Source organism: Limnobacter sp. CACIAM 66H1 (genome assembly GCF_001601825.1).
GTDB lineage: Bacteria > Pseudomonadota > Gammaproteobacteria > Burkholderiales > Burkholderiaceae_B > Limnobacter.
The window spans coordinates 1-56,317 of record NZ_LUJK01000008.1; the positions used below are offsets into that span (position 1 = coordinate 1).

Below are 56,317 nucleotides of genomic sequence, written 5' to 3' on the forward strand. Positions count from 1 at the left end.
TGGCATTCCCTCTGCAATGTTGGCCGTTCCACCCAGCGCTACGATCTGACCTTTCAACTCGAGCAGCAAACGTTCCGCGGTCTTTTTGCCAATACCGGGAATTTTCACCAAACGGGCTGTTTCCTGACTTTGCACTGCCAACAGAAAGTCGTTGGTGGAAATGGAAGACAGAATTGCAAGCGCAGTTCGAGGCCCAATGCCAGATACCTTGATCAAGGTTTTGAACAGGTTTTTCTCAGCGATATTTTGAAAGCCGTACAGGGTGTGAGCGTCTTCGCGCACCACAAGGTGGGTGAGCAGTGTGCAGCTGCCGTTGATTTCCGGCAGGTTGAACAGTGTGCTCATGGGCACCTGCAGCTCATAGCCTACGCCTTGGACATCGACCAGAATCCAGGGTGCATTTTTTTCCAGCAAAATGCCTTTCATGCGACCAATCATTGCAGTTTCTCCACACTGTTCATAATCACAGTAAACTGAATTTGATTATACGCCAAGCGAAGTCATTTCCAGCTCGTGCGGCCCTTTCGGGTGCGGGTTTTGAAAATACTGGTAGGCAAATCTTTATTGGCCAGTGCGCCCAACAGCCTGCTGCTTTGTGCATGGGTTAATGCTGCTGCCAAGGCGTCGGCCGCATCCGCAGATGGGTGGGCAGGCAGTTTCAGCAAACGCTTCACCATTTCCTGTACTTGTTCCTTGTTGGCTTTGCCATGCCCAACAATTGCCTGTTTGATTTGCAACGCCGTGTATTCGGTGACTGCCAAGCCGCTGTGGGTCAGTGCGGTCAGCACAGCACCTCGTGCTTGCCCCAACAGCAGAGTTGATTGGGGGTTCACGTTCACAAATACTTTTTCAACCACTGCGACGGTTGGCTTGTATAACTCAGACAACTCGCACAAACCGGAAAACAAGGTGTGCAAACGGTCAGGGAGGGAGGCCTCGGAATTGGAACGGATCACACCACTGGCCACGTAAATTTGCTGGCTTTCAATGATGTCGACCACACCGTAACCTGTGATGCGCAGGCCTGGGTCTATGCCAAGTATGCGCATCACAGCTGGGTGTGTGAGGTGTTGAAATTAATGGCGGAAATGGCGCACACCAGTGAGCACCATCACGATGTCGCGCTCATTGGCCGCGGCGATCACTTCATCATCCCGCATCGAGCCACCGGGCTGAATCACGCAGCTTGCGCCAGCGTCAACTACGACATCCAAACCATCGCGGAAGGGGAAGAATGCATCGGATGCAACAGCGCTGTCGGCCAGAGTCAGGCCCGCGTTTTGTGCTTTGATGGATGCGATGCGTGCTGAATCAACGCGGCTCATCTGGCCAGCGCCAACACCCATGGTCATGCCGTCTTTGCAGAATACGATTGCATTGCTCTTTACAAACTTGGCGCAGCGCCATGCAAACATCAAATCTGACCATTGTTGCTCGGTAGGCTGGCGTTTGCTGACCACTTTAATTTCACTTTGCTGCACGTTGCGTTCATCGGGGCTTTGCACCAGCAAGCCGCCACCCACACGTTTGTAATCAAACTTGTGCATGCCGGTCTCGACTGGAATCTCAAGCAATCGAACGTTTTGCTTGGCAAAAAATACTGCGCGGGCAGCTTCATCGAATGAAGGCGCAATCACCACTTCGACAAACTGTTTGGCCACAGCTTGCGCGGTGGCTTCATCGACTGGACGGTTAAAGGCAATGATGCCGCCAAAGGCAGAAGTGGGATCTGTTTTGAAAGCCTTGTGATAGGCATTCAATGTGCTTTCAGCCACAGCGACGCCGCAGGGATTCGCGTGCTTGATGATGACGCAGGCCGGTGCCTCAAAAGTTTTGACACATTCCCAGGCGGCATCGGAATCGGCAATGTTGTTGAAGCTCAATTCTTTGCCTTGCAACTGGCGGTAGTTCGCCAGCAAACCCACGGGCGCCTTGGCTTCGCGGTAAAAAGCAGCGCTTTGGTGCGGGTTTTCGCCGTAGCGCATGTCTTGCACCTTGTGAAATTGCATCGAGAGTACTTCAGGATACTCAATTCGAGCGGGAGTATCTTCGAGTGCCCCTTCCGTGCCTTCCAGACTGGTCAGGAAGGCAGCAATCGCACCGTCGTAACGGGCGGTGTGCGCATAGGCTTTCGCTGCCAAACCACTGCGGGTTTTCAGTGTGGTCGATCCGTCATTGCTTTTGATTTCATCGATGACTTTGTCGTAATCGGCTGGGTCAACAATGATGGTCACGCCAGTGTAGTTTTTGGCAGAAGCACGCACCATCGCCGGGCCGCCGATGTCGATGTTCTCGATCGCATCTTCCAGTTTCACATTGTCACCAGCGGTGGCTTTGTCGAATGGGTACAGGTTCACTGCTACCAAATCGATTGCGCCGATGCCGTGCTCTTCCATGGCATCCAGATGGCTTTGCAAATCGCGTCGCGCCAATATGCCACCGTGAATTTTCGGGTGCAGCGTTTTTACACGACCATCCATAATTTCCGGGAACCCGGTGTGACTGCTCACTTCCTTCACGACCAAGCCTTTTTCAGCCAGCAGTTTGGCAGTTCCGCCAGTGGATAGAATTTCCACGCCGCGTTCGGCCAATGCTTTGGCCAGTTCAAGAATGCCGGTTTTGTCGGATACGCTGAGCAGCGCACGTTTGATGGTTGGATTTGATGTCATGGTTTCATGTGCCGGTTTTTATGCGGCTGGAAAAATAAAAAATCAGATGAGGCCGTGTTGCTGCAGTTTCTTGCGCAGTGTGTTGCGATTGATGCCCAACATTTGGCTTGCAATGGTTTGGTTCATATTGGCTTTTTCCATGACCACTTCAAGCATGGGGCGTTCCACCGCAGACAACACCATGTCGTAAACCGACTTGGCACATTCACCCTCAAGGTCGTCGAAGAACTTGTCCAGGTTGCTGCGGATGCACTCGGATATGGTGATGGGGCTTAGATCACTGTCATTGGGTTTCATGCTGCCAATCTTCTTGTTTGTGTTGGTTGGAGTGAATCGTTTGCAGCGGCGAAGTACTGCTGGCCGCTTGATAACCAGTTCAGAAAAAATTCATCAACAATGCGCAACTGTTCGCTTGTGGTTTGCGCCAACATCAGTTGGTCGACCACGCTGTTGTTTTTTCCGGCTGGGCCGCAAAGATACCATTGCAAATGCTTTCGGGCGGTGAGCATGCCCGTTTTCTCTCCATAAAATTCGTGATGATCACGCAGGTGATGCATCATGACTTCATGGGCTTCTTGCAGTGTGGGTGGATTCAGGTGTTCACCCGTTTTCAGGTAATGCAGTACTTCTCTAAAAATCCAGGGATTGCCTTGGGCTGCCCGGCCTATCATCAGGCCGTCTGCGCCCGTGTACTCCAGCACGTGTTTTGCCTTCTCAGGGCTGGTGATGTCGCCATTGGCTATGACCGGAATATTGACTGCCTGTTTCACGGCCTTGATGGTGTCGTACTCGGCGTCACCTGTGTACCCACAGGCGCGGGTGCGGCCATGAAGCGTGAGAAGGGAAATGCCAATAGACTCCGCCATTTGCGCAATGTGAATGGCATTCTTGTGTTCCGGTGACCAACCTGTGCGGTACTTCAGGGTAAGTGGTACGCCGCGTTGTTCGCATTCAGCGTGTACTGCTTTCAAGATTTGCTCGACCAAACTTTCGTTTTGCAACAGGGCTGAACCTGCCGCGACTGCACACACTTTTTTTGGCGGGACAGCCCATATTGATGTCGATGATTTGTGCGCCGCGTTCAATGTTGTAGGCAGCGGCATGCGCCATCATTTCCGGGTCGGCCCCTGCAATTTGTACTGCGATGGGTTTGGTTTCGCCATAGTGGTTCAACCTGCGCGTGCTTTTGTCAGTTTTCCACAAAGCGGGGTTGCTTGCGGCCATTTCCGACACAGCATGTCCCGCGCCCAGTTTTTTGCATAACTGGCGGAAGGGGCGATCTGTCACGCCGGCCATTGGGGCCAAGAACAGATTATTTGGAAGTGTTAAATGAGCAATGCGCACGTTGCACAAAATTTAAGCAAATTTCGAGCAGCCCATTGTAACGGGCGGTGAAATTTTATTCGACCCTAAAACAGGAAAAAAACGGAAATTTTTTACTTGACTTCTGTTTGTCAAAGTGGGCGGTAAGGCCTTGCTTGCCATGAGGGCAAACAAGGTTTTTGAACACCTTCAATTATGCAGGCTTTGATACCTGAATCAACTCGATTTTGTAACCGTCCGGGTCGGTCACAAATGCAATCACCGTGTTTCCACCTTTCACCGGGCCTGCTGCACGCGTTACGTTCCCGCCAGCTTCTGTGATGCGTTCGCACTGCGCATAAGCATCCTCCACTGCAATTGCAATATGCCCGTATGCAGTGCCCAGCTCATAGCTGCTAACGCCGTGGTTGTAGGTCAGTTCAAGCACTGCACCGTCCAGTTCGCTGCCATAGCCCACAAAGGCCAGTGAGTAGCCTTGATCAGCCCGTTCAGTGGTGCGAATCACCTGCATACCCATCACCCTGGTGTAGAAGTCAATAGAGCGCTGAAGATCGCCAACGCGCAGCATGGTGTGAAGAATTCTCATAACACGGGTACCTCAGCGGGATTCATTTTTGACAGTAATTTGTGCGGTTCCTGATAGCCGGGCATCAGGCTTTCAACCACAGCCCAAAAGCGTGCGCTGTGATTCATTTCAACCAGATGAGCCAGTTCGTGAGCAATGACATACTCGATCATTTGCGGTGGATAGTGTACCAGGCGCCAGTTCAGGCGAACTTCCCGGCGGCTGTTGCAACTGCCCCAACGCGAACTCGGGCTGCTCAAATGAATTGAAAAGTTGGGCAAACGTTGCGCTGTGGTTTGACGGTCAACCAACTTGGAGGCCATGTGTGTAAACACCTCTTTGGCATGCGCCTTAAGTACTTTTTCGATGATTTTGTCGCGTTGCGCCGCACTGTCGCAGGTTGGCACAGCGATGCTTTTTGTCCAAGGGTTTAGCAGGGCTTTGCTTCGCGCCGGCAGGGTTTCCAAATGGTAGGCTTCGCCTCGAATTGGAATGGGCTTGCCTTCCTCGAGCAAGGTAGACAGAGAAACGGTTTGTTTGCTGCGGGTTTCCCATTGCCTTAACCGTTGCTCAATCCACGTCGATTTGCTGGCAATGATATTGTGCAGTTCTGTGATGGACAGGCGCAGTGGTGCCGAGATTTGCAAACCATCGTCGCCGATCAGGAAACCAACCGATTTGCGCTTGCTGCGTTTCAAGATGTAGCTGCAAACTCCCCACGGCAGTTCAATGCTCCGAACTTCAGTGGGGTTGGGTGCTGCTGAGAAACGCATGTTTTACTTGTCGCCTTTGGGTACCAGTGGTGTGTCGTCGCTGGTGTAGCGGTGAGGACTGATTTTGTGCATTTCACCTTCGATCCAGTTTTCAACCACCTGCATCAAGCTATCGGCATCATGGCCCTCTGGCGAGATGGGTGTGCCAAATCGCAAGGTGACAGTACCCGCTTTTTTGAAGAAACCTTTGCGTTTCCAGTACTCTCCAGCATCATGCGCAACTGGCACGACGGGAGTACCGGTTGCGACGGCCAGCCGTGTTCCCCCGGTTTTATAGCGGCGTTTGTAACCCACAGGCACGCGCGTGCCTTCGGGAAAAAACATCATCCACGCACCTTCTTTCATGCGTTTGCCCGCCATGGTCTTTACCTGCTCGAATGCTTCAACACCATTCTTGCGATCGATAGGCACCATGCGCAATACCCACAAAGCCCAACCAAAAAATGGCACGTACTGAAGTTCCTTCTTGTATACCAGACACAGTTGACGCGGCAACAAATTGGCAGGAATTGCAAAAGTTTCCCAAGCGGACTGGTGCTTGGCCAGAATGATCGCACCCGTGTTGGGCAAATGTTCCATGCCCTCGATGTTGTACTGGATGTTACACAGCAGGCGCAGCATGCGAATGTTGATGGCATTCCACCAGCAGGCGAAAACATACCTGTTTCGAATCGAAATGAAAGGTGAGACCAAAAGCAAGAGCGTCGCGTGGATGGGCGTGTACACCACGACGTAGATAAAAAACAGGACAGAACCAATGAAGGATCTCACCACAAGCCTCCGAGCCAGTTTTAGTTGTTATCGATTATTTGCGAATGGATCGTCGGGCACCAAATGCTCGGCGACTTCAACCAGATTGTCGAACACCAAGGTGCCTTTGGGCAATTCGTCCTTGCTTTTTTCCAGTGTTTTTTTACCTTTGCCAGTTTTCACCAGAAAGGTGGTGCAACCCATGCTGGCACCAGCCTGTAGATCGCGCAGTGAATCGCCCACACAGGGTACGCCTTCCAGATTGAAACCGGTTCTTGCCTGAATTTCTTGAAACAAGCCAGGCTTGGGCTTGCGGCAGTTGCATTTGTCATCGGGACCATGTGGGCAAAAGAAAATACCCTCAATGTGCCCGCCAGCAACGCCCGCCAATTCATGCATTTTCTTGTGCATGGCCGAAAGGGTTTCAAGATCGAACATGCCGCGTGAAATGCCACTTTGATTGGTGGCCACTACCACCCGAAAACCACCGCGATTCAATCGCGCTATGGCCTCCATGCTGCCAGGAATTGGAATCCACTCATCCACCGACTTGATGTACTCGTCCGAGTCTTCATTAATGACGCCATCCCGATCCAGCACGATGAGTTTCATGAACTGTCCTTGCGTTGTGTTCTGGCTTTAAGCGGCCAGTTGCGAAATGTCGGCCACACGGTTCATCAAACCATGCATGTGTTTCAACAAAGCAAGTCGGTTGTTTTTCAGCGCTTCGTTGTTGTCCATGACCATGACGTTTTCAAAGAAGGCGTCCACATTGGCTTTCAATGGAGCCAGAACCAGCAAGGCTTGCTGGTAATCACCCTGTTCGAATGCCCGCGTGGCGTGTGGCTCCACTTCTTTTACCTGTGTGGCCAGTGCTTTTTCAGCGTCCACCTGCAACAGGTTTGTATCCACTTCAGCGGAACCCACCTCGGTTTTTTTCAGAATATTGGTAATGCGTTTGTTGGCTGCTGCCAAAGCTTGCGACTCAGGCAACTGCGAGAAGGCACGCACTGCCTCCAGGCGCTTGGGCAGGTCGGCGAACTTGCTTGGGTTTTGGCTAAGCACCGATTCAACTTCAGCAGTGGAATAACCTTGGTCTTTCAGATAACCACGCAGGCGGTCTTGAATGAAACCAGCTATACCTTCCACGCTGTGCTTGAAATCTGGATAGGTCGCGAACAATTTGCTGGCTTTGTTCAGGGCATCCATCAAATCCAGTTTCAGGTTCTTCTCGATGATCATGCGAATGACCCCTAACGCATGCCGGCGCAAGGCGAAGGGATCCTTGTCGCCCGTAGGAACCAAGCCGATACTGTAGATACCCACCAAAGTTTCCAGTTTGTCGGCCAAGGCAGCGGCCACACCCACCGCGTTTCGGGGCAATTGGTCACCTGCGAAACGCGGGCTGTAATGGTCGGCAATGGCTTGCGCCACATCGGCGTGTTCGCCATCGTGGCGGGCGTAGTGCTCACCCATATTGCCTTGCAGTTCGGGAAATTCTCCCACCATGTCAGTCAGCAAATCGGCCTTGCACAGCAGGGCTGCACGTTTGGCTTGTTCAACGTCAGCGCCACACACGGGTGCCAAGGCAGCAGCCAGTTCAATCAGACGACCATTGCGGTCTTTTTGGGTACCCAGTTTGTTGTGGTACACCACATTGGCCAGGCCAGGCAGGCGGCTTTCCAGTGTTTTTTTTCGGTCTTGGTCGAAGAAGAACTTCGCATCGGCCAAGCGCGCTCGAAGCACGCGCTCATTGCCTGAGGTGATTAATTCGGGTGTCGGAGTCAACAGGTTTGAAACCAGCAGGAAACGGTTTTTCATTTTGCCGGTTTGGTCGGTAATCGCGAAATACTTCTGGTTGGCCTGCATGGTCAAAATCAGGCACTCTTGTGGCACTTCCAGAAACTCTTTTTCGAAACCGGCTTCATATACAACAGGCCATTCAACCAGCGCACACACTTCATCAACCAAATCGTCGGGTTGCACCACTTTGTCGCCAGCGGCTTTTTCAGCCAAGGCTTTGACAATCGCGGCTTTGCGCTTCTCGAAACTGGCAATCACTTTACCTTCGGTTTCAAGTTGGGCTTCGTAGCTGTCTGCACTGGCAATGTTCAGCACGCCCTGGCTCAAGAAGCGGTGCCCCAAGGTAATTCGATCACTTTCGAGTCCCAATACTTGCGCAGGCACCACTTTGTCGCCATGCAGGCAAACAAGGCGGTGTGCCGGGCGTACGAAATGCACGGTGCTGCCATCGGGGCGTTGGTAGCTCATTACTTTCGGAATGGGCAGTTTGGTGGTGGCCACTTCAAGCGCCTTGTTCAGCGACTCTTCAAGCGCTTTGCCAGCCTGGGTGCGCGAAATGTGCAACACATCCTGTTTGCCATCGCTGATGGTTTCCAGTTGATCCACAGAGATTGCACCCAAGCCCAATGAATCCAGTTTTTTCTGGAGGGGAGGGGTGGGTTGACCATTGGCATCCAAGCCAATTTTAACGGGCAGCAGGCGTTCCTGAATTTTCTTTTCAGGGCTTACAGCAGCCACGTTGGTGATGCGGCATGCCAAACGGCGGGGGCTTGCAAAGCCTTCCACCTCGCTGTTGTCGGTCAAATGACCTTCATCGCGCAGCGTTTTGCTTAGAAGTTCTGCAAATGCAGTACCCAGTGTTTGCAATGCTTTGGGTGGGAGCTCTTCAGTAAATAGCTCAACCAGTAATGTTGGATTCATGGATATCAGGCCGCTTGTGTATTGGGAGTGTTGCACATGGGGAAGCCCAGCTTCTCGCGGGAGTCGAAATAGGCTTGCGCCACTGCGCGTGACAAATTGCGGATTCGGCCAATATAGGCCGCGCGCTCGGTCACGGAAATGGCACCGCGCGCATCCAGCAGGTTGAACGTGTGTGCAGCTTTCAAAATCATTTCATAGGCGGGCAAGGCCAATCCCACTTCGATCAGGTGTTTGGCTTCTGCCTCATATTCACCAAAGTGGCGAAACAACATGTCGGCGTTGCTGTGCTCAAAGTTGTAAGTTGATTGTTCCACTTCGTTTTGATGGAACACGTCGCCGTAGGTCAGTGTTTTCGTCACGCCTTTTTCTTCGCGCTCGGTCCACACCAGGTCGTACACGTTTTCCTTGCCCTGCAAATACATGGTCAGGCGTTCAATTCCATAGGTGATCTCGCCCAGAATTGGCGAACAATCCAGACCCCCCACTTGTTGGAAATAAGTGAACTGGGTCACTTCCATACCATTAAGCCACACTTCCCAACCCAAGCCCCAGGCACCCAATGTTGGGTTTTCCCAGTTGTCCTCCACAAAACGAATGTCGTTTTGCTTGGTATCAATACCCAAGGCTTCCAGGCTGCCCAAGTAAAGGTCGATGATGTTTTCTGGCGATGGCTTTAGTACAACCTGAAATTGATAGTAATGCTGCATGCGGTTGGGATTTTCACCATAGCGGCCGTCTTTGGGGCGACGCGAAGGCTGTACGTACGCGGCGTTCCACGGCTCAGGCCCCAAGGCGCGCAAAAAGGTGGCTGTGTGGCTGGTGCCAGCACCCACTTCCATGTCAAACGGTTGTAACAGGGCGCAACCTTGTTGGTCCCAATAGTTCTGCAGGGTCAAAATGGCCTGTTGAAACGTCAGCGGTTTCTTTTGCATGTGCACCGGTGTCCTTCGTGATTCAATTTTTTGTACATCAATTGCCCCGTATTGTAATGGTTGCCAGGGCTTTCTTACTTACAGTGTGCCAATGCACAGGTACTTCATTTCCAGGAACTCTTCAATGCCCCACACCGAGCCCTCTCGTCCCAAACCTGATTGCTTCACGCCACCAAAAGGCCCCACTTCATTGGAGAAAACTCCCACATTGATGCCCACCATGCCATATTCAAGGGCGCGGCTGACTCGGAAGGTGCGTGCCGAGTTCTCGGTGTAGAAATAGGCGGCCAGGCCAAAAGGCGTGTTGTTGGCATAGTTGATGGCCTGTTCTTCAGTGTCGAACGGGAAAATGGCCGCCAGTGGGCCAAAGGTTTCCTCTGTTGCTACCAGCATTCGGTGGTCGGCATTGTCGATCAGGGTGGGCTGGAAAAAACGGCCACCTAGAGTGTGTGGTTTGCCGCCATGCAGCAGTTTCGCACCCTTTTCGAGTGCGTCGTCCACATGTTTTTGCACTTTGGCAACAGCGTTGTCATCAATCATAGGGCCTATGCTGGCTTTGGTTTTCAGGCCGTCACCCACTTCCAGTTTGGCAATTCGGGCTTGCAGCTTGTCGGCAAAAGCCTGTTGCACACTGCGCTGCACGTAAATGCGGTTGGTGCACACGCAGGTTTGGCCCGCATTTCGGAATTTTGAGGCAATCAAGCCGTCGGCTGCTTTGTCGAGGTCGGCATCTTCAAACACGATGAACGGCGCATGGCCGCCCAATTCCAGGCTCAGTTTCTTGATGGTTGGGGCGCATTGTTGCATCAGTATGCGGCCTACTTCCGTGCTGCCCGTGAAGGTCAGCTTGCGGACCACTTCGCTTTCGCAGAGCACTTTGCCAATATCGACGGATCGTTCAGCGTCGCCAGTGATGACGTTCAGCACACCGGCCGGAATACCTGCCTGTCGCGACAGTTCAGCTAGCGCCAATGCGCTAAGCGGGGTTTGTTCGGCGGGTTTGATCACCACTGTACAGCCAGCAGCCAAGGCGGGTGCCACCTTGCGGGTAATCATGGCGATCGGGAAATTCCATGGCGTAATGGCTGCACAAACGCCGATGCCCTGTTTCAATACCAGCAGTTCGCGACCCAATTGCGGCGACTCCAGCACGCTGCCTTCGATGCGTTTGGCCTGCTCGGCAAACCATTCCACAAAGCTTGCGCCATAAATGACTTCGCCTTTGGCCTCGGCCAGTGGTTTGCCTTGTTCCAGGGTCATCAGAAATGCGAGGTCATCGGCGTTGTCAATGATGAGGTCAAACCACTTGCGCAGCATTTGCGCCCGGCTCTTGGCAGTGGTGTTGCGCCAGCTGTTCAACGCTTTTTCGGCACAAAGAATGGCGTCATGGGCCAATGCAACTGATGTGTTGCCAACGTGTGCAATGGTCTCGCCGGTGGAGGGGTTGTCTACTGGAAAATCAACTTCACATTCATGAAAGCTGCCGTAAACAAACGGATTGGTTTTCAACAGGCTCGGATTCTTGAATTCAAATGTGTTGCTCATGGTTTCGTTTTGGGTACTGCTCATGTCCGTCTCTCTCGTTGTTCAGTGTGCTTCAAGGTTTAGCAGGGCTGTCAACTGCGCCGTACAGGCCACTGCGAATGTTTCGGTTCGCAATACACGTTGCGAAAAATTCAGTGGCAAGGCTCCCTTTTGAGTTGCCACATCGGTTTCTTCAGCGGACCAACCGCCCTCGGGGCCCACGCAAATGACCAAAGGTCCCCGGGATGCCGAATGTTGGGTCCAGTTTTTCAAACTCTGTTCGGCCTGGGGTGTGAACCAAAGCACATGCGCGTCGGGCCATGTGCATGTCACGTGTTCAAGCGCTGCGCCCAGGTGCCGGACCGGTTCAACCACAGGCAGTTGCGCGCGCTCGCTTTGCAAGCTTGCTGCCAACACAACCCTTTCCCAGTGAGTTTGCCGCTTGTTTGCCCGCTCGCCCTCCAGTTTAACCACGCTGCGATGAGCCTGAACCGGATGAAAGCCAGCCACGCCCAATTCTGTACATTTTTCAAGCACCCAATCCATTTTGTCGCCCTCGGGCAGGGCCTGCAGCACATGCACGGGCCGGTTAAGCTCGGTGTTTTGCAATGCAACTTGGTTTTCAACCCGAATTTGTGCGAGTTTTTTCGAGGCATAGTGAATTGTGGCGTGGTATTCACATCCTTTGCCGTTCCAAATCCGTAACGCTTCACCTTCACGCAGGCGTAAAACCCTTGAGGCGTAGTGCATCAAGTCGTCCGACAGATCAAGCACTTGGCCCACGCTGTTGCAGTGTTCTAGCAGGAAGCGCGGTAAGCGCCTGCCTTTGTCGTGTTTCATGATTCCCTGTCTTTATTCAGTCGTTTGTCCGCAAGGGGGCGCTTTATTGGAATAGCTTTGATAAAATTCATGTTTTTCCAACTTTGCCACAGGCATAACCCTCAATCCCCATACCTATGTCCTCTTCGTCAAAGAACATGGCCAACGCGATTCGCGCGCTCGCCATGGATGCAGTTCAAGCCGCCAAATCCGGGCACCCCGGCATGCCAATGGGCATGGCCGAAATAGCCGTGGCCTTGTGGGCCCGTCACCTCAAACACAATCCGCAAAATCCCCAATGGGCTGATCGCGACCGCTTTGTGTTGTCCAACGGCCACGGCTCCATGTTGATTTATGCGCTGCTGCACCTGACCGGCTACGACTTGCCGATTGAGGAACTGAAGAATTTCCGCCAGCTGCATTCTAAAACACCGGGCCACCCGGAAGTGGACATTACGCCCGGAGTGGAGACCACAACTGGTCCATTGGGGCAGGGCATTGCGAATGCGGTGGGTTTGGCTTTGGCCGAAAAGCTGTTGGCCGCCGAGTTCAATGAAGCGGGTTTCCCGATTGTTGATCACAACACCTATGTGTTTTTGGGTGACGGTTGCCTGATGGAAGGTATTTCCCATGAGGCTTGTTCCCTGGCGGGCACTCTTGGTTTGTCCAAGCTGATCGTGATGTACGACGACAACGGCATTTCAATTGACGGTGAAGTAGAGCACTGGTTTGCCGATGACACGCCCAAGCGTTTTGAGGCCTACGGCTGGAATGTGATTCCGAGTGTCAACGGTCATGATGTGGACGCAGTAGATGCCGCAATCGCGCAGGCCAAGCAAAATGCCGCGCTTGATAAGGGCCCAACCCTGATTTGCTGCAAAACCAATATTGGCGAGGGTTCACCGAACCTGGCTGGTACGGACAAAGTACACGGCGCACCGTTGGGCGATGCTGAAATTGCCGCAACCCGTGCTGCGATTGGTTGGGAACATGCCCCTTTCGAGATTCCTGCCGAGGTGTACAACGCGTGGGACGCACAGGTGGAAGGCGCTGCGCGCCAGTCAGCCTGGGACAAGCTGTTCGAGGCATATTCTGCCAAGTTTCCTGCCAAGGCTGCTGAGTTCAAGCGCCGCATGGCAGGCGAACTGCCCGCCCGGTTTGAACAAACTGCGGCCCGCTTGCTGGCTGAAGTGGCCGCCAAGGGTGAAACCATTGCCACCCGCAAGGCCAGCCAAAATGCGATCACGTTGCTGGCTGCTGAACTGCCAGAATTGTTGGGTGGATCTGCGGACCTCACAGGTTCAAACCTCACCAACTGGCCCAAGTGTGTGGCGGTTCGTCGCAACAAAGATGGCTTTACGGCCGGTAACCACATCAACTGGGGTGTGCGCGAGTTCGGCATGAGTGCTGCGCTCAACGGTGTGGCCCTGCATGGTGGCTACATTCCCTTTGGCGCTACTTTCCTGACTTTTTCTGATTACAGCCGCAATGCCCTGCGCATGGCTGCGCTCATGAAGAAGCGCAATATTTTTGTGTTCACGCACGATTCAATCGGCCTGGGTGAAGACGGCCCCACTCACCAGCCTGTTGAGCATGCCGCCACCCTGCGCTTGCTACCCAATATGGACGTGTGGCGCCCTGCTGATTCAGTGGAATCGATGGCTGCCTGGAACAGCGCGGTGATGCGTAAAGACGGTCCGAGCAGCTTGTTGTTCAGCCGTCAAAACCTGCCTTTCCTGGCACGCGCTGAACCCGTTTTGAACTCAATTGCCAAAGGTGGCTACGTGTTGTCCGATGTCGCCAATGCCAAGGTCACCTTGATTGCCACGGGCTCCGAGATTGAAATTGCCATGAACACGCAGAAGGCTTTGGCCGAAAAAGGTGTGGCAGCGCGTGTGGTGTCCATGCCCTCAACCAGCGTGTTCGATCGCCAAACCGCAGCGTACAGGGCTGAGGTATTGGGCACGGCGCCGATTGCCGTGATTGAAGCTGGCATGACCGATGGCTGGTACAAGTACATTGCACAGGCTGGTGTGAAAGGCACCGTGCTGGGCATGAGCACCTTTGGTGAATCTGCACCTGCTGGCGCTCTGTTCAAGCACTTTGGGCTAACCACCGAGAAGTTTACGGAGGCCGCTTTGGCTTTGGCTCAATAACAGGCATTGGCTTAAGAAACCGAATATTTGATTTACTTTCAAGGAGATTTGTCATGACCATTCGCGTAGCGATCAACGGCTATGGCCGCATCGGCCGAAACGTATTGCGTGCCCACTATGAAGGTGGCAAAAAACACGACATTCAAATCGTGGCGATCAATGATTTGGGCGATCCCAAAACCAACGCTCACCTGACCCAGTACGACACTGCGCACGGCCGTTTCCCCGGCACAGTGACTGTCGATGGCGATTACATGGTTGTCAATGGCGACAAAATCAAGGTTCTGGCCAACCGCAACCCGGCTGAACTGCCATGGGGCGAGTTGGGTGTGGATGTGGTGATGGAATGTACAGGCTTTTTCACCTCCAAGGAAAAGGCATCTGCCCACCTGAAAGGCGGTGCCAAGAAAGTGATTATCTCCGCCCCCGGCGGTAAAGACGTGGATGCCACAGTTGTATTTGGTGTGAACCACAGCGTACTGAAAAGCACTGACACAGTGATCTCTAACGCGTCTTGTACCACCAACTGCCTGGCCCCGCTGGTCAAGCCCTTGAATGATGCGATTGGTCTGGAAACCGGCCTGATGACTACCATTCATGCTTACACCAACGATCAGGTGTTGACCGACGTGTACCACGAAGACCTGCGTCGCGCACGTTCAGCCACCATGAGCATGATCCCCACCAAAACCGGTGCGGCTGCTGCCGTTGGTTTGGTATTGCCCGAACTGAATGGCAAGCTGGACGGTTATGCGGTTCGCGTACCCACCATCAATGTGTCCATGGTTGACTTGTCCTTTATCGCCAAGCGCGACACCACAGTTGAAGAAGTGAACAGCATTCTGAAAGCGGCAGCCGAAGGTCCCTTGAAGGGTGTGCTGGAGTACAACGAAGCACCTTTGGTGTCGATCGACTTCAATCACAACCCCGCTTCCAGCGCATTCGACGCCACCTTGACCAAAGTCAGTGGCAAGTTGGTGAAGGTATCAAGCTGGTACGACAACGAGTGGGGTTTCTCCAATCGCATGCTGGACACCACAGTTGCACTGATGAACGCCAAGTAATGCAAATGCGCGTTTTGAATGAAAAAGCCGGGCCTTGAGCCCGGTTTTTTTTCGTCTCCGGATTTGCCCAAAAACCACCCCCTTTTGCGGTAACCCCTACCCCATTTGACCATGTTCCAAGCCTTATTTCACGCCGTTATCAAGACATTCGTCGGGTCTTGACGAGGTGACTGAGAAGTAGACTCCGTTCTGCTTTCTTTTCAATAAATTGATTGGACACCTCGCTGGGTAACCTGAACCCATTGTGATAAGCGAGTAATGCCATGTTGACCTTCCGTCCCAAAAAGCAAAAACTGACGCCCCTGCGTGTGCTGGTCACCGGCGTTTTGCTAATGCTCTGGATTCTCTTGGTGACACCTGCCCATGCGCAAAGTGGTGGTGCTCAATTCATCATCAAATTAAGGAATTCGGTTGAGTTAAGTAGCGCGCCGTCTTTGCGTCGTCTGGAGAAAGAGGGTGAGTTCCTGGCCGATGTCATGACCCGCAACAATGTGGATGCAAGCTGGTTGCGTGCTGGATCGGTGGGTACTCATGTGATGCGCTGGGGCAGTGGCGTGCGTGCGAGTGATCAGCAGTCCATGCTGAATCGATTGTCTAGCGATCCTGAGGTGGAGTTTGCAATCGAAGACCGCCCAATGCGCGCTTTTGCCACACCGAATGATCCCAGTTTCCTGAATCAATGGGCTTTGCGCTCGACATTGAACACGGCTGGTGCGAAGTTTGATCGGGCTTGGGATGTAGTGCGTGGCAGTGCTGATGTGATCATCGCTGTGCTCGACACAGGTGTGGTTTTCGAAACCCCTGATTTGATGGGCCGATTGCTCAGCGGTTACGATTTTGTATCTGATGTGCCCACAGCCAATGATGGCAATGGTCGCGATGCCAATGCAGCAGATCCTGGCAACTGGATCAGTAACTCAGATGCACAAACTTCAACTTTTTCTGGATGCAGCGTCAAGAATTCAAGCTGGCACGGCACTTTTGTGGCGGGGCAAATTGCGGCCAATACACACAGTGATTCCGATGTTGCTGGTGCGGACTGGAATGTGAAAGTTCTGCCTGTTCGCGTACTTGGCAAATGTGGAGGTTTGTTGTCAGATGTGCTGGACGCCATGTTGTGGTCAGCGGGTCTGGACGTGCCGGGTGTTCCACGCAATCCCAACCCCGCCGATGTGATCAACCTGAGTTTGGGCAGCCCGACTAGCTGTAGCTCCTTTGAGCAAACTGTGGTGGATAGAGTCAATGCAGCAGGCACTCTGGTTGTTGCTGCAGCTGGAAACAGCGGAGGTTCGGTCGACTCGCCAGCCAATTGCAACAATGTTCTTTCAGTGGGGGCTTTGGACCGCGATGGCAGCCGTGCCAGTTACAGCGCAATCGGCAGTGCAGTCAGCCTGATGGCACCGGGCGGTTTCAGCAACGGCCTGGTGGGCTTGGGTAATTCAGGCGCCACCACACCGGCGTCGGCCAGTTTGGTGAGCAAAACCGGTACGTCCTTCGCTGCGCCTTTGGTGGCAGCCACGGCTGGGTTGATGCGCGCCATTAATCCATCACTGACGCCAGCCCAACTGCGAAGCCAAATTCTTGCAAGTACCTCAAATTTTTTAACGCCCAGAAGCAGCACTTGTACAGCCAACCAGGGTTCAGGCAGTTGCAATTGCACCACGGCAGTGTGTGGCGCGGGCATGCTCGATGCTTTTGCGGCCGTGTCTGCGGCGAAAGGCACGCGTCCTGTGGCCAATGCTTCTGTATCCGCCAATGGCTTGGGCACGAGCGGATATCAGGAGAGTGCCACCGGCTTGCATCCTGTTCGTTTGCGTGGCTCGTCCAGTGGCGTTGCAGCAGGGCGCAGCATTGCCTCTTACGCTTGGACGCAGGTGTCGGGTGAACAGTTGATGACAGGCACACAAACCACTGCCGATGTTGACCTGCCGGCGCCGACTTCAAGCTCCGACTTGGTGTTTCAACTCACCGTGACCGACTCGGTTGGCGAAGCGCACAGCAGCTTCACAGCCTTGCGTGTGGTGGCCAACGGGGACGATGGCAGTTCACCCTCATCGGTGGCCAGTGCCAGTTCAGGTGGCACCACCACACCCACCACCGACAATGGTTCGGGCTCCGGTTCGACTGTTTCTGCTGGTGGCGGCAGTGGTGGAGGCGGTGGCGGTGGCACCACCACATTGCCCGGTTTGCTGTTGCTTACTCTGCTGATTGGGTTTTTCAGGAAGGTGGGTTCTGACCAAGCCACCATGACCGCAAAATCATAGATAGTCCAAATACAAGGCCACCCAAGGCACCACCCCTGTGTGCCTCAAATGCAATCGGGCCACCCACCAAAGCATCGGTGGTGTGGCCTGAATTCCATTCAAGTATCAGCTTTGCAATCAGCCCCGCAGCGAGGACCCACAAAGGCCAGCACAGAGCAGGTTTGCTTGGGGTTCTGTGCAGCGCAAGTAGCAGGCAGGCCACGAACTGAAAATGCAGGGCGCCGCTTAATCCGCAATACCACTGAACAGGCTCAATCCAGCTTAAATACAACGCAATCCAAGACAATGACAGCAGTTGTATCCAAAGCCATTCGCTTTGGCTTCGCTGGTTCGAGAATCCCCAAGCCACAATTGCCAAGCCTGTCAGGTTCAGGCCCAGGTGAACCCACCCCAGGTGGGTAAACTGCGCTACAAGAATGTAAATGAAGAATGAGTCAATTAAATCAAGCCCTTGTCTTGAAAAGTCAGGTGCAAAAACTTGGCCGACAATTGCCAATATTCCAATCACAAAGGAGTAGACCACCCCGAGGAAAAGTGGGCTGGGGGCGTTATAATTCCGGATTGTTTCCAATAACCTTCCTTGAGAGTTGAAAAGCAATGTTGCGTTTCCTGCGCCTGACTGACCAAAACGTATCCAACAAACGTGTGTTGATCCGCGTCGATTTTAACGTGCCAGTGGATGCAAATGGCAACATCACGGAAGACACCCGCATTCGTGCCTCTTTGCCGGGTATCGAATATTGTTTGAACAACAATGCAGCCTTGTTGTTGACCAGCCACTTTGGCCGCCCCACTGAAGGGGAGTACGACGAAAAATTGAGCTTGGCACCCGTGGCAGCGCGTTTGGGCGAATTGTTGGGTCGCCCTGTGCGCTTGGTGAAAGACTGGGTGAATGGTGTGGATGTGAAAGCCGGTGAAGTGTTGCTGCTGGAAAATTGCCGATTCAACAAAGGGGAGAAAAAGAACAACCCGGAATTGGCACAAAAGATCGCCGCACTTTGCGACATCTATGTGAATGACGCTTTCGGCACCGCCCACCGCGCAGAGGCCACCACTCATGGCGCGGCACAATATGCGCCAGTGGCGTGTGCTGGCCCTTTGCTGGCTGCTGAACTTGATGCCTTGGGTGCAGCGCTTTCCGCTCCCAAACGCCCAATGGTGGCGATTGTGGCGGGCTCTAAAGTGTCGACCAAACTGACAATCCTGAATAGTCTGGCCGATAAAGTGGACCAGTTGATTGTGGGTGGTGGTATCGCCAATACATTCATGGCTGCTCTGGGCTTGCCAATCGGCAAGTCGCTTGCCGAGCACGATTTGGTGGGCGAGGCCAAGACCATCATCGACAACATGAAGGCACGCGGTGCTGCCGTGCCAATTCCCAGTGACGTAGTGGTAGGCAAAGAATTTTCTCCAACTGCTTATGCCACCAGCAAGAAAGTGGCTGACGTCGCTGCAGATGACATGATTTTCGACATCGGCCCCAACACAGCCGAAGAACTCGCTGCGATTCTGGACAAAGCTGGCACCATTGTATGGAACGGTCCAGTGGGGGTGTTCGAATTCGACCAATTTGGCAAGGGCACTGAGCGCCTGGCCATGGCCATTGCGAATTCCAATGCATTTTCAATTGCGGGAGGTGGCGACACCTTGGCGGCTATTTCCAAATACAACATTGGTGATCAGGTCAGCTATATTTCCACCGGTGGCGGTGCGTTCCTTGAATTTTTGGAGGGTAAAACCCTGCCGGCCGTAGAAATTCTTCAACAGAGAGCGGCCTGATGGTCAACTCAGGGAGCAAATTGGTGCCCAACGTGTATGTACCCCGACAAACCAAAATCGTGGCCACTTTGGGGCCAGCCTCCACTGACCCCGTCGTTCTTGAGAGAATGATTGCCGCGGGCATGAATGTGGTGCGGGTCAACTTTTCGCACGGCACTGCCCAAGAGCACATTGACCGGGTGAGAACAGTGCGTGACATTGCAGCCCGCTTGAAGCGCGATATTGCGGTGATGGCCGATTTACAGGGTCCCAAAATTCGAATTGGTGTGTTTGCCAATGGCTCCACCAACCTCGTTAACGGTCAGCCCTTTGTGCTGGAAGCCAAGTGCGACTCAGGCAACGATGAGCGGGTGGGTCTGGACTATCCGGAATTGGTCAACGATGTAAAAACCGGTGACACTTTGTTGCTGGATGACGGCAAGATCGTGCTGAAAGTCAAAAAAGTAACTCCCAGCCAAATTCACTGTGAAACGGAAGTGGGGGGCGTGCTCAAAAACCGAAAGGGCATCAACAAATTGGGCGGCGGCCTGTCCGCGCCAGCGCTGACCTCGAAAGACATGGAAGACATTCGCACTGCAGTGGCTTTCGAGGCAGACTACATCGCGGTCAGTTTCCCCAAAAGTGGTGCGGATATGTACATGGCTCGCGAACTGACTCGCGCTGCCGGCGGCCATGCCATGATGATTGCCAAGATTGAACGTTGTGAGGCACTTGAGAATCTGGATGATTTGATCCGTTCTTGCGATGGTTTGATGGTGGCTCGTGGTGATTTGGCGGTTGAAATTGGCGACGCCGCTGTACCTGCGGCTCAAAAGCGTCTCATTCGAGCAGCCCGGGAAGCCAACAAGCTGACCATTACGGCTACCCAGATGATGGAAAGCATGATTGAAAGCCCCGTGCCCACCCGCGCTGAAGTGTCCGATGTGGCCAATGCAGTGCTCGATGGCACAGACGCCGTGATGCTGTCAGCTGAAACCGCTGCGGGCAAGTTCCCAGTAGAAACCATTGTGGCCATGGCCCGGGTGTGCGTTGAAGCAGAGAAGTCCGCGACCATCAATCTGGACACTGATTTTTTGAATCGAAAGTTCAAGCGAGTGGACCAGTCGATTGCAATGGCCGCTTTGTTTACTGCACACCACCTTGAGGTGAAAGCGATTGCGGCGTTGACCCAGTCTGGGTCTACTGCCCTGTGGATGTCGCGTTTGAACAGTGGCGTACCCATTTTTGCACTGACGCCTGAAGAAAAAACCCGACGTCGTCTGTCGATGTACCGTGACGTGCGCACTGTCATGATGCAGTACGAAACTGAGGACCGTGAAGTATTGCTGGCGAAATCAGAGCAGGCTTTGCTGGATGCCAAAGTGGTTGAGCTCGGTGATCTGATTGTGATCACCATTGGTGAGCCAATTGGTAAATCCGGAGGAACCAACACCATGAAAATTGTTCGTGTGGGCGAACACATTGGCTTGCTGAATTAACCAGTTATTTGACTAATTTTATTTTTCGGAGACTTTGAAATGCCTCTCGTATCCATGCGCCAACTGTTGGACCATGCCGCTGAAAACGGCTACGGCATTCCCGCGTTCAACGTGAACAACCTGGAACAGGTTCAGGCCGTCATGGCCGCTGCTGATGAAGTTGGCGCGCCTGTCATTCTTCAAGCCAGCGCTGGTGCCCGCAAGTACGCGGGTGAGCCATTCATCAAGCACTTGATTCAGGCGGCTGTGGAAGCATTTCCGCACATTCCGCTGGTTATGCACCAAGATCACGGCACCAGCCCCAAGGTTTGCCAGGGCGCCATTGACCTGGGCTTTGGTTCGGTCATGATGGATGGTTCTCTGATGGAAGACGGCAAAACGCCAGCTTCTTTTGATTACAACCTTGAGGTGACCCGCAAGGTGGTGGAAATGGCTCACAAGGTGGGCGTGACTGTTGAAGGTGAACTCGGTTGTTTGGGTAACCTGGAAACTGGTGAAGCTGGAGAAGAAGACGGCATTGGCGCTGAAGGCAAGTTGGATCACAGCCAAATGCTGACCGATCCAGAAGAGGCTGCCGTATTTGTCAAAGCGACTCAACTGGATGCTTTGGCCATTGCCATCGGAACCAGCCACGGTGCTTACAAGTTCAGCCGCAAACCCACTGGCGATATCCTTGCCATTTCACGCGTGAAGGAAATTCATGCCCGTATTCCAAATACCCACTTGGTAATGCACGGTTCATCGTCGGTGCCCGCAGAATTGCTGGCCATCATCAATCAGTACGGTGGCAAAATGAAGGAAACCTACGGTGTTCCCGTAGAGGAAATTCAGGAAGCCATCAAGTATGGTGTGCGCAAAATCAATATTGACACCGATATTCGTCTGGCCATGACCGGCGCAGTGCGTAAGTTTTTGTTCGAGAACCCCGACAAATTCGACGCGCGTGAGTGGCTGAAACCCGCGCGTGAAGCGGCCAAGCAAATTTGTAAGCAGCGTTACATGGAGTTTGGTTGTGAAGGGCAGGGCGCGAAGATCAAACCAGTTGCCATGAGCGAAATTGCACAGAAATATGCCAAGGGCGAACTCGCGCAAATCGTTCAGTAAACAGCCAGAAAAAGCCTGTAGAAGCTCACGCGGGCTAAGCCCCGCGTGTTTTATTTTTAAAGCCTGAATCCCAAGAGGCCATTTGAATGAGTACTGTGTTTGAAACCAAGCTGACTTCCCTGCCTTTGCTGCACCGAGGCAAGGTTCGGGAAAATTTTTCCGTTGGCGACGACAAAATGTTGATTGTGGCCAGTGACCGCCTGTCCGCATTCGATGTCATTCTGGACCAACCCATCCCCGAGAAAGGCATGGTGCTGACCCAGATGGCCCAGTTCTGGTTCGACATTCTGGCTGATGTGGTTCCCAATCATCTGACTGGAGTAGCTCCCGAAACAGTGGTGTCGGCCGAAGAAGCACCGCAGATCAAGGGACGTTCCATGGTCGTCAAAAAAACTGAAAGCTTTGCCAATCGAGGCGGTGGTACGTGGCTACCTGATTGGTTCTGGCTGGAAAGACTACCAGGCCACAGGTGCCGTGTGTGGCATCAAATTGCCTTCTGGTATGCAAATGGCTGCCAAGCTGGATGAACCAATTTTCACGCCAGCCACCAAGGCCGCCATGGGTGAGCATGATGAGAATATCGACTTCGACACCATGAGCGATGTAGTTGGCCGTGACCTAGCCCAACAAATTCGTGACGTATCGATTGCCTTGTACACCAAGGCCAGCGATTATGCCGCACGCCAGGGCATTATTATTGCGGACACCAAATTTGAATTTGGTCTCGATGAAAACGGTACCTTGACCCTGATGGATGAGGTGTTGACCGCCGACTCTTCGCGTTTTTGGCCAGCCGACCAATATCAGGTGGGTGTTTCGCCACCCTCTTACGACAAACAGTTTGTACGCGATTACCTTGAAAGCGTACCGGGCTGGAACAAAAAGGCACCAGCGCCTACACTTCCACAAGACATCATTGACAAAACAGCGGCCAAGTATCGACAAGCCTATGAAATTTTGACTGGCCGCCTTTGGATTGGATAAGCAAATGACCGAAGCCACACACATGCACACCTCCGACCATCCCAAAGTGGGTGTAGTCATGGGTTCCTCTTCCGACTGGGAAGTGATGAAAAACGCCGTGCAGGTGCTGCGCGATTTTGGAGTGGATTATGAAGCCCGTGTGGTTTCAGCTCACCGTATGCCTGATGAAATGTTTGCTTACGCGGAGACAGCAGCCACCCGCGGCATTCAGGTCATTATCGCCGGTGCTGGTGGTGCGGCCCACCTGCCCGGCATGCTGGCGGCCAAAACAATTGTGCCGGTGATGGGTGTGCCAGTTCCCTCGAAGTACCTCCGTGGTGAAGACTCACTGTTGTCGATTGTCCAAATGCCCAAAGGCATTCCAGTGCACACCTTCGCGATTGGTGAGGCGGGTGCGGCCAATGCCGCTTTGGGGGCTGTCGCTATTTTGGCCTTGACCGACACTGAACTAAACCAGAAATTGCAGGAGTTTCGCGTAAGCCAGTCGAATGTGGCCCGTGAAATGGAACTGCCTCCTTTGCGTTGATTCTTAAGCCAAACACATGAGCAAGATCGAATTCAAAACAGCTAAACCTGGCCAGTGGCTAGGCCTGTTGGGTGGTGGCCAGTTGGGCCGCATGTTCTGCATGGCAGCGCAAAGCATGGGGTATCGCGTGTTGGTGCTGGATCCCGCCGCCAACGGCCCCGCTGGTTCCGTGGCTGATGATCAGGTGCTTGCCGATTACCTCGACGATCAGGGCTTGGCGCGCTTGGCCCAGCGTTGTGTGGGTGTCACCACCGAGTTTGAGAACGTACCTGCTTTGGCGCTCGACACCTTGTCCAAAAGCATTCCTGTGAGTCCATCAGCGTTTTCAGTGGGTGTTGCGCAAAACCGCATTGAAGAAAAAGCGTACATCACTGGTTGCGGCGTGCCAGTTGCACCCCATGCGGCCATTCGCAGCATGGCCGACATCACCGCTGATTTGGAGCACTTGCTGCCGGGTATCGTGAAAACGGCCCGTTTGGGTTATGACGGCAAGGGTCAGGTTCGTGTGAAAACGCTGGACGAGGTACGAAAGGCTTTTGCCGATTTGAATGAGGTGGACTGCGTCCTTGAAAAACGCCTTAACCTTCAAAAAGAAATGTCAGTGATTGTCGCCCGCGATCACAAGGGTGAATGTGCGACGTTTCCTGTGGCGGAAAATCACCATCGCAAAGGTATCCTCGCTACAACCATTGTGCCAGCCCGCATCGATGAAGCCATGGCCGCTCAAGCACGGGCCAATGCTATTTCAATTGCCGGGGCACTTGATTACGTGGGGGTGCTGTGCGTCGAGTTTTTTGTGGTCGATGATCTTGGCTTGGTGGTCAATGAAATTGCACCGCGCCCGCACAACAGCGGGCACTATTCGATTGACGCCTGTGTCACTTGCCAGTTTGAACAACAGGCTCGCGTGCTTGCCGGGCTGCCATTGGGCGACACTCGCCAGCACAGCCCCGCCGTCATGGTGAACCTGCTGGGTGACCTTTGGTATGGCGAAGATGGCAGCATTCGTGAACCTGCCTGGGAAAAGGTATTGGCCATTCCCGAGGTGAAGCTGCACCTGTATGGCAAGGAACAAGCCCGGGTAGGGCGCAAAATGGGCCACATCACGGTGATTGCAGAAACCCTCGACCGTGCCCTGGCGGTTGCACAAGAAGTTAGAGACATTCTTGGCATTGGCGATGACGACGACTGATTCCGGCAGACCTCACTTGCATGCCGCGCTGCTGGATCCAAGTGATATTCACATTCAGCGTTGCGCTCAGGCGCTTCAAAGCGGCGAGTTGGTCGCTTTCCCAACTGAAACCGTGTTTGGCTTGGGTGCAGCTGTTTCTCAGCTGGGCGCTATTGAAGGCATTTTCAAGGCGAAGGGGCGACCCTCAGAACACCCGCTGATTGCCCACGTGGCCCCCGGTGCCGATTTAACCGGCTGGGTGGCTGAATTGACCGCTACGATGCACAAGTTGATGAATGCGTTCTGGCCTGGTCCACTCACTTTGGTGGTCCCCAAAGGCGAGCGCATGCCTTTCGAAGTGACTGGCGGGCAGACTTCAGTGGGGATTCGCTGTCCTTCGCACCCGGTTGCAATTAAGCTGTTAAAAGCCACTGGTGTGCCGGTGGCAGCACCCTCGGCCAATCGGTTTGGCAAGGTCAGTCCCACTCGAGCAAGCCATGTGTTGGCTGAGCTTGGCGACCGAATTCCGTTTATTCTGGATGGTGATGTGCCTGAGGTAGGTATTGAATCGACCATTGTTTCATTGTTGGAAGATCAGCCTGCCATACTGCGGCCTGGCGCCATTACCGCTGAGCAAATAGAGGCAGTGTTGGGCGTGCCTGTGAAAAGTCACGGCGAGGTATCCAAAACTCCAAATTCCAATCCGCGGGTTTCCGGTGCGCTTGAAAAACACTACAGCCCTGATGCCAAGGTGTGGGTATTACCGGCTGGCGAATTAGCTGCCTTGGAATTGCAGAATAAAACCTTGTGTGTGGGTTGGACCGATGAATTTCTGGCGCAGGCCGATGCACTGAGAGAAAAGTTCGGGGAAGTGCTGGTTGAAGCCTTGAGTGACAAACCTGGCGAAGTCGCCAAGGCGCTTTACGCCACTTTGCGTCAGGCCGATGAACTGGCGTGCAGGCAAGTATTGTTTGAAAAGCCTGGGCAAACCCCGGATTGGGAAGCGGTCAATGATCGCTTGAAACGCGCTTCCGCCTGAGTTACCACACTGCTTGGTTTAATCACATTTGCTGGGTTGGAATGTGCCCGCGTTGCTCGGCAATCACATTGTTGTCATCCACAAACACCAGCTTGGGCTGAAATGTTTTGCATTCCTGATCATCCAGCGTGCCGTAGGCCGCAATAATTACCAAATCACCCTTTTGGGCACGGCGTGCAGCTGCACCGTTCAGGGAAATCATGCCGCTCCCGCGTTCGCCCTTGATGGCATAAGTTGAAAAACGCTCGCCATTGTCAATCACGTAAATGTCGATGCGCTGAAATTCAATAATGCCTGACGCCTCGAGAAGATTTTCATCAATCGCGCAAGAACCTTCATAGTGCAGTTCGCAGTGGGTTACTTTGGCTCGGTGTATTTTTCCGAGCAACATCTCACGATGCATCAGTCAATCTCCAGATTGTCGATCAGGCGGGTTTGACCCAGCTTGGCCGCGGCCAGTATAACCAGCGGCGTTTGATCGGACAGGTTTTCATCGGTGGGGCGTTGCAGGTCTGATTGCCTGCGTACCTCAAAATAATCGGGCTTCCAGCCACGGTTCGCCAGTGTATCGGCGCAAACGCGCTCCAATTGTACCAACTGGTCCAAATTCGGGCGACCCGATTTTACCTGATTCGAGAGATCATTCAAAAGTCGATACAAAAATGGCGCTTCGGCACGATCTTTCTCATTCAGGTAGCGGTTGCGCGACGAAAGGGCCAAACCGTCCTCGGCCCGTACCGTGGGGGCTGCAATAATTTCGATCGGCATGGCCAGCTGGGCCACCAGGCGCCGAATAATCATCAGTTGCTGATAGTCTTTCTTGCCAAATACGGCCACTTTTGGCTGGACGCAGTTAAACAATTTGGTAACTACAGTACAGACGCCCTCAAAAAAGCCAGGGCGAAATTCACCTTCCAGCGTGCCACCCAGATCGTCTGGCGGCTTTACTCGATAATCCTGTGGCTCGGGGTAGAGGTCGCGCTCGGTGGGCGCAAACATGACATACACCTGTTCCTTCTCAAGTTTTTCCGCGTCCTCCTGCATGGTACGCGGGTACTTGTCGAAATCCTCATTCGGGCCAAACTGCAAGCGGTTTACAAACACACTCGCTACAACCGGGTCGCCGTGTTTGGCAGCAATTCGCATCAGGGACATGTGGCCCTCGTGCAAATTGCCCATGGTGGGCACAAAAGCCACGCGGTTTTGGCCACGCAGTTGATCGCGCAGTTCGGAAATTGAAGAAATCTGTCTCATCAAATACTCAGAATGTGTGTTCTGCTGTGGGGAAGGATTTGTCTTTCACGGCAGACACATAGGCCTGCACAGCAGCTTGAATCGAGGGCTGATTATCCATGAAATTGCGTACAAACTTCGGTTTTTTGCCCGGAAAAACATTCAACATGTCGTGTAGTACCAAAACTTGTCCGTCACAATCAACCCCAGCGCCAATGCCGATGGTGGGTACTGAGAGGCTTTTGGAAATGTCGGCCGCAAGTTTGCCCGGAATCAGTTCGAACAGCACCATTTGGGCGCCAGCCTCCTGCATGGCTTTGGCATTGGTTTTCAGAGTTTTCGCGGCTTTGGCATCGCGGCCTTGCACGCGATAACCGCCCAAGGCGCTGACCGATTGCGGCGTCAGGCCCAAATGGGCACACACTGGGATGTCTCGTGTGGTCAGGTATTCCACTGTCGGAGCCAGCCATGCAGTGCCTTCAAGTTTCACCATGTTTGCGCCTGCTGCCATCAGTTTGGCGGCATTTCGATAGGCCTGTTCTACGCTTTCCTGGTAGCTGCCAAACGGCATATCAGCCACCACAAATGCATTTTTATTGCCTGCGGCCACACAGCGCGTGTGGTATTCCATCATGTCCATGGTCACAGGCAAGGTGCTAGGCATCCCGGCCAATACCATACCTAGTGAATCACCAATTAGTAAAACATCCACCCCGCTGGCATCGAGCACGCTGGCAAAGCAGGCGTCATAGCAGGTCAGCATGGCGATCTTTTCCTGATTTTTTTTCATCTCAAGCAACGTGGGCAAGGTAACAGCCTTGCGGGTGCTGCCAGCAGTAGCTTGGGGTTGTGCGCTCATGGTGTGCTCTCGTGAGGGGTAGGTGTTACTCAGACCAGTTGAAAAACTCGCGTCGACCTTTCATCCCGTCAATCTGGTTTAACAGCAAATCAAAGTCTTCGGAATGGTCAACAGGATTTAAATGCTCGGTGTTCACAATTAACAGTGGCGCGTCGTCATAGTGGTAAAAAAACCGACTATAGGCATCACTCAACTGCGACAAATAGGCCTCGGTGATATTCACCTCATAGGGCGTTGCGCGTTTTTGTACCCGTTCAATGAGTGCTTGCGGCGAGGCTTGCAGGTAAATCACCAAATCAGGCACGCTGGTTTGTGGGCTCTGGTGCTGATAAATTTGCTGGTATAGCTTCAGCTCTTCTTCGTCCAGTGTCAGGCTGGCAAACATGCGGTCTTTTTCCAGCAGAAAGTCGCTGACCACCATGTTTTCGAAAAAGTCCCGCTGGGTTAAATCCCTCAGCTGCCCAATTCGCTGAAACAGAAAAAACAGTTGAGTGGGCAGGGCGTAACGGGCGGGTTCTTGGTAAAACTTCTCAAGAAAGGGATTGTCTTCAGGTTTCTCAAGCAACAGCTCTGCTTGAAATCGCTGGGCGATCAGTCGGGCCAGCGAGGTTTTTCCCACGCCGATGGGGCCTTCAATCACGATGTGGCGATACTTTTCTGACAACAAGTTTTATTCTCCGATCGGTGGCTTACGCGCGGCCTCAGTGTAGCGCAGGGGTGAGGCTGGTATTGGAAAAAAAGTTCAAATTGCCTTGACGATCTGGTCCAGCGTGCCGGGCAGATGGTTTTTTGCCAGACCCAGGCGGGGTATCACAATTTCGGGGTTTAACTGCAACAACGGCTCCAGTACAAAGCGCCGCAAATGCATACGGGGGTGTGGCACTGTCAGTTGTGGAGTGTTAACGGTTTCCTGACCAAACAAGAGCACATCAACGTCGATGGGCCGAGGGGCATTGCGCGTGGTACGAATGCGCCCTAATTGTGCCTCGATTGTCATGCATTCATGTAACAGTTGCTCAGCACTCCCTCTCCACATCAATTCCAGCACGGAGTTCACATAGTTCGGACCTGTGGCATCGACTGGGGCACTTTCGAACCGCAGCGATTCTCGCACCGCTTGCGCGCAAGCATGGGTCCGGAAATACTCGAAGACTTCGTCGAATAGGGTCATGGGATGTCCCAAGTTTCCACCCAAACCCAGGTAGCACAGCCTGTGGTCTGTTGCCGGGTTCAATGCATGGCTCACTGTGTGGTTCACTCGCCCTGCAGTCCCTGGCCGTGGCCGGGCGTACTTCCACCGGATTTTGGCTTTCTTCGCCGACGTTTTTTCTTGACTGTCCCATCGGTACCTGCAGGTGTTCCACGCAGGGCGTCCAGCATGTTTTGGCGGTTGTTGACATCGCCATCGCTGAATTCGCGCCACCATTCAGCCAATTCAACATCGGCGTCTACATCGCCCACCATGGCACGCAATTCATAGAAATCGAGAGATGCCCGGAATTTCTGTTGCTCCAGCATGCGGAATGGCGCCTTGCCGGCACGTTTTTCGAAACGTGGTTGAAATGCCCAAATTTCACGCATGTCGCCGGTTAGGCGACGCGGAATGGCCGTGCGCTCGGCCTGTTCGGCCAGCACATCGTCCATCGCTGCAAACAGTGCCGGAAATTTCAGTTCCCCCTGTTCTAATTTTTTCTCCCAGTTTTCAAGCACCAAATGCCACAACAAGCAGGCAAACAGGAAGCCCGGGCTGAGTGGCTTGCCTTCTTTTACGCGTTTGTCGGTGCGGGCCAAAGCCTCGGTCAGGAAGGGTTCCCCGCGTTGGTGTTCCAGAATTGCATCGAGCAAGGGAAACACTCCATGATGCAATCCAGCTTCCCGCAAGCCTTTCAGGCAGGCCATGGCCGAGCCGCTCATCAGCAGCTTCAGCATTTCATCAAACAGGCGCGAGGCGGGCACATTGCGCAGCAAGTCAGACAACTCGGCGATGGGCGCGTAGGTGGCTGGTTCAATCTCGAAATTCAGTTTGGCTGCAAAACGCACCACACGCAGCATTCGAACCGGGTCTTCGCGGTAGCGCAGGCTTGGCTCCCCAATCATGCGCAGCACGCGCGCGCGCAGGTCTTCCATGCCATGGTGGTAGTCCCACACGGTTTCCGTGCTGGGGTCGTAGTACATGGCGTTGACGGTGAAGTCGCGTCTTGAGGCGTCTTCGTCTTGCCGACCGAATTCATTGTCGCGCAGCACCCTGCCATGCTCATCTTTCTCATTGCTAGCACTGGCCAAGGCTCTGAAAGTTGAGGTTTCAATGGTTTCAGGGCCAAACATCACATGCACAATTTGAAATCGCCTGCCAATGACCCGTGCGCGGCGAAACAGCCGCTGGGTTTGCTCAGGGCTTGCGTCAGTGGCCACGTCGAAGTCTTTGGGACGCATGCCCAAGAGCAAATCGCGCACAGCGCCGCCCACAACAAATGCCTTGTAACCCTTACTTTGCAAGGTTTCGCAAACACGAATCGCATTGTGGCTGACCAGGCGGCGATCAATTTTGTGCTCGGCTACACCCCATACCTTGGGTTTGTGCACGCCGTAGCTTGCTTTCACTTTCTTGGGCGTCCCCAGGTTCAAGTGAGCAGCAGGAGGCCCCGGGGTTTCACGCCCCAGCGTGGCTGGCTTGGAAAACATTCGTTTGAACAGTTTCTTGATCATTTGAACAACTCAAGGACAGGCCAGCCGCGTGTTTGTGCAATTTCAGCCAGTTTGTTGTCGGGGTTTGCCGCAACCGGGTGGCTCACGCATTCCAGAAGGGGCAGGTCGTTGATGGAGTCACTGTAAAAGTAACTGCTCTCAAAGCTGCTCAAAGTCCAGTTCTTCGCGGCCAACCACTCGTTCAGTCTGGTCACTTTGCCCTCCCTGAAACTGGGCACACCAGTGACCTTGCCTGTGTATTCACCATCGACCAATTCAGGTTCGGTAGCGATCAGGGCTTCAATTCCAAATGCCTGTGCAATTGGTTGGGTAATAAAGCTGTTGGTGGCCGTAATGATCACGCACACGGCATTGTCCGCCTGGTGCTGTTTTACCAGCTCAATTGCGCTTGGTTTCAAGTTGGGTCGAATGACTTCAGCCATGAACTCATGGTGCCAAGCCGCCAGTTGTGCACGTTTGTTGTCGCGCAGCGGGCGCAATTGAAAGTCCAAAAACTCGTCGATGTTCAGTGTACCTGCCTTGTAGTCTGCAAAAAACTGATTGTTGCGCGCCTCAAATTCGGCCCGGTCCAGTACACCTTTGTTGATGAGGAATTGCGACCATCCATGGTCAGAGTCAATGGGCAACAGGGTGTTGTCCAGGTCAAACAGTGCGAGTTTCATATTCTCGAATTACCAGACTTTCTCGTCGTTTCATCCAGTGGCGCAGCAAATTCACGCTCACTGGTTTTTGTTGTTCAAGGGAAAAGCGATCCAGCCCGTCCATCACCGCCATTAGCGAGCCCATGTCACGCTGGAAATAGCGAAGTGCATACTCAATCACTTCTTCGCTCAACTGCAGGCCCCTCGACTTCGCCGTGGCTTGCAGTGCGGCATGTTTTTCCTGATCGCTCAGGGGGTGCACCCGCAAGCACAAGCCAGCTTCAATGCGTGTGCGCAAGTCATCACGCAGTTTCAGTTCGGTGGTGGGGTGCTCAGCCGCCAATACGATTTTACTGGGTTTGCTCTCGGCCATGCTTGAATTGAACGCATTGAACAATTGCACCTGGGAGTATGGGGTCAGGCGGTCAATGTCGTCGATCACCAAGGCCTGTTCGCCGGGCTTGAACACAAAGCGATTGCCGCCGGCAAGCACATTCACTCCCAGTTGACTGGCCACGCCCCGCAGCAAATGACTTTTTCCGCAACCTGAAGGTCCGTACATGTATACAAACGGACTGGTTCCCTTCATTTGGATCAGTTCTCGCAGTTCATGCACAAGTTGCCCGTTCTGCCCAACCAGAAAGTTGGACAGTGTCGGCCTAGGCGGCGTGAACACATCGAGAAGCAACTGTTGCATGGGCATTGCCAAAGCGGGGGGAATCGAGCAGCCCCCAATAATACCCTTGAATGACACTTTTTACGCCCTGTCTCGGTTAAAATACAACCACTCGCGCTTGTGGCCATAAACCTGAAGCAAGCAACCCAGCACCACAATTTTTCGGACCGAATTTCAATGAATTCTCCCTTGACCTACAAAGACGCCGGCGTTGATATGCAAGCCGGTGATGATCTGGTTGACGCAATCAAACCTATGGCAAAGCGCACCATGCGCCCAGGAGTGCTGGCTGGTATTGGCGGTTTTGGCGCCATGTTCGAAGTACCCAAGGGGTACAAGGAACCTGTGCTTGTCTCCGGTACGGATGGTGTGGGTACCAAGTTGCGTTTGGCCTTTGAGTGGAACATTCACAATACCGTGGGTATTGATTTGGTGGCCATGAGTGCCAATGATATTTTGGTGCAAGGCGCAGAGCCCCTTTATTTTCTCGATTACTTTGCGTGCGGCAAACTTGACGTTAAAACAGCCGCAAGCGTAGTGGGCGGTATTGCTTATGGTTGTGAACAGGCGGGTTGTGCGCTCATTGGTGGTGAAACCGCCGAAATGCCAGGCATGTATCCCGACGGTGAATATGACTTGGCTGGTTTTGCGGTAGGCATTGTTGAAAAATCCGAAATTCTGGATGCCAGCAAGGTGAAGGCCGGCGATGTGATCTTGGGCCTCGCGTCCAATGGCATTCACTCCAATGGTTTTTCGCTGGTTCGAAAAATTCTGGAACGTGCCCAACCCGATTTAAACCAGCTTTGTGATGGCATGCCTTTGCGCGAGGCCATCATGGCACCAACCCGCATGTATGTGAAGCCTGTGCTTGAGTTGATCAAGAAGGTGCCGGTTCATGCGCTGGCTCACATCACTGGTGGTGGTTTGGTCGAAAACATTCCACGTGTGTTGCCCGACAATTTGGTGGCCGAGCTCGACCGTGGTACTTGGCCAGAAACAGAGCTGTTCAAGTGGTTGCAGCAAAACGGTCAAGTGCCGTTTGATGAAATGAACCGCGTCTTCAACTGCGGCATCGGCATGGTTGTGGTGCTGCCGGCAGAACAAGCCAAGGCTGCAATCGATTTGTTAAGCGCAGCGGGTGAAAAGGTGTATCAAGTGGGCGCGGTTCGCCCGCGTGTTGAGGGCGAAGCACACACCATTGTTCGCCCAGCAAAATAAGTGTTCACTGATTAATCAAGCCGGGATAAAGCCCAGTCGATGTGTTCCATCAGGAATGCATCGGCGCTTGAGCGCATTTCGAGCAGTGCCTCACGCATTCCTATAACACCTACACTATTGCCGGCAGCCACGGCCAAATTTCGTCTAAACCGCCTGTAGCCAATACGGCGAATGGCGCTGCCCTCGGTTATTTTTAAAAACTCCTCCTCGGTCCAGCGCATCATGGCAAACCAGTCGGGTTTATCAAACTCGGCGCGCGGATTGAAGTCGGCGTACTGCGCGGGTTTGGCGAATTTGTTCCACGGGCATGCCAGTTGGCAGTCGTCGCAACCATAAATTCGTGTACCCACGAGCGGGCGAAGTTCAAGGGGTATTTCGCTGTCGTGTTCAATGGTCAGGTAAGAAATGCACAACCGGGCATCCACCTGGTAGGGTTTTACAATTGCGCGGGTAGGGCAGGCTGTGATGCAGCTGGTACACGTACCACAGTGGTTTTTGCCAAATTCACCACTCAAAGGCAAAGGCATGTTCGTGAACACTTCACCTAAAAAAAACAGGGAGCCTTCCTCGGGGTGAATAAGTAAAGTGTGTTTGCCTCGCCAGCCCAAGCCAGCCTTGCGTGCAATTTCGACTTCAGCGGTGGGAGCGCTGTCCACAGCGACACGAAACCCGAATCCACCTACCTCGGAATTCACAGCAGCGGCGAACCGTTTCAGACGCTGCCGTATTACTTTGTGGTAATCACGTCCACGCGCATACAAACTCACATAGGGTTTGTTGCGGACTTCGATTTCCATCAGGGTTTTCTCGGTGAATGTCGTCGCATCAGGCTGGTTCAGCGTTGTTTCAGGCACGTAAGGCACACGCAGTGATACGATTCGAATCGCACCGGGAAACAGGGTGTCTGCATTCAGGCGATTTAGTCCGTGGCGCTCCATGTAGGCCATTTCGCCATGCATGCCCTGGTTTAGCCAGGCTTGCAAATGTGGCTCACAGGCCTGCAAATGGGTGTCGCTGACACCCATGCAGCCCAAACCCTGTGCTTTGGCCACACGTTGCAACAATGCCCAGTTCTCTTGTTCTTGATGAGCCTGCATGAAAACTTATACCCGCTATTTACCCGACGACGCCGCAACCCACAGTGTAGGGGAAAAGCTAGCCAAACTTGCGCAAGCGCCGCTTCGCATCTACCTGTCAGGCCCCTTGGGTGCAGGCAAAACAGCATTGGTGCGGGCGTTTTTGCGGGCCTTGGGAGTGAAGGGTGCAGTTAAAAGTCCCAGCTATGCGTTGGTAGAACCTTACAATTTCTCGAATTATTCTGTGTATCACTTTGATTTTTATCGATTCTTCGATCAAAATGAATGGGAGGAGTCCGGATTTCGTGATTACTTCGAGGAAAATGCCATTTGTTTGGTCGAATGGCCTGAGAAGGCTGGTGGCCTGCTTCCTCGAGCGGATCTCGAAATTCAGCTCAGTTATCACCAGCAGCCAGGCCAGGAAACCACTGGGCGAAGCATTGAGGTGAAAGCCCTGTCGGTATATGGGCAGCACTTGGTTGAACAACTGAACGAACAACAATAGCCTATGAATTCGCGTCGCGATTTGTTGAAAACCGTTGGAGCAGGAATGCTTCTGAAACTGATGCCTGTGGGCGCTTTTGCTGCTGACCAGGTTAAGTTTGTCGATGTACGCCTGTGGCCCGCTGATGAATACACCCGGGTTACGTTAGAGCACGCGGGCGCGATCAAGTACAAACACTTCCTGATTGAGAATCCGTGGCGCATGGTGATCGATTTGCTTGACATGCGACTCGACAACACGCTGAAAGACCTCACCAGTCGCCTGCATCCCGAAGACCCTTATGTGCAACAAATTCGGGTCGGACAATACGATGCGAACACTGTGCGACTGGTGTTCGATCTGAAGGCGGAAGTCAAACCAGAAATTTTCACGATTGATCCAATCGCCGAGTATCAAAATCGGTTTGTCGTGGATTTTTACCCCAAGAATCCGGCAGATCCATTGCTGGCTTTGCTAAAAAAGTCGGATGACCCGGCGATGCGAGAGGACGAAATTTCTCGTGCGCTGCGCTTGGCGGAATCGGAGACCAGTGGCACTTTAAAGCTGGAAGGTGTCACTCCTGAAAAAGGCGGGAGTAAAACCGAAGTTGCCAAGGCACAGCCCAATGCACCTGTTGAGAAGAAGCCGTCTCCAGAACTGAGACGAATGATCACGGTTGCGATCGATCCAGGGCATGGCGGTGAAGACCCTGGTGCAGTTGGCAAAGGGGGCACTTACGAAAAAAATGTGGTGTTGGCCATCAGCAAAAAACTGAAGGCAGAAATTGACAAAATGCCGGGCATGCGGGCCATGTTGACTCGCAACGGTGACTTTTTTGTACCTTTGAATACACGTGTGCAAAAGGCCCGCAGCGTCAATGCTGACTTGTTTGTTTCTGTGCATGCAGATGCCTTTATTCGTCCCACTGCGGGCGGATCGTCGGTGTATGTTCTATCCGAACGAGGCGCTACAAGCACTGCTGCGAAGTGGATCGCCAACAAGGAGAATGCCTCGGATTTGATCGGTGGGGTCAATATCAAAGGCACTGATTCGCAATTGGCTCGCGTTCTGCTCGATTTGTCGACCACCGCTCAAATCAATGACAGCTTGAAGTTGGGCGATGCCGTTCTCGGCAATTTGGGCAAGGTGAATCGATTGCACAAGCCGCGTGTGGAACAGGCGGGGTTTGCCGTACTGAAGGCGCCTGATATTCCATCTATCCTGATTGAAACGGCCTTCATCAGCAATCCGGATGAAGAGAAAAAACTGGCCAACCCGGCCCATCAACAGGAATTGGCTGAAGCGATCGCCAAGGGTATTGCAAATTACTTCGCCAAGAACCCTCCTGTCGCCCGCACTCCCCTGACCTAAACCGGGCGCGCTGCCACTTATAATGAGTGGATGAACCACCGCCCGATATCCCTGTTGCCCGATGTATTGATCAGCCAAATTGCCGCAGGCGAAGTGGTTGATCGTCCAGCGTCAGTTGTTAAAGAACTGCTTGAGAATGCTTTGGATGCGGGTGCGTCGGAGATCACCATTCGCATTGATGGTGGCGGTATTCAACGAATTTGCATTCAGGACAACGGCAAAGGCATACCCAAAGACGAGCTCGAGTTGGCGGTCACACGTCATGCCACTTCAAAAATTCAATCGCTAAGTGAGCTTGAAAGTGTGATGAGCCTCGGCTTTCGAGGAGAGGCTTTGGCCTCAATTGCTTCAGTAAGTCAGTTTACGCTGAGCAGTTATCCGAAAGGTCAGGAATGCGCATACAGCATCAGTAACCAAAGTGGGCGCTGGCTTGTCGAGCCCTCATCGGCAAGCCCTGGTACCACGGTCGATGTGCAATCGCTTTACTTCAGTACACCCGCACGCCGCAAGTTCCTGAAAACAGAGCAAACTGAATTTTTTCAGTGTCTGGACGTCGTTAAACGCATGGCTTTGGCCAACCCCTCGGTCACCTGGCTGGTGTATCGGGATGGCAAATTACAAAGCCGTTTTCAGGAAAGCAGCTGGAGTGCTCGGGTCTTCAGCATTCTCGAAACCATGGCCAATGGTGCCTCCAAGCCAATTGACGTCCAAACTGCCGATATGCAATTGCATGGTGCGGTTGGCCTGCCTGACGCAGCCCGTGGAAAAGGCGATATGCAGTTTTTCTACGTCAATGGCCGCTTTGTGAAAGACAAACTGATTGGGCATGCGGTCCGGTCAGCCTATGAAGATGTACTTCATGGCGACAAATTTCCCGCCTTTGTGCTTTTTTTGAATTTACCCGCCAATGAGGTGGATGTGAATGTGCACCCCGCGAAAACAGAGGTGCGATTCCGAAACGCGCGGGCAGTGCATCAATGGGTGCGTCAATCGATTCAGGCCTGTCTTGCTCCTTCCAGGGCTGTCGCTCCTCTCAGTGATTCGTCCGCAAGTGTGGAGGTCGGGGCACCTTCTGTCGTCACACCCTCCGTGTCAGGCAATGGCAATGTGTGGAGAGCGTCCAGCGCTTCCCCGCCAGTGGTTCAGGTTCAAGCAAAAAGTGCAGCGCTTCCTTTCCTGCGGGAGGAGCTTGCCGATTATATTCAAGCCTATCGCCCGATTGAATCCGCGCCGCGTCCTGCCGTAATTACGCCGCGACCCTTGGTGCAAGAAAGCCAGCAAAGCCAGGCAGCCGATCATGCAGAATTGTCTGAGTATTTGGGACAGGCGATTGCGCAGGTACACGGTATTTACATTCTCGCTTTGCGTCCCGATGGCATGGTGGTGGTCGATATGCATGCAGCCCACGAGCGTGTTCTCTATGAGCAGTTCAAGAATGCGCTGGACAATCAGCAAACCATCTCTTCCCAAGAGTTACTTGTGCCTCTGTTGGTACAAATTGATCCTCGCCTAGCCAGTGAAGTCGACAATGGTCAGCACCTTTGGGAAAAACTGGGTTTTCGCTTGAGTCTCATTTCAACTCAGGAAATCGCGGTGCGCGCCGTGCCCACCATGTTGGCGGGTCAGGATTTGTCTGCATTGCTGCAACAGTGGCTTGAAGACTTGCACCAGTACGGCGTGGCGCATGTGCTTGAACGCCAGCGCAATGAATGGCTGGCTGGCTTGGCCTGCCACACCGCAGTGCGTGCAAACAGAAAGCTCACCGTACCTGAAATGAATGCGCTATTGCGTTCCATGGAGCGCACCGAGCGGTCGGATCAATGCAACCATGGCCGGCCCACATGGCGTCATTTCAGTTTGTCTGAAATGGACAAGTGGTTTTTGCGCGGCCAATAGAGCACAGGGGGGGCTTTGAATCACGTGAGCATCGGCACTATTCCAGCCCTGGCTGTACTTGGGCCCACGGCATCGGGCAAGTCTGCCTTGGGCTTGTGGATGGCCGATCAGGGGTTCCCGATAGAAATTATCAGTCTCGACTCGGCACTGGTGTTTCGGGACATGAACATCGGAACCGCCAAGCCCACCCCTCAAGAACTGGCTTTGGTGCCGCACCACTTAATCGATCTCATCACACCAAGCGACACTTTCAGCGCCGCTGAGTTTGTCGTTCAATGCCATGCGCTGATTGCGGATATCCGTGCGCGAGGCAAAGTGCCTGTTATTTTGGGCGGCACCATGATGTATTACAAAACGCTGATCAGTGGCATGGACGACCTTCCTGCCGCCAATCCTGAAATTCGCCAGGCCATTGAACAACATGCCTTGGAGCAGGGCTGGCCCGCCATTCACGCTCGCCTCGCCGAGGTAGACCCCCTTACAGCCCAGCGCTTAAAGCCCAATGACTCCCAGCGTTTGCAGCGCGCGCTGGAGGTTTTTCAAATTACCGGCCAGCCACTTTCAAGCTTTCATCAGCGGGATCAGCAGGCCGATTTGCAAATTCCCACCCTGGCTATCGAACTGTCTGACCGGTCTGTCCTGCACAAGCGCATTGAGTCTCGTTTTCTGAACATGCTGGAGCAGGGCCTCGTAGAAGAGGTCATCGAGCTTCGTCACAATTACGTGTTGGATGACAGCATGCCCTCGATGCGTTGTGTCGGTTACAGGCAAGTGTGGGAGCATTTGCACGGCCATTGCACACGGCAGGAAATGATAGACCGGGGTGTCGCTGCTACACGCCAATTGGCCAAGCGGCAAATAACGTGGCTGCGTTCAACCTCCAACAAAGAAGTAGTTGACCCGTTGCAGTCCAATTGGCTTCAAACCGTGAAACCCTGGATACAAAATCAGATCGAGGCTTTGTTGCCTTGATGGCTCGTCGCAGCTGTTTCTTGCCAACCTGGCATGGGTTGCCTGTGTTGCACTGGACTGGTTTATTGGGAACTGAGCTTGAAGGGTCGCCGTTCGTTGCGGTTATTTGCTCAACTCGGCGTGGGTACCTTGTATCGCACTGGACTGGTTTGTTGAGAGCTGAGCTTGCAGGGTCACCGCTGCCCGAAAACTTGGCATTTCGGCTTGTCGTCTTGAGCCTGCACTAAGCCAAGCCATCCAAAAGTAACGGTCGGGTCTTGGCTTTCGCGCCAGGGCGCGATCGTTAGTCTCGGCGCACCAAGCCGGCAAGTTTTCTGACTGGTCATCGTGCGACCCATTGCAAGTTCAGCTCCGAGTCACCGCTGGCGCAACGCCCAGTCGGCGGCGGTGTTTCGATCGCCTCGCCTTCAAGAAAACCTGCCCTTGCGTGCCGAGCTGGGCCGGTGTCGCCCAATATGGGCGACAGAGAACGGACCCGACCCGCAGTTTAGGAGGGCCGTTCTCAGGCATCGCGAGGCTCAGCAAGGGAGAAACAGGTTTTCTGGCGAGAGATCGGAACCCAAGCCGATTGGGTGATAAACCAGCACCGAGAGACCAGAACCCAAGCCGATTGGGCGATGAACCAGCACCGAGAGACCGGAACCCAAGCTAAGCGGGCCCAACAAACAAGCTTTATTACAAGGGGAAACGCTGCGCCAGCCCAAACACCAAAGGCAAGGTTATAGCAGCCCCCACCGTCGACATCGAAATGAGACAAGCCACCAGTGGTGCATTTCCGCCCATGCGCGCCGCCAGAATATAGGCACTCGATGCAGAGGGAATGGCAGAGAATACCAGCAGCACCATGGTCTGTTCTTGCCCAAGCCCGGTGAAGTGAGCGTAAAGAACCGCCACCAAAGGTGACACCAACAGTTTCACAAATAGCCACCAAACCGATACCGGCCAATTGCCTTTCAAGCCGGAGAATACCAAGCCCGCCCCTACCGCCAGCAGGCCCAGCGACACCGCTGCTTGTGCCAATCGCTCTAGAGTCAGCATGACCGGTTCAGGCACCTGCAAGCCCATCAATTTCGCTGCAATCCCAAGGCAGGTCCCAATAATCAGCGGATTTCTAAGAATATCCACAAACGCGCTCAAACGACCGCCTTTGCTCATGGTGCCCACGGCCAATACATTACACAGTGGCACACCCAGCGCCAGCAAAATCGCAATATTGGCCACCGCCGATTGGCCACCCAAGCGACTGGCCAAAGCCAAACCAATGTAGGAGTTAAACCGGTACGCCGTTTGCAGGCCTGATGCAAAGTCCACGCGCCCCATATTGCTGAAGAGCAATCCTGACCAGCCCAGCAAAAATGCCGTGAATATGACTACAGGCCCACCCAGAGCAAAAGCCCCAACTGTGTTCACGTCAAAATTGCTCGACACCACCGAGAAAAAAAGCAGGCATGGAAACAACACAAAGTAAACCAGTTTTTCTATGGTGACCCAGGCGGCAGGCGCCATCCAGAAACGGCGCAGCAAGTAGCCCAGGGCGATGATTGCGAAATCAGGGAAAAGAAGTAGTGGGGACAATTGTTTGCGTGTGGTGTTTTGTCATTGAGCCAATAAAAAACCCACCCGAGGGTGGGTTATTGTTGATGTCGTAACTGTTTTAAACAGAGAACGAGGAGCCGCAACCGCATGTAGTGGTCGCATTTGGGTTCTTGATCACGAACTGCGCGCCGTTAATGTCTTCTTTGTAATCAATTTCGGCACCAGTCAGGTACTGGTAGCTCATGGAGTCGATCAACAAAGTTACGCCGCCTTTGTCCAAGGCCGTGTCGTCTTCATTCACGTCTTCATCGAAAGTAAAACCGTACTGGAAACCGGAACAGCCACCACCTTGCACGAATACGCGCAGTTTCAGGTTGGGGTTGCCTTCTTCATTGATCAGGTCGCGCACTTTGGCCGCGGCTGAGTCAGTGAAAACCAATACGCTGGGTTGTTCTGTAGTTACGTCCATCTTGTCCTGCCTTTTTGCTGGAATTACTTGCTTGAAGCCAAGGCCAGCTTACCTGGCATCACTTCTTCGCTCTCATGGTGCAAGGTACCGTCTACGACCGCACCTGGATGCATCTCCAATGCCCTATATCTTACGTCACCCGAGACATTTGCGGAAGGGTGTAGCTCCAGAAGCTGATTGGCTTCGATCGGACCTTCGATCAGGCCACTGACTACGACATGCCCAACGCGCACGCTGCCTCGTACCTTGCCGGTTTCGGAAATCACCAGCAGTGACTGTGCGCTTTCGTCTGCAATCACATTGCCGTCCACTTCGCCATCAATGCGCAGGCCGCCTTTGAAGCGCAAATCGCCTCTAAGAATCATGTCTGCGCCCACCAGGCTTTGGATTGGCAGCAGCCGCTTTGTATTTTTTTTCGAGAACATGCTTTTAAAACCCCTTCAAAGTTTGATGGTGGACTGCGCGCGAATAGCGCCTGCTTCCAGAATTCTCATTTCAACGCTTTGCAATCTGCTGCCCTCGGGAAGGGAAAACATGCCCGATACCCTTGAAAAACGAGTCAGTTTGATTTTGAACTGGGGGTCTTCGGAAGATTCAGCGTTCGGTAAAACTATGACACTGGATTCCCCTTTGTTCAACACTTTAATCAACACCTGTACATTCAATGTCACCTCGGGGCGCTGGCTACCCTGGATCACGAGTGCTTTATAACGGTATTGATCCGGAACCGTGTCTTTGTTCACTTGAAGCCGCTTGAGTGAAATGGCGCCCTGAAGGCTTCCAGGTATGAATCCTTCAAAAAACGCCAAATCCTCTTTCAATTTCGCATTCTCAGATTCAAGATTCGTAATTAGGAGGTTGAGTTTGCTGCGGGCCTCTTTGTCCAGTTTTACCAATTCATTGGTACGGGATATTTCGTCTTGAAGTTCTGCTGTCTTCGTTTGAAGTTCAGTCAGTTGCTCATTGAGCACCTCAATTTCCTGGGTTGAGAAAAGTTTTTGAATGGCGTTGTCTGCAGGACCCCACATTGCGTAAGCCGCACAGACCCCAAGAACGGACAGGCCAAGCAGCAGGCCATAAGCGAACGCAAACCGGGATGAACGTTGCACTCCTGGTAACAGGGTTCGACGTGAATGATGGGTTTTCTTGGGGTTCAAACCGGGAAATCCTTACATTAGGGTGCCAGTGGCAGTTGCTCCAGCCCAATATGCTCTGGCAAATCGAACATCACATTCATGGCCTGAACAGCCTGTCCAGCCGCACCCTTCACCAGGTTGTCGATCACCGAGACGATCACCAGCGTGTCGCGACCTTGTGGGCGGTGCAGTGCGATGCGCACAAAATTGGAGCCGCGCACGGATTTGGTCTCAGGCAGTGAGCCTTTGGGCATCACATCCACAAAGTATTCGCTGGCATAGTGCTGTTCATACAAAGATTGAATATCAGTGCTTTTGCCCAGATCGTTTAATCTCACATAGGTGGTGGCCAAAATACCACGCACCATAGGCACCAAATGTGGCGTGAAGGTAATTTGGGTTTTTCGGCCCGAAATCAATTCAAGGCCTTGCTCAATTTCTGGCAAGTGGCGGTGTCCACTCACACCGTACGCTTTAAAACTTTCAGCCGCCTCAGAGAACAAAGAGCCCACCGCTGCTTTGCGACCTGCGCCGGACACGCCCGATTTGCAATCCGCGACAATGCTGTTTTCGTCGATCAAAGGCGTTGGCCCACTGATCAGAGGCTTGAGAGCCAACTGCACGGCAGTGGGGTAGCAACCCGCCAAGCCCACGAGTTTCGCTTTTTTGATTTCCGCACGCGCCGATTCAACCAAGCCGTAGCAGGCTTGGCCCAGCAGGTCTGGCTCGGAGTGAGGCATGCCGTACCATTTCTCGAATTCGGCGGTGTCTTTCAGGCGAAAGTCTGCTCCCAAATCGATGACGCGAATGCCGGCATTCACCAGTTCAGCCGATTGGGCCATGGCCACACCATGTGGCGTGGCGAAGAACACCACATCGCAATCCTTTAAAGACTCAAAGGTAGGTTCTGTGAAGGCAATGTTCACGCGTTTGCGCAGTGCTGGAAACATGTCTGCGACCGGCTGTCCGACCTCGCCGCGGGAGGTGATGGCTTTCAGTTCAGCCTGCGGGTGCAGGGCCAAAAGGCGAAGAAGTTCAGAGCCTGTGTAACCGGTTCCGCCAACAATGCCTACCTTGATCATGATTATTCCTTGCGCTGAAAAGAAAAAAAGCCGCACATTTGTGCGGCTTTCGATTGTAACCCAGCTGGGAGGGCTGCTGGGTGTAAACGATATGACAGCTTGGTGCTGGTTTATCGCTTGGAGAACTGCTTGCGACGACGCGCGCCACGCAGACCCACTTTTTTACGTTCAACTTCACGAGCGTCACGAGTAACCAGACCTGCTTTGGACAGAGTTGGCTTCAGTTCGGCGTCGAAGTCAATCAGGGCACGTGTCAGGCCGTGGCGAACTGCGCCAGCCTGGCCAGTTTCGCCGCCGCCGCGCACGTTTACCTTGATGTCAAAAGTTTCAACGTTCTCGGTCAGTACCAAGGGTTGACGAGCAACCATCTGGCCTGTTTCACGAGCGAAGTATTCAGTCAAAGGCTTGCCGTTCACGATGAACTGGCCAGTACCTTTCTTGATAAAAACACGGGCCACTGAGCTTTTGCGGCGACCGGTTCCGTAATTGTATTCACCAATCATGGTTCACCTCAGATTTCAAGTGGCTTGGGTTGTTGTGCGGAATGCGGGTGCTCGGCCTCAGCGTAGATCTTCAATTTCTTGATCATCGCGTAGCCCAGAGGACCTTTTGGCAACATGCCTTTCACAGCTTTCTCCAGCGCGCGGCCAGGGAAGCGTTCCTGCATCTTGTCAAAGTTCGTTTCGTAAATACCGCCTGGGTAACCAGAGTGGCGGAAATACTTCTTGTTCAGGCCTTTGGTGCCTGTAACGCGCAATTTACCGGCATTTACAACAACAATGAAGTCGCCTGTGTCGATGTGCGGTGTGAATTCAGGTTTGTGCTTACCACGGAGGCGGCGTGCAACTTCACTGGCTACACGTCCCAACACCTTGTCGGTGCCGTCGATCACAAACCACTCTTGTTTAACCTCACCGGGTTTCGCTGAGTAGGTTTTCATGATTTTTCCTTAAAGATAAAAAAGTGCTTTTTACCTGTCTCCCTACTTGTACATGCAGCCAGCAATTAATATGCCGGTCTGCAGCCGAAGGGCTCTCCCAACAGGTAACCCGCAATTTTAGCAAAGTTTTTTGCTTTCGGTTAAACTTTTTTGGATGTTGGATAAAAAAAACCCAAGCACTGTGAGGTGCTTGGGTTTAATCCACCAAAGGAGGAGGGTGGAGGAGACAATCTTGCACCTGAGTGAAACTCTGCGACCCGTGGTACGTGGTTCATTCAAGTGACTACAATTCGAATTTTAGAGAGTTTTCTGTTGCGGCGCAAGAGTATGTTTTTGTTGTCCGAAAAAAGCAACTTATTCCACAATTCAAAAGTGGTTTAAAAAAATATAATAAAAACAATATCTTGCAAAGATTAATAGTGACTGACCGGTTATTTGTTAAGCGGAATTATTAAAATAGAGCAATTTTTCAACTTCTTTTCAACAAATATTGTGCAACGCATAATGAGTGATTAATCATAAATAAGGAGTTTTATGGAAGCCGAAGTTAGCTGGTCGGGGTTACCCGGCATGTCATTTGTAGCCACGACAGGCAGTGGACATATGTTGTGTATGGATGGTGCCCCGGACGGTGGCGGTAATAACCTGGCCCCTCGCCCTATGGAAGTGGTTTTGGCAGGCACCGGTGCCTGTACTGCCTATGATGTGGTGTTGATTTTGCGCAAAAGCGGTCAAGATATTCGCAATTGCAAGGTGAAAATGAGCGCCGAGCGGGCCGAAGAGGCGCCGAAGGTTTTCACCAAGATCAACTTTCATTTTCAGGTGATCGGGCGGGGGCTAAAGCCCAATTTGGTTGACCGCGCAATCAAGTTGTCTCATGAGAAGTACTGCTCAGCGTCCGCCATGCTTGGCAAAACAGCTGAGTTGGTGTTTACGCACGAAATTATCGAAGATTAAATTTTTTGTGCCAGTGTGGTCATGACCTTCGACATTGCGGTCATGGCCAGTTTCACTGGCATCGGCAAATTGTTAGCGCCTTGATCGATTGCAGTTTGCCCATGTTCAATCTCGTCCTGGCGCATCTGTTCCAGAATTGCCCTTGATTTCTGATCACCCGCGGGCAGTTTGCCCAAGTGGTCATTCAAGTGCTTTTCAACCTGCCTCTCGGTCTCAGCCATGAAACCGAGGCTCACTTTGTCGCCCAGTGTGCCCGCGACAAATCCCAAAGCAAATGCACCACCGTACCAAAATGGGTTCAACAGACTGGGACGCGCACCCAGTTGGTCCAGGCGCTCTTGGGTCCATGCCAGGTGGTCGGCTTCCTCTTTGGCAGCGTGATCAAACAAAGCCTTTTTTTCAGGGTCCTTGCTGGCCAGTGCCTGAGCCTGATAAAGCGCCTGTGCGCAGATTTCCCCCACGTGGTTTACACGCATCAGGCCAATTACCTGTTCTTTGTCTGAATCGCTGAGTTGCTCTACCGGCCAGGTTTGTCCGGCTGGGTTGGGCCGTTGTGCCACAGGCGTTGCGGCCAAAGTTTTCAATGCTTTGTCCAGTTCGCCAATGACTGCATCCAGAGAAGGCAGCTTCGGGAGGCTTGGAAAGCCGGGAAGGCCAGTAAAGCGGGGAGGTTGATTTGGCATTACTACGCACCAATCCTGAGTTTTTTCAATGAAGTCTTCATTTTAGCAAGGGATGCAAGTAAAATCCGCGTCAACGCGCAACGAATTACAACGTCCCCGTGTTGCCTCCTGTTTCAATTCTGAAACCGGCCTGCTTCATGGTGGCATATTTTAGGCAAACCATGACTTCCAAGAAAAAGCTCTTCATCAAAACCTTTGGCTGCCAGATGAATGAGTATGACTCCGACAAAATGGCTGATGTGCTGGGTAGCTCTGATGGAGTAGAGCGGACAAATACCCCGGATGATGCAGACATTATTCTGTTTAACACCTGTTCGGTGCGAGAGAAAGCGCAGGAAAAGGTGTTTAGCGACCTGGGCCGTGTCAAACACCTGAAAAAATCCAACCCCAACCTGATTATTGGCGTTGGGGGTTGCGTGGCCAGTCAGGAAGGTAAGGCAATTGTAGAGCGCGCTCCTTATGTGGATGTGGTATTTGGTCCTCAGACTTTGCACCGATTGCCGCAATTGATCAGGCAGCGTCGGGATACACACCGACCGCAGGTGGACATTTCTTTTCCTGAAATCGAGAAGTTTGACAATTTGCCACTGGCCAAAAACACAGGCGCCACCGCGTTTGTGTCTATTATGGAAGGCTGCAGCAAGTATTGCAGTTTCTGCGTGGTCCCCTACACACGCGGTGAAGAGATTTCCCGCCCGTTCGAGGACGTACTGATGGAAATTGCTGATTTGGCTGATCAGGGTGTTCGAGAAATCAACTTGCTTGGGCAAAACGTGAATGCTTATCGCGGGAGAATGGGCGATACAAACGAGATAGCCGATTTTGCCCTGCTGCTTGAATACGTGTCTGAAGTGCCGGGGGTGGAGCGCATTCGTTTTACCACCTCGCACCCCAAAGAGTTCGGCCCGCGCCTGATTGAAGCCTTTGCAAAGCTGCCCAAGCTGGTAGATCACCTTCATTTGCCTGTTCAAGCGGGTTCGGATCGCATTCTCGCGGCCATGAAACGGGGATACACCGCACTTGAATACAAGTCGATCATTCGTAAACTCCGAGAAATTCGTCCCAATATCTCGATGTCGTCCGATTTTATTGTCGGTTTTCCTGGTGAAACTGAAGCCGATTTCGAGAAAACGATGGATTTGATCAACGCAGTGGGCTTTGATACCTCGTTTTCTTTCGTGTACAGTCCTCGCCCTGGCACGCCTGCTGCTGACTTGGAGGACGGAGTAGACCAGATCACCAAGCTCAAGCGGCTGGCACGATTGCAGAAAACCATTCAGGATCACGCCACAAGCATTAGTCAATCAATGGTTGGAACACGCCAGAAGGTCTTGGTCGAAGGCCCATCCAGAAAAGACCCCACTGAATTGGCGGGCCGCACTGAGAATAACCGGGTAGTTAACTTTGCTGGTAGTGCCCGCATGGTAGGGCAAATTGTTGAGTTGGACATCGTCGAGGCCTATCCCAATTCATTGCGCGGGCAGGTGCCGATCATGGCTGCCTGATATCCGTCATTTTTTTCGGTTATCCTTGAGCCGTTATTGTTTACAGAGGTTCATCCTCCCGTATGTCAGAACCGAGTCCGTCGCAGGTCCCCAATAAAAAAGAACGGGGCCTGCTTGAACGCCTTTCCTCGTTGCTACTTCGTGAGCCTGAGGACAGGGAGCAACTCTTGGAAGTGTTGCAACAGGCCCATGAAAGAAACCTACTGGACGCCGATGCACTCTCAATGATTGAGGGTGTCATGCAGGTAAGTGACCTTTCTGCGGGCGACATCATGGTGCCCCGCGCGCAGATGGATGCGATCAACGCGGAAGACTCCATCGACCAAATCGTGGCTTTCGCAGTGGAAAAAGCACATTCCCGTTTCCCTGTGTACGAGGGTGAGCGGGACAATGTAATCGGTGTATTGCTGGCCAAAGACCTGCTGCGCATTCATGCCAATTCGGAAGTCAATTTGCGCGACATGCTGCGCCCTGCAGTGTTTATTCCCGAGAGTAAACGCCTGAACGTATTGCTCCATGATTTTCGCCTGAACCGAAATCACATTCCGCTGGTGGTTGATGAATATGGTGGCGTGGCTGGCTTGGTCACAATCGAAGATGTACTTGAGCAAATTGTGGGCGACATTGAAGACGAATATGACTTTGATGAAGAAGCTGACAATATCGTGAGCCTCGGCGGGGACCAATTGGGTTTATACCGCGTCAAGGCGCTGACGACGATTGAACAGTTCAATGACACATTCGGAACCGCGTTTTCAAACGAACATGCCGATACTCTTGGGGGCTTGTTAACCGACGAACTGGCCCGTCTGCCTGTGCGTGGTGATGTAGTTGAGTTACCGCCTTTTCGTTTTGAAGTACTGCGTGCCGACGCCAGACAAGTTCACTTGCTTCGTGTTCAGAAAATTGAACCCGCACCCGACGATATAGATACCCATTCATCGACCGAGAACGCTGACTCCGACAGGCCCAATTGATGTACTCCTTTTTTGCTGGTGCGCTCTTGGGAGTGCCTTGGGTGTTGTCATTTGCCCCCCATTCACTTTGGTGGCTTGGTTTGCTGTTACTTGCCTTGTTGCCTTTTGTCGCACGGAAAACCGGTAAACCTTGGCTTGTAGGTTTGGCATTTGGATGGTCGGCATATGGCTTCGGTGTGTCATGGTTGCACATCAGCCTGCACACTTATGGCGGTTTGCCCTCCATGCTGGCTTGGGTCGCGGTCGCAGCTTTTACCCTTTACCTCGCAGTATTCCCTGCGCTGGCTTTGTGGTTATACGATCGCTTCGCCACTCTGGAGGCTGAATCGCTGCCAGGTGCGGCGTTCAACGCCTCGCTTTGGGCTGCATTGTGGACTTTTTTCGAGTGGGCCCGGGGCACATTCATGACTGGTTTCGCATGGCTTGGGCTGGGCGATGCTCTTGTGGATTCTCCTTTTGCCAACCTGTTGCCTTGGTTGGGGAGTTACGGCAGTTTGTTTGTCTTGATGCTGTTTGCTCACCTTCTCCTGTCTGTTGCTTTCAAGCGCCGGCTTAACACTATGCTGGCTGCCGCAGCAGTGCTGGGCAGTTTGCTGGTGTTGGTACAGGTTCCTGTCAAAACCCAAATTGCGAGTCCGCTGAGTGTAGTTGGTGTTCAAACCAATGTTGATCAAAGTATCAAGTTTGATCCTGATCTGATTGTGTCCAACATGCAAAAAGCATTTGCCTTGGGGGAACTGGCCAAGGAGCAGCTGGCGAATCAGGGGGGCGGTTTGCTAGTTTTTCCAGAAACCGTGAATCCATTGGTATGGACCGACACACCGGTTGAATGGCGTACCACCTTTCGTGATTTTGCTACCCCGGGCGAGACAACAGTGATCATGGGGTCGGCCATTCAAGAGGGGTCGCAGTATTTCAATTCAATCGTGATGTTTCAAGGTGATGAATCACTGGAGGCGCTTGAGGTGCCTGAAACACGCCACGACAAAAGGCATCTGGTGCCGTTTGGTGAGTTTATTCCGCTTGGCTTCAAGTGGTTTGTGGCGATGTTGAACATGCCCATGGGAGAGTTCACCTCTGGCTCGGGGCCGCTAAAACCCTTTTTGGTCAATGGCAACGCTCTAGCCTCCACCGTGTGTTACGAAGATATTTTTAGCGGTGAGTTTGCCGGGCTGGTCGCCAATTCCACCCAAGAGCCCTCCATTTTTGTGAATTTGAGCAATCTTGCGTGGTTTGGCCAGTCTTGGGCGCTTGATCAGCATGCCCAAATGGGGCGCACTCGGTCGGCTGAACATCGCAAGCCAGGATTGCGCGTCACCAACACAGGTGTTTCAGGCATTGTGAACGAGCAGGGGCAATGGATCTACCGTGTTGAACCTGGGCAGGCTCTGCTGTGGTCGGGCCAAATCGAAGGCCGATTGGGGCAAACCTTCTTTGCAAAGTGGGGCGATCGCCTGTGGTTTTCAATTTGGGGAGTAGTCCTTCTACTGCTGTGCGTGCGTGAATGGCGCTTGAGGGCTTACAATAGAGCCCATTCAATCAATCCGTAAAGTTTAAAAGCCATGTCAATCAGTCCAGTCAACGAAATCGTTGAAGAAATGCGTGCCGGTCGCATGGTCATTCTCGTTGACGAGGAAGACCGTGAAAACGAGGGTGATCTCGTGCTGGCCGCCGACTTTGTTACGCCAGAGGCCATCAATTTCATGGCCAAGTATGGTCGTGGTCTCATTTGCCTGACATTGACCGAGGCCCGCTGCCGCGAGCTTGGTTTGCGTCCTATGGTTGCAGCCAACGGCTCCTCTCACGGTACCAATTTCACCGTCTCCATCGAAGCAGCGGAAGGTGTGTCCACAGGTATTTCTGCGGCCGATCGGTCCCACACCATTCGTATCGCGGTGAACAAGAACTCCAAGCCAGAAGACCTGGTACAACCTGGTCATGTTTTTCCCCTGACCGCGGTAAATGGTGGGGTACTCATGCGAGCTGGTCATACCGAAGCGGGTTGCGATCTGGCTGCCATGGCTGGCCTTAGTCCTGCCTCCGTCATTTGTGAAATCATGAAAGACGATGGCACCATGGCCCGGTTGCCTGATTTGGTGGAGTTTGCCAAAGAACACAACTTGAAGATCGGCACCATCGCGGATCTTATTCAGTACCGCAGCACCAAAGAGTCACTGATCGAGCGCATGCACGAACGTGTCATTGACACCGTGCAGGGCCGGTTCAAATGTATTTCTTTCCGCGACAAGCCCACAGGCAGCGCACACTTTGCCCTGGTGTATGGCCAATTGAACCCGGACACTGAGGCTTTGGTGCGAGTCCATGAACCCACCTCACTAATCGATTTTCTCGAAGTGAATTTGTCAGAACACTCCTTTTCAATTCCTGCCGCCATGAAAAAAGTAGTGGACGAGGGAGCGGGCGTTATTGTGCTTCTGAACTGTGATGTGTCCTCAGACCGTTTGTTGGGGCAGTTCGCTTCGCTTGACGACATCGAACAGCGCGGTACAACCGCTCGCAAAGGCGCGGGATCCAACCCTGACTTGCGTACCTATGGTATCGGGGCGCAAATATTGCGCGACCTGGGTGTGAACAAAATGAAATTGCTGTCCCGACCACGGAAAATGCCAAGCATGACCGGGTTTGATTTGGAAGTATCAGGTTATGTCAACGGAGAAACGAAATGAGCAACAGTCCAGGAAGTGTGCCTGCTAATTTGAACGGCGATGGCATTCGTGTGGGTGTGGTTCAGGCCCGCTTCAACGAAGAAATTACCAATGGCCTTTGGGCCGCCTGTTGCAGCGAATTGCTGCGCTTGGGCGTGTTGAATGAAGACATTCTGCACATTACGGTGCCTGGTGCGATGGAAATTCCAATCGCTTTGCAGCGTTTGGCATTCTCAGGCGAGTTTGATGCACTGATCGCCTTGGGTGCCGTGATCAAGGGCGACACCTACCATTTTGAGATTGTGTGTGGAGAAAGCGCTCGCGGCATTTCAAGCGTCGCCTTGGCTCACGATGTGCCGGTAGTCAACATGGTGTTGACTACCTACACCGAGGACCAAGCCATAGAGCGAATCGAGGACAAAGGTGTCGATGCGGCTCGTTGTGCAGTGGAAATGGGTAATTTGATGATGACGCTGGATGACAATTTACCTGGCGCAGATGATGAGGAAGAAGACGATGAGTGAAGCCAGCAAGCCCGATTCGGGCAAAAGGCAAGGGCACACTCGCAACGCTCGCCGTCGATCTCGTGAATTGGCTTTGCAGGGTTTGTATCAGTGGTTTTTAAATCCCACAGAAGTGGGTGAAGTGGATGCGCACATTCGGGATGCTCCTGGTTTCGACAAGGCCGATCGGGAGCACTACGAATCTCTTTTGCATGGTTCGGTTCACCATCTGGAAGACTTGATGCACCAAATACAGCCATTTATCGACCGCCCGTGGGGCGAACTCAGTCCGGTTGAAAAAGCTGTGCTGGTGCTGGCCAGTCATGAAATGAATACGCACGTTGAAATTCCTTACCGAGTGGTGATCAACGAGGCTGTTGAGTTAACCAAAACTTTTGGCGGTACCGATGCGTTCAAATTCGTCAATGGTGTGCTTGATAAAGTGGCCGCCCAGGCGCGTGATTCCGAAATCAAGGCTCAGGCGAACAGTCAGTCCAGTTAATACTCAAGGGGCGTTTTGGAATTTGACCTGATTCATCGCTATTTCAAAACTCCTTTTGGCGAGCTTGCTCAGGCCAATCCCGACTCCGTGCTGCTTGGCATTGGCGATGACTGTGCCACTCTCCGGATCCTGCCCAATCACCATCTATTCACCTCCACCGACACCCTGGTGGAGGGCGTTCAGTTTTTTTCAGACGATCCATCCAGTGTCATAGGCTGGAAGGCCTTGGCCAGTAATTTGTCCGATCTCGCTGCCAGTGGGGCAAGTCCACTCGGCTTCACGCTCAATTTAAGTTTGCCCAAAATTGATGAAAACTGGCTGGCTGGCTTCTCAGCAGGTTTGCTCGACATCGCCACCCGTTTTAATTGCCCGTTGGTGGGTGGTGACACCACTTCAGCTGGCTCCAATCCATTGAAAACCCTGTCAATCACCGTGTTTGGCCAGGCACCTGCTTCTCACCTCGGGTTTAATCGGGCGCACGCGAAAATTGGTGAAGAAGTTTGGTTAAGTGGTACCCCCGGGCTTGCTCGCCTGGGGCTTTTGCTTGAATACCAAAGGCGAGGTCGCTTGGAGCAGCTGTGTAAGGGTCACGAGCTACCGCAGGTTCAGGCGTTGCTAGCGGCCATGCCGGCTCAGCTGCGGCAAATTGCTGTAAGTCAGCTTGGCATGCCAGTTCCGCGCATTGAACTTGGATTGCAGTTGCGTGGGCTTGCAAGCGCCTGCCTTGATCTGTCCGACGGTTTAAGTGGGGATTTGGCCCATATTTCCAATTCAAGCGGCGTGTCCGCCGTACTGTTTCAATCAAGCCTTGAGTCTATGTGGCGCAATTGTTGGCCTGAAATCGACCAGCATGCGGACGCTGCCCAATTGTTGAAAACGTTGCTTATGCAAACTTGGAGGGGTGGAGATGATTTTGAATTGTGCTGGACGGCTCATCCGAAGCATCACAGTGCAATACAATCGCTGGGAGATGACCTGACATGTGTGGGCGTCATCGAAACCGGACGCGAAATATGGGTGCAATCCCCCAGCGCAGGCCGCACGCGCGTGGCCAGCCTTTCTTATAATCATTTTGCCGAGGTCCCGAATTGAGTTTGCCCCACCGTTCAAGACCTGACTGGCGTTTTATGCTCTCCCATCCAGCGCACTTGATAGCCTTGGGCTTTGGTAGCGGTCTGGCCTGGATTTTGCCCGGTACTTTCGGCACATTAATGGGCTGGCTATTGTATGTTTGGCTGGATCCCTATTTGGCAACCAATCAGTGGATTTGGGTCATTGTGGGTGCTTTTGTTGCCGGTGCCTGGGCCTGTCAGATTGCCGGAAAGGCCCTGGGGGTTATCGATCACGGCGGGATTGTCTGGGATGAAATTGTGGCGATCTGGTTGGTGTTGTTTGTGGCCTCCAATCATTTTTCCAGTCCACTGGAACAATTGGCTTGCGTGGTCTTGTTCCGGTTTTTTGACATGGTGAAACCACCCCCAATCCGCTGGTTTGATCGCCACTGGAAAAATGGTTTTGGTGTAATGTTCGATGACATCGTTGCTGCTTTCATGACCTTGTTGGCTTTAGCGGTCTATTTGTATTTTTTGAAGTGAATTCAATTTTGAAAACGCTGAGAGGAGCCTCTTGAGTAATCCAGACCAAGCACTTTTGCTGCAAATTGCGGACATATTCAATGCATCGGCAGGCAAACTCGGTGTGGTCGAGTCTTGTACTGGGGGCGGGCTTGGCTCGGCATTGACTAGTCTACCCGGCTCTAGCGACTGGTTTGAAGGTGGGCTGATCACCTATTCAAACAAGGTCAAGATGAAGTCGGTTTACGTGCGCGAATCGACTTTGGAGCAGCACGGTGCAGTGAGTGAAGAATGTGTCAAGGAAATGGCCAATGGCGGCATGATTGCCTTGGGTGTGGACTGTTGCCTCTCGGTGTCAGGCATCGCCGGCCCGGGAGGTGGTTCGGCCGGTAAGCCAGTTGGCACGGTGTGGTTTGGTTTGGCCGTTCGGCACAAGTCGATTGAGGCTTTTCACCATGTTTTTGATGGTGATCGTGAGGCGGTTCGCCAACAGGCGGTACAAGCCGGGTTAACCATCCTGTCAAAAGTATCACTCAAAAAGGCTGTATAGATTTACAGTAAAAACTGTGCAATAATTCGAACATCGCAATCCAATTCAGTTGAAGGCAGACCATGGAAGATCTCAGAACCAAAAACCAATCCTCAGACAAAGTCAAAGCCCTGGCCGCCGCGCTCAGCCAAATCGAAAAGCAGTTTGGCAAGGGCAGTATCATGCGTTTTGGGGAAAACGAGATCATCGACGACATTCAGTCGGTCTCAACCGGTTCCTTGGGGCTTGATATTGCCTTGGGTATTGGTGGTCTGCCTCGCGGTCGAGTTGTCGAAATTTATGGTCCAGAATCCTCAGGTAAAACCACCCTGACTCTGCAGGTTATTGCTGAAATGCAAAAACTTGGCGGCACCTGTGCTTTTATTGATGCGGAACATGCGCTCGATGTCCAATACGCAGCCAAACTGGGCGTTAACTTGCCTGATTTATTGATTTCCCAGCCTGACACGGGTGAACAGGCTCTCGAGATTGTGGATGCTTTGGTTCGTTCCGGCTCTGTTGATTTGGTGATTGTGGACTCTGTGGCTGCCCTGACACCCAAAGCTGAAATTGAAGGTGACATGGGCGACTCTCTGCCCGGTCTTCAAGCCAGATTGATGAGTCAGGCCTTACGCAAATTAACTGCCAATATCAAGCGGACCAATTGTCTGGTTATTTTTATTAACCAAATTCGAATGAAAATCGGTGTGATGTTTGGTAGCCCAGAGACAACGACGGGGGGTAACGCCCTGAAGTTTTACTCCTCGGTCCGTCTGGACATTCGCCGAATTGGCTCCATCAAGAAGGGTGAGGAAGTTATTGGCAGCGAAACTCGCGTCAAGGTGGTCAAGAACAAGGTAAGTCCTCCTTTTAAGCAGGCTGAATTCGATATTTTGTACGGTCAGGGTACTTCCCGCGAAGGAGAGATTGTTGACTTGGGCGTTTTGCATGGTTTTGTCGACAAGGCTGGCGCCTGGTATTCCTACAACGGCGAGAAAATTGGTCAGGGCAAAGACAATGCCCGCGATTTTTTGAAAGCCAATCCTGCGATGTCGGCTGAGATCGAAAATAAAATCCGAGAAAAACTGGGGGTACGTTTGCTTGAAGAGGCCTCAACCCCAGTGACCAAGAAGAAGAATGAAGTCGAAGACGCCGAGTAAGTTACCAATCAAGTCGCCCATTAAGTCAAATGGGCGTTCATTCGGAGGTACTACGGGCTCTAGCAAGCCCGTGGTTTCCGCCAAGTCCAAGGCTGTCGCCTTGCTTGCCCGCAGGGAACACAGCAAAACTGAGCTTCGATCCAAGTTATTGCAACGTGGTTACGAGCCCAGTGAAGTGGAGGAGGCCATTGAATGGACAACTTCGCACCAATTTCAATCCGATGAGCGTTTCAAACTCAGCCTGTTTCGCAGGCGAGCCCCAACCTTTGGAGATCGTGCAATTGCTGCCGAATTAGGGCAACACGGCTTGGGCGATGTCAAATCGCTCTCGCATGACGATTCTGAAACCCAAATCTTGAACAGTGAAGAAGACCGAGCGTTTGAGTGGATAAAGCGTAGGCAACTTTCAAGTCTGGACAGCCTCTTTGGTTCCGATTCGCCGGTCGACCAAGCTGAATTGTTGGTTTTGAAGTCCAAGGTTTATCGCGGCCTCTCCGCCCGTGGGTTTGAATTTGTCAACATTGAGCGCGCCTGGCGGCGCATTCTAGCTGAGTTCAAATCCAATGCGTGATATCATTCTTCCCGGCTTATGTGTTTCCATAGAAGTGATAGTCTAGTTAAATAACGAAGCGTTATTCAACGACACAAGAAGCAAAGAAAGAGATGGATAAAAAACCTTCACAGCATGCCCGGCATGCCTCATCCTTGCCTCGGCTTTACGTCCGAGAACCCGCTTGCGCTGTCACGCGAAAAAACACTCTCCACTTTAAAATGTTGTCAGTTCAGTCGCCTTGTTGCGTCTAGCCGATGTGCATTAACTTTCCCAGCAAGGAATTCAAATGAAGATTCACGAGTATCAAGGCAAGGAAATTCTGAAGAAGTATGGTGTTGCTGTTCCTACCGGCTACCCCTGTTTTTCAATCGACGAGGCGATTGCAGCCGCGGAAAAATTGGGAGGCCCGGTTTGGGTGGTGAAGGCGCAGATTCACGCAGGTGGTCGCGGCAAAGGCGGTGGCGTGAAAGTGGCCAAAAGCATGGCTGATGTTAAAACTTATGCCAGCCAAATTTTGGGCATGCAGTTGATCACCCATCAAACTGGCCCGGAAGGCCAGAAAGTCAGCCGTTTGCTGGTTGAGGAAGGGGCCGACATCAAAAAAGAATATTACGTTGGCATGGTGGTTGACCGCGTTACCCAGCGTGTCTGCGTCATGGCATCCAGTGAAGGCGGGATGGAAATTGAAGAGGTGGCGGAACACACCCCGGAATTGATTCACAAAGTGTACGTCGATCCGGTTGCGGGGCTTACTGACGCGGAAGCTGAC

Annotated in this window: 57 protein-coding genes and 2 pseudogenes (1 of these 59 cut by a window edge); 28 read left to right on the top strand and 31 right to left on the bottom strand. The window is 52.8% G+C overall.

The genetic code is table 11. From position 1 onward, the window contains the following. From ruvA to A0129_RS03840, 13 genes and pseudogenes are all read right to left on the bottom strand, one after another. Window positions 1-438 (bottom strand): Holliday junction branch migration protein RuvA (ruvA, locus tag A0129_RS03780; RefSeq protein WP_291712554.1); only part of this gene is annotated, 438 nt, incomplete at its 3' end. 62 nt (window positions 439-500) lie between these two features. Further along, window positions 501-1,049, bottom strand: coding sequence for a crossover junction endodeoxyribonuclease RuvC (ruvC, locus tag A0129_RS03785; protein WP_291712556.1), 549 nt, complete (start codon window positions 1,047-1,049; stop codon window positions 501-503). 27 nt (window positions 1,050-1,076) lie between these two features. Continuing rightward, window positions 1,077-2,669: a bifunctional phosphoribosylaminoimidazolecarboxamide formyltransferase/IMP cyclohydrolase gene (gene purH, locus A0129_RS03790; RefSeq protein ID WP_291712558.1), complete on the bottom strand. Its 1,593-nt coding sequence runs from the start codon at window positions 2,667-2,669 to the stop codon at window positions 1,077-1,079. Window positions 2,670-2,711: 42 nt separating this feature from the next. Continuing rightward, window positions 2,712-2,966: a Fis family transcriptional regulator gene (locus tag A0129_RS03795; protein ID WP_008251565.1), complete on the bottom strand. Its 255-nt coding sequence runs from the start codon at window positions 2,964-2,966 to the stop codon at window positions 2,712-2,714. Continuing rightward, a pseudogene (dusB, locus tag A0129_RS03800) lies at window positions 2,963-3,965 on the bottom strand (tRNA dihydrouridine synthase DusB). Before dusB ends, A0129_RS03795 begins: the two are co-directional and overlap by 4 nt. 220 nt (window positions 3,966-4,185) lie before the next feature. After that, window positions 4,186-4,578, bottom strand: a complete 393-nt coding sequence (gene gloA / locus A0129_RS03805; RefSeq protein ID WP_291712560.1) for a lactoylglutathione lyase — start codon at window positions 4,576-4,578, stop codon at window positions 4,186-4,188. Next, window positions 4,575-5,330, bottom strand: coding sequence for a M48 family metallopeptidase (locus A0129_RS03810; RefSeq protein WP_291712562.1), 756 nt, complete (start codon window positions 5,328-5,330; stop codon window positions 4,575-4,577). Before A0129_RS03810 ends, gloA begins: the two co-directional genes overlap by 4 nt. A gap of 3 nt (window positions 5,331-5,333) precedes the next feature. Continuing rightward, the gene (locus A0129_RS03815; RefSeq protein ID WP_291712564.1) at window positions 5,334-6,101 is read right to left on the bottom strand and encodes a 1-acyl-sn-glycerol-3-phosphate acyltransferase; all 768 of its coding nucleotides are present in this window, start codon (window positions 6,099-6,101) and stop codon (window positions 5,334-5,336) included. Between the two features lie 27 nt (window positions 6,102-6,128). Further along, window positions 6,129-6,692: a D-glycero-beta-D-manno-heptose 1,7-bisphosphate 7-phosphatase gene (gmhB, locus tag A0129_RS03820; protein ID WP_291712566.1), complete on the bottom strand. Its 564-nt coding sequence runs from the start codon at window positions 6,690-6,692 to the stop codon at window positions 6,129-6,131. A 27-nt stretch (window positions 6,693-6,719) separates the two neighbouring features. After that, window positions 6,720-8,804 carry a glycine--tRNA ligase subunit beta gene (gene glyS, locus A0129_RS03825; protein WP_291712568.1) on the bottom strand — a complete coding sequence of 695 codons (2,085 nt, stop codon included), beginning with the start codon at window positions 8,802-8,804 and terminating at the stop codon, window positions 6,720-6,722. 5 nt (window positions 8,805-8,809) lie between these two features. Continuing rightward, window positions 8,810-9,736: a glycine--tRNA ligase subunit alpha gene (gene glyQ / locus A0129_RS03830; RefSeq protein ID WP_291712570.1), complete on the bottom strand. Its 927-nt coding sequence runs from the start codon at window positions 9,734-9,736 to the stop codon at window positions 8,810-8,812. Window positions 9,737-9,814: 78 nt separating this feature from the next. Continuing rightward, the gene (locus A0129_RS03835; protein WP_291712572.1) at window positions 9,815-11,305 is read right to left on the bottom strand and encodes an NAD-dependent succinate-semialdehyde dehydrogenase; all 1,491 of its coding nucleotides are present in this window, start codon (window positions 11,303-11,305) and stop codon (window positions 9,815-9,817) included. Between the two features lie 18 nt (window positions 11,306-11,323). Next, entirely contained in the window at window positions 11,324-12,100 is a 777-nt protein-coding gene (locus A0129_RS03840; protein WP_291712574.1) for a 16S rRNA (uracil(1498)-N(3))-methyltransferase, read from the bottom strand. A gap of 137 nt (window positions 12,101-12,237) precedes the next feature. Here A0129_RS03840 and tkt point away from each other — a divergent pair, with 137 nt between their 5' ends. From tkt to A0129_RS03855, 3 genes are all read left to right on the top strand, one after another. Then, complete coding sequence (gene tkt / locus A0129_RS03845) at window positions 12,238-14,235, top strand: transketolase (protein WP_291712576.1); 1,998 nt, start codon at window positions 12,238-12,240, stop codon at window positions 14,233-14,235. 53 nt (window positions 14,236-14,288) lie between these two features. Beyond that, on the top strand, window positions 14,289-15,299 hold the full coding sequence (gene gap / locus A0129_RS03850) for a type I glyceraldehyde-3-phosphate dehydrogenase (protein ID WP_291712578.1): 1,011 nt from the start codon (window positions 14,289-14,291) through the stop codon (window positions 15,297-15,299). Window positions 15,300-15,562: 263 nt separating this feature from the next. Next, complete coding sequence (locus tag A0129_RS03855) at window positions 15,563-17,563, top strand: S8 family serine peptidase (protein ID WP_291712580.1); 2,001 nt, start codon at window positions 15,563-15,565, stop codon at window positions 17,561-17,563. Here A0129_RS03855 and A0129_RS03860 read toward each other — a convergent pair. Continuing rightward, window positions 17,517-18,059: a rhomboid family intramembrane serine protease gene (locus tag A0129_RS03860; RefSeq protein ID WP_291712582.1), complete on the bottom strand. Its 543-nt coding sequence runs from the start codon at window positions 18,057-18,059 to the stop codon at window positions 17,517-17,519. The genes A0129_RS03855 and A0129_RS03860 overlap by 47 nt on opposite strands. 101 nt (window positions 18,060-18,160) lie before the next feature. Here A0129_RS03860 and A0129_RS03865 point away from each other — a divergent pair, with 101 nt between their 5' ends. The 7 genes and pseudogenes from A0129_RS03865 to A0129_RS03895 all read left to right on the top strand — a co-directional run bounded on the left by A0129_RS03865 (window position 18,161) and on the right by A0129_RS03895 (window position 25,644). Continuing rightward, on the top strand, window positions 18,161-19,342 hold the full coding sequence (locus A0129_RS03865) for a phosphoglycerate kinase (RefSeq protein WP_291712584.1): 1,182 nt from the start codon (window positions 18,161-18,163) through the stop codon (window positions 19,340-19,342). Beyond that, the gene (gene pyk / locus A0129_RS03870) at window positions 19,342-20,820 is read left to right on the top strand and encodes a pyruvate kinase (RefSeq protein ID WP_291712586.1); all 1,479 of its coding nucleotides are present in this window, start codon (window positions 19,342-19,344) and stop codon (window positions 20,818-20,820) included. Before A0129_RS03865 ends, pyk begins: the two co-directional genes overlap by 1 nt. A 39-nt stretch (window positions 20,821-20,859) precedes the next feature. Then, entirely contained in the window at window positions 20,860-21,924 is a 1,065-nt protein-coding gene (fba, locus tag A0129_RS03875) for a class II fructose-bisphosphate aldolase (protein WP_291712588.1), read from the top strand. An 86-nt stretch (window positions 21,925-22,010) separates the two neighbouring features. Continuing rightward, a pseudogene (locus A0129_RS03880) lies at window positions 22,011-22,908 on the top strand (phosphoribosylaminoimidazolesuccinocarboxamide synthase). Between the two features lie 4 nt (window positions 22,909-22,912). Then, window positions 22,913-23,434, top strand: a complete 522-nt coding sequence (gene purE, locus A0129_RS03885; protein ID WP_291712590.1) for a 5-(carboxyamino)imidazole ribonucleotide mutase — start codon at window positions 22,913-22,915, stop codon at window positions 23,432-23,434. Between the two features lie 16 nt (window positions 23,435-23,450). Next, a complete protein-coding gene (locus A0129_RS03890; RefSeq protein WP_291712592.1) occupies window positions 23,451-24,626 on the top strand; it encodes a 5-(carboxyamino)imidazole ribonucleotide synthase in 1,176 nt (391 codons plus the stop codon). Next, window positions 24,613-25,644 (top strand): L-threonylcarbamoyladenylate synthase, encoded by a 1,032-nt coding sequence (locus tag A0129_RS03895; protein WP_291712594.1) that lies wholly within the window; start codon window positions 24,613-24,615, stop codon window positions 25,642-25,644. The genes A0129_RS03890 and A0129_RS03895 overlap by 14 nt, the downstream gene beginning before the upstream one ends. Window positions 25,645-25,666: 22 nt before the next feature. Here A0129_RS03895 and panD read toward each other — a convergent pair whose 3' ends face one another. From panD to A0129_RS03935, 8 genes are all read right to left on the bottom strand, one after another. Next, window positions 25,667-26,047, bottom strand: a complete 381-nt coding sequence (gene panD / locus A0129_RS03900; RefSeq protein ID WP_008251515.1) for an aspartate 1-decarboxylase — start codon at window positions 26,045-26,047, stop codon at window positions 25,667-25,669. Then, a complete protein-coding gene (panC, locus tag A0129_RS03905) occupies window positions 26,047-26,898 on the bottom strand; it encodes a pantoate--beta-alanine ligase (protein WP_291712597.1) in 852 nt (283 codons plus the stop codon). Before panC ends, panD begins: the two co-directional genes overlap by 1 nt. Window positions 26,899-26,905: 7 nt before the next feature. Then, entirely contained in the window at window positions 26,906-27,736 is an 831-nt protein-coding gene (gene panB / locus A0129_RS03910) for a 3-methyl-2-oxobutanoate hydroxymethyltransferase (RefSeq protein WP_291712599.1), read from the bottom strand. A gap of 25 nt (window positions 27,737-27,761) precedes the next feature. Continuing rightward, window positions 27,762-28,403 (bottom strand): deoxynucleoside kinase, encoded by a 642-nt coding sequence (locus tag A0129_RS03915; protein WP_040513349.1) that lies wholly within the window; start codon window positions 28,401-28,403, stop codon window positions 27,762-27,764. Window positions 28,404-28,478: 75 nt separating this feature from the next. Then, complete coding sequence (gene folK, locus A0129_RS03920) at window positions 28,479-28,994, bottom strand: 2-amino-4-hydroxy-6-hydroxymethyldihydropteridine diphosphokinase (protein ID WP_291712600.1); 516 nt, start codon at window positions 28,992-28,994, stop codon at window positions 28,479-28,481. Continuing rightward, a complete protein-coding gene (gene pcnB, locus A0129_RS03925; protein WP_291712602.1) occupies window positions 28,991-30,442 on the bottom strand; it encodes a polynucleotide adenylyltransferase PcnB in 1,452 nt (483 codons plus the stop codon). Before pcnB ends, folK begins: the two co-directional genes overlap by 4 nt. After that, window positions 30,439-31,104, bottom strand: coding sequence for an HAD family phosphatase (locus A0129_RS03930; protein WP_105027048.1), 666 nt, complete (start codon window positions 31,102-31,104; stop codon window positions 30,439-30,441). Before A0129_RS03930 ends, pcnB begins: the two co-directional genes overlap by 4 nt. Continuing rightward, window positions 31,085-31,780 carry a DnaA/Hda family protein gene (locus A0129_RS03935; RefSeq protein ID WP_291712604.1) on the bottom strand — a complete coding sequence of 232 codons (696 nt, stop codon included), beginning with the start codon at window positions 31,778-31,780 and terminating at the stop codon, window positions 31,085-31,087. The genes A0129_RS03930 and A0129_RS03935 overlap by 20 nt, the downstream gene beginning before the upstream one ends. 156 nt (window positions 31,781-31,936) lie before the next feature. Here A0129_RS03935 and purM point away from each other — a divergent pair, with 156 nt between their 5' ends. After that, window positions 31,937-32,977 (top strand): phosphoribosylformylglycinamidine cyclo-ligase, encoded by a 1,041-nt coding sequence (purM, locus tag A0129_RS03940; protein WP_105027046.1) that lies wholly within the window; start codon window positions 31,937-31,939, stop codon window positions 32,975-32,977. A gap of 11 nt (window positions 32,978-32,988) precedes the next feature. Here purM and queG read toward each other — a convergent pair whose 3' ends face one another. Continuing rightward, window positions 32,989-34,074 (bottom strand): tRNA epoxyqueuosine(34) reductase QueG, encoded by a 1,086-nt coding sequence (gene queG / locus A0129_RS03945; RefSeq protein ID WP_105027045.1) that lies wholly within the window; start codon window positions 34,072-34,074, stop codon window positions 32,989-32,991. Here queG and tsaE point away from each other — a divergent pair. Genes tsaE through miaA form a run of 4 tightly spaced genes read left to right on the top strand, consistent with a single transcriptional unit; the run spans window position 34,073 to window position 38,776 of the window. Beyond that, window positions 34,073-34,558, top strand: a complete 486-nt coding sequence (tsaE, locus tag A0129_RS03950; RefSeq protein WP_291712606.1) for a tRNA (adenosine(37)-N6)-threonylcarbamoyltransferase complex ATPase subunit type 1 TsaE — start codon at window positions 34,073-34,075, stop codon at window positions 34,556-34,558. The two genes, queG and tsaE, sit on opposite strands and share 2 nt — an antisense overlap. Before the next feature lie 45 nt (window positions 34,559-34,603). Then, window positions 34,604-35,908, top strand: a complete 1,305-nt coding sequence (locus A0129_RS03955) for an N-acetylmuramoyl-L-alanine amidase (RefSeq protein WP_291712608.1) — start codon at window positions 34,604-34,606, stop codon at window positions 35,906-35,908. Window positions 35,909-35,938: 30 nt separating this feature from the next. Then, on the top strand, window positions 35,939-37,804 hold the full coding sequence (gene mutL, locus A0129_RS03960; RefSeq protein WP_291712609.1) for a DNA mismatch repair endonuclease MutL: 1,866 nt from the start codon (window positions 35,939-35,941) through the stop codon (window positions 37,802-37,804). A 15-nt stretch (window positions 37,805-37,819) separates the two neighbouring features. Further along, on the top strand, window positions 37,820-38,776 hold the full coding sequence (gene miaA / locus A0129_RS03965; RefSeq protein WP_291712611.1) for a tRNA (adenosine(37)-N6)-dimethylallyltransferase MiaA: 957 nt from the start codon (window positions 37,820-37,822) through the stop codon (window positions 38,774-38,776). Between the two features lie 675 nt (window positions 38,777-39,451). Here the strand turns inward: miaA and A0129_RS03970 are convergent. The 7 genes from A0129_RS03970 to rplM form a co-directional block, all read right to left on the bottom strand. Continuing rightward, window positions 39,452-40,351, bottom strand: a complete 900-nt coding sequence (locus A0129_RS03970) for an AEC family transporter (RefSeq protein ID WP_291712612.1) — start codon at window positions 40,349-40,351, stop codon at window positions 39,452-39,454. Window positions 40,352-40,430: 79 nt separating this feature from the next. Further along, entirely contained in the window at window positions 40,431-40,781 is a 351-nt protein-coding gene (gene erpA, locus A0129_RS03975) for an iron-sulfur cluster insertion protein ErpA (protein ID WP_008251471.1), read from the bottom strand. 23 nt (window positions 40,782-40,804) lie between these two features. After that, entirely contained in the window at window positions 40,805-41,206 is a 402-nt protein-coding gene (locus A0129_RS03980) for a polymer-forming cytoskeletal protein (protein ID WP_105027039.1), read from the bottom strand. 15 nt (window positions 41,207-41,221) lie between these two features. Further along, entirely contained in the window at window positions 41,222-41,938 is a 717-nt protein-coding gene (locus tag A0129_RS03985; protein WP_291712614.1) for a DUF6776 family protein, read from the bottom strand. A 17-nt stretch (window positions 41,939-41,955) separates the two neighbouring features. After that, window positions 41,956-42,999 carry an N-acetyl-gamma-glutamyl-phosphate reductase gene (gene argC, locus A0129_RS03990; RefSeq protein WP_291712616.1) on the bottom strand — a complete coding sequence of 348 codons (1,044 nt, stop codon included), beginning with the start codon at window positions 42,997-42,999 and terminating at the stop codon, window positions 41,956-41,958. 110 nt (window positions 43,000-43,109) lie between these two features. Next, window positions 43,110-43,502: a 30S ribosomal protein S9 gene (gene rpsI / locus A0129_RS03995; RefSeq protein ID WP_105027036.1), complete on the bottom strand. Its 393-nt coding sequence runs from the start codon at window positions 43,500-43,502 to the stop codon at window positions 43,110-43,112. Window positions 43,503-43,510: 8 nt separating this feature from the next. Further along, window positions 43,511-43,939, bottom strand: coding sequence for a 50S ribosomal protein L13 (rplM, locus tag A0129_RS04000; protein ID WP_008251461.1), 429 nt, complete (start codon window positions 43,937-43,939; stop codon window positions 43,511-43,513). 534 nt (window positions 43,940-44,473) lie between these two features. Between rplM and A0129_RS04005 the strand changes: the two genes are divergently transcribed. Next, entirely contained in the window at window positions 44,474-44,896 is a 423-nt protein-coding gene (locus tag A0129_RS04005) for an OsmC family protein (protein ID WP_275271504.1), read from the top strand. Here the strand turns inward: A0129_RS04005 and coq7 are convergent. Continuing rightward, window positions 44,893-45,579, bottom strand: coding sequence for a 2-polyprenyl-3-methyl-6-methoxy-1,4-benzoquinone monooxygenase (gene coq7, locus A0129_RS04010; protein WP_291712618.1), 687 nt, complete (start codon window positions 45,577-45,579; stop codon window positions 44,893-44,895). The genes A0129_RS04005 and coq7 overlap by 4 nt on opposite strands. A 161-nt stretch (window positions 45,580-45,740) precedes the next feature. Between coq7 and miaB the strand changes: the two genes are divergently transcribed. The 12 genes from miaB to sucC form a co-directional block, all read left to right on the top strand. Further along, window positions 45,741-47,084 (top strand): tRNA (N6-isopentenyl adenosine(37)-C2)-methylthiotransferase MiaB, encoded by a 1,344-nt coding sequence (gene miaB / locus A0129_RS04015; RefSeq protein WP_291712619.1) that lies wholly within the window; start codon window positions 45,741-45,743, stop codon window positions 47,082-47,084. A gap of 62 nt (window positions 47,085-47,146) precedes the next feature. Continuing rightward, entirely contained in the window at window positions 47,147-48,061 is a 915-nt protein-coding gene (locus A0129_RS04020; RefSeq protein ID WP_291712621.1) for an HlyC/CorC family transporter, read from the top strand. Then, window positions 48,061-49,611 (top strand): apolipoprotein N-acyltransferase, encoded by a 1,551-nt coding sequence (lnt, locus tag A0129_RS04025; protein WP_291712623.1) that lies wholly within the window; start codon window positions 48,061-48,063, stop codon window positions 49,609-49,611. Before A0129_RS04020 ends, lnt begins: the two co-directional genes overlap by 1 nt. A 12-nt stretch (window positions 49,612-49,623) precedes the next feature. Next, entirely contained in the window at window positions 49,624-50,748 is a 1,125-nt protein-coding gene (gene ribBA, locus A0129_RS04030) for a bifunctional 3,4-dihydroxy-2-butanone-4-phosphate synthase/GTP cyclohydrolase II (RefSeq protein WP_291712625.1), read from the top strand. After that, window positions 50,745-51,251: a 6,7-dimethyl-8-ribityllumazine synthase gene (gene ribH, locus A0129_RS04035; RefSeq protein WP_138518661.1), complete on the top strand. Its 507-nt coding sequence runs from the start codon at window positions 50,745-50,747 to the stop codon at window positions 51,249-51,251. The genes ribBA and ribH overlap by 4 nt, the downstream gene beginning before the upstream one ends. Beyond that, complete coding sequence (gene nusB, locus A0129_RS04040) at window positions 51,244-51,732, top strand: transcription antitermination factor NusB (RefSeq protein WP_291712627.1); 489 nt, start codon at window positions 51,244-51,246, stop codon at window positions 51,730-51,732. The genes ribH and nusB overlap by 8 nt, the downstream gene beginning before the upstream one ends. Window positions 51,733-51,747: 15 nt before the next feature. After that, complete coding sequence (gene thiL / locus A0129_RS04045) at window positions 51,748-52,824, top strand: thiamine-phosphate kinase (RefSeq protein WP_291712629.1); 1,077 nt, start codon at window positions 51,748-51,750, stop codon at window positions 52,822-52,824. A 35-nt stretch (window positions 52,825-52,859) separates the two neighbouring features. Continuing rightward, window positions 52,860-53,327, top strand: coding sequence for a phosphatidylglycerophosphatase A (locus A0129_RS04050; RefSeq protein ID WP_291712630.1), 468 nt, complete (start codon window positions 52,860-52,862; stop codon window positions 53,325-53,327). A 31-nt stretch (window positions 53,328-53,358) separates the two neighbouring features. Then, window positions 53,359-53,856, top strand: a complete 498-nt coding sequence (locus tag A0129_RS04055; protein ID WP_105027025.1) for a CinA family protein — start codon at window positions 53,359-53,361, stop codon at window positions 53,854-53,856. A 62-nt stretch (window positions 53,857-53,918) separates the two neighbouring features. Continuing rightward, window positions 53,919-54,995: a recombinase RecA gene (gene recA, locus A0129_RS04060; RefSeq protein ID WP_291712632.1), complete on the top strand. Its 1,077-nt coding sequence runs from the start codon at window positions 53,919-53,921 to the stop codon at window positions 54,993-54,995. A gap of 70 nt (window positions 54,996-55,065) precedes the next feature. Beyond that, on the top strand, window positions 55,066-55,566 hold the full coding sequence (locus A0129_RS04065) for a regulatory protein RecX (RefSeq protein WP_291712634.1): 501 nt from the start codon (window positions 55,066-55,068) through the stop codon (window positions 55,564-55,566). Window positions 55,567-55,834: 268 nt separating this feature from the next. Beyond that, window positions 55,835-56,317, top strand: partial view of an ADP-forming succinate--CoA ligase subunit beta gene (gene sucC / locus A0129_RS04070; protein WP_291712636.1) — the start only. It continues 684 nt past the right edge of the window; 483 of the gene's 1,167 nt are visible here — the first part of the coding sequence; it begins with the start codon at window positions 55,835-55,837; its stop codon lies beyond the right edge, outside the window.

Excerpts from the sequence above, each read along its gene's own strand:
- mutL (WP_291712609.1), top strand. The coding sequence starts at position 35,939 with ATGAACCACCGCCCGATATCCCTGTTGCCCGATGTATTGATCAGCCAA.
- A0129_RS03855 (WP_291712580.1), top strand. The coding sequence starts at position 15,563 with ATGTTGACCTTCCGTCCCAAAAAGCAAAAACTGACGCCCCTGCGTGTG.
- purH (WP_291712558.1), bottom strand. The coding sequence starts at position 2,669 with ATGACATCAAATCCAACCATCAAACGTGCGCTGCTCAGCGTATCCGAC.
- gmhB (WP_291712566.1), bottom strand. The coding sequence starts at position 6,692 with ATGAAACTCATCGTGCTGGATCGGGATGGCGTCATTAATGAAGACTCG.
- recA (WP_291712632.1), top strand. The coding sequence starts at position 53,919 with ATGGAAGATCTCAGAACCAAAAACCAATCCTCAGACAAAGTCAAAGCC.
- A0129_RS03795 (WP_008251565.1), bottom strand. The coding sequence starts at position 2,966 with ATGAAACCCAATGACAGTGATCTAAGCCCCATCACCATATCCGAGTGC.
- A0129_RS03890 (WP_291712592.1), top strand. The coding sequence starts at position 23,451 with ATGAGCAAGATCGAATTCAAAACAGCTAAACCTGGCCAGTGGCTAGGC.
- gloA (WP_291712560.1), bottom strand. The coding sequence starts at position 4,578 with ATGAGAATTCTTCACACCATGCTGCGCGTTGGCGATCTTCAGCGCTCT.
- erpA (WP_008251471.1), bottom strand. The coding sequence starts at position 40,781 with ATGGACGTAACTACAGAACAACCCAGCGTATTGGTTTTCACTGACTCA.
- A0129_RS03935 (WP_291712604.1), bottom strand. The coding sequence starts at position 31,780 with ATGCAACAGTTGCTTCTCGATGTGTTCACGCCGCCTAGGCCGACACTG.
- purE (WP_291712590.1), top strand. The coding sequence starts at position 22,913 with ATGACCGAAGCCACACACATGCACACCTCCGACCATCCCAAAGTGGGT.
- tsaE (WP_291712606.1), top strand. The coding sequence starts at position 34,073 with ATGAAAACTTATACCCGCTATTTACCCGACGACGCCGCAACCCACAGT.
- A0129_RS04005 (WP_275271504.1), top strand. The coding sequence starts at position 44,474 with ATGGAAGCCGAAGTTAGCTGGTCGGGGTTACCCGGCATGTCATTTGTA.
- glyS (WP_291712568.1), bottom strand. The coding sequence starts at position 8,804 with ATGAATCCAACATTACTGGTTGAGCTATTTACTGAAGAGCTCCCACCC.
- panD (WP_008251515.1), bottom strand. The coding sequence starts at position 26,047 with ATGCATCGTGAGATGTTGCTCGGAAAAATACACCGAGCCAAAGTAACC.
- A0129_RS03980 (WP_105027039.1), bottom strand. The coding sequence starts at position 41,206 with ATGTTCTCGAAAAAAAATACAAAGCGGCTGCTGCCAATCCAAAGCCTG.
- fba (WP_291712588.1), top strand. The coding sequence starts at position 20,860 with ATGCCTCTCGTATCCATGCGCCAACTGTTGGACCATGCCGCTGAAAAC.
- rplM (WP_008251461.1), bottom strand. The coding sequence starts at position 43,939 with ATGAAAACCTACTCAGCGAAACCCGGTGAGGTTAAACAAGAGTGGTTT.
- pyk (WP_291712586.1), top strand. The coding sequence starts at position 19,342 with ATGGTCAACTCAGGGAGCAAATTGGTGCCCAACGTGTATGTACCCCGA.
- A0129_RS03840 (WP_291712574.1), bottom strand. The coding sequence starts at position 12,100 with ATGAAACACGACAAAGGCAGGCGCTTACCGCGCTTCCTGCTAGAACAC.
- A0129_RS03930 (WP_105027048.1), bottom strand. The coding sequence starts at position 31,104 with ATGAAACTCGCACTGTTTGACCTGGACAACACCCTGTTGCCCATTGAC.
- A0129_RS04020 (WP_291712621.1), top strand. The coding sequence starts at position 47,147 with ATGTCAGAACCGAGTCCGTCGCAGGTCCCCAATAAAAAAGAACGGGGC.
- A0129_RS03835 (WP_291712572.1), bottom strand. The coding sequence starts at position 11,305 with ATGAGCAGTACCCAAAACGAAACCATGAGCAACACATTTGAATTCAAG.
- tkt (WP_291712576.1), top strand. The coding sequence starts at position 12,238 with ATGGCCAACGCGATTCGCGCGCTCGCCATGGATGCAGTTCAAGCCGCC.
- rpsI (WP_105027036.1), bottom strand. The coding sequence starts at position 43,502 with ATGATTGGTGAATACAATTACGGAACCGGTCGCCGCAAAAGCTCAGTG.
- A0129_RS03810 (WP_291712562.1), bottom strand. The coding sequence starts at position 5,330 with ATGCGTTTCTCAGCAGCACCCAACCCCACTGAAGTTCGGAGCATTGAA.
- ruvC (WP_291712556.1), bottom strand. The coding sequence starts at position 1,049 with ATGCGCATACTTGGCATAGACCCAGGCCTGCGCATCACAGGTTACGGT.
- A0129_RS03895 (WP_291712594.1), top strand. The coding sequence starts at position 24,613 with ATGACGACGACTGATTCCGGCAGACCTCACTTGCATGCCGCGCTGCTG.
- lnt (WP_291712623.1), top strand. The coding sequence starts at position 48,061 with ATGTACTCCTTTTTTGCTGGTGCGCTCTTGGGAGTGCCTTGGGTGTTG.
- A0129_RS04050 (WP_291712630.1), top strand. The coding sequence starts at position 52,860 with ATGCTCTCCCATCCAGCGCACTTGATAGCCTTGGGCTTTGGTAGCGGT.
- pcnB (WP_291712602.1), bottom strand. The coding sequence starts at position 30,442 with ATGATCAAGAAACTGTTCAAACGAATGTTTTCCAAGCCAGCCACGCTG.
- queG (WP_105027045.1), bottom strand. The coding sequence starts at position 34,074 with ATGCAGGCTCATCAAGAACAAGAGAACTGGGCATTGTTGCAACGTGTG.
- panC (WP_291712597.1), bottom strand. The coding sequence starts at position 26,898 with ATGAGACAGATTTCTTCAATTTCCGAACTGCGCGATCAACTGCGTGGC.
- ribBA (WP_291712625.1), top strand. The coding sequence starts at position 49,624 with ATGTCAATCAGTCCAGTCAACGAAATCGTTGAAGAAATGCGTGCCGGT.
- purM (WP_105027046.1), top strand. The coding sequence starts at position 31,937 with ATGAATTCTCCCTTGACCTACAAAGACGCCGGCGTTGATATGCAAGCC.
- ribH (WP_138518661.1), top strand. The coding sequence starts at position 50,745 with ATGAGCAACAGTCCAGGAAGTGTGCCTGCTAATTTGAACGGCGATGGC.
- panB (WP_291712599.1), bottom strand. The coding sequence starts at position 27,736 with ATGAGCGCACAACCCCAAGCTACTGCTGGCAGCACCCGCAAGGCTGTT.
- miaB (WP_291712619.1), top strand. The coding sequence starts at position 45,741 with ATGACTTCCAAGAAAAAGCTCTTCATCAAAACCTTTGGCTGCCAGATG.
- coq7 (WP_291712618.1), bottom strand. The coding sequence starts at position 45,579 with ATGCCAAATCAACCTCCCCGCTTTACTGGCCTTCCCGGCTTTCCAAGC.
- A0129_RS03955 (WP_291712608.1), top strand. The coding sequence starts at position 34,604 with ATGCTTCTGAAACTGATGCCTGTGGGCGCTTTTGCTGCTGACCAGGTT.
- argC (WP_291712616.1), bottom strand. The coding sequence starts at position 42,999 with ATGATCAAGGTAGGCATTGTTGGCGGAACCGGTTACACAGGCTCTGAA.
- A0129_RS03865 (WP_291712584.1), top strand. The coding sequence starts at position 18,161 with ATGTTGCGTTTCCTGCGCCTGACTGACCAAAACGTATCCAACAAACGT.
- glyQ (WP_291712570.1), bottom strand. The coding sequence starts at position 9,736 with ATGCAAAAGAAACCGCTGACGTTTCAACAGGCCATTTTGACCCTGCAG.
- gap (WP_291712578.1), top strand. The coding sequence starts at position 14,289 with ATGACCATTCGCGTAGCGATCAACGGCTATGGCCGCATCGGCCGAAAC.
- nusB (WP_291712627.1), top strand. The coding sequence starts at position 51,244 with ATGAGTGAAGCCAGCAAGCCCGATTCGGGCAAAAGGCAAGGGCACACT.